Raw genomic sequence first — 44,067 nt, 5'->3', positions numbered from 1 at the left:
CGTCGCGTCACCATGTGCCTGCGAAGGTGCGGACATTTCTCGACTTCATTGCGTCGCTCGCGGCGTCGGACGGAAAACCGGCGGGCCGAAAGGCGCGTGAAGCAGCGCGCTAACGCCGTTGCCGTGCCGTCGCGGTACGCGACGGCACGGCGTGGACTTACGAGACCAGTTCCTTCAGCACCGCATCGAGCGACACCGTGCCGGTGCGATGCTCGATACCGGGGCCGCCTTCGAAGTCGATCCAGCCTTCGTTGAAACCGTCGACCATCCGGATGCGCGGCAGCGGATGGCGCATGCCCTGCGAACGGAACAACGCCTCCCACGTATCGCGCGGCACGGGCTCCATTTGAACCGGCTTGCCGAGCGCCGACGAGAAGCCCTTCGCGATATCGTTCGCCGAGTAGCGCCGCGGACCTTCGAGTTCGACGATGCGCTGACCGGTCCACGACTCGCGCAACAGGTCCGCCGCGGTGCGTCCGATGTCCGCGGTCGCAATCATCGGAATCCGATGATCGAGCGGCTGCAGGAAACTCGGGATCGTCCCTGCGCGCGCCGCATCGACGTCCCACGTCGCGTTCTCCATGAACCACGCCGCGCGCAGCATGCACACCGGTACCGCGAGCGTGCGCAGCATGGTTTCGGTCATCTGCGAGTTGTTCAGGAGATTCGGCTCCGTCACGTGTGCGCCAACGGTGGAAAGAAAGACGATCTTGCCGGGTTGCGCGGCTTCCACGGCACGCTTCACCGATATGCAATTGCGCTGGGTCTGCGGAAAGCCGGGTTCCGGATCGAAGTTCGACGGCGTCATCAGAAAGACGCCGTCCGCGCCGCGAAATGCGGCGGCCAGCGCATCGGTGTCACCGATCTCCGCGACCGCGATCTCGCAGCCGAGCTTCGCCCACTCATCGCCCTTCGCCGCGTCGCGCACGATGGCCCGAACCGGCAGACCCGCTGCAAGCAGCGAGCGTGCAACGACACCGCCGACCTTGCCGGTAATTCCTGTTATCGCGTACATCGACTTCTCCTTCAATATTGATGGGGCCATTTAACGATGGCCGCGCCAGAGAGATAAAGGGCCTGGCGGTCAGGAATCAAATGACGTCGCGTCATCAATGTCAGGCCGCGAGGCGGATCGCATCCCGTGTGTTATCGCGTGTGTTCGCTACGGTGAGATGGCCGATGCACGGGCAAGACTGTTCAATCTGGCAACCGCGGCGAATGCGCGTATCGACGGGAGAAGATCCACGGCCAGCACCGGTTAGATATCGGATGAGGCGTCTGTGCGTCGACAGGCGAGCAGCCGATGCTACGCAGCCGCGCGGCATCGGCGGTTGCACTCATCAGTGGTGGGCGAACAGCGCGCCGGCGTTCGCGGTCGTGGAGATGACCGCACGGCCGCCTGCGTCAGACATACCGGCGGTCACACCGCCAACCGCGGTTGCAGCTGCGGACTGCGCGGCAGCAACCTTCGCTTCGGCGGCCTGAATGTCGCTCGGGTAGTAGCGGTCGTTCGCGCCCGGCCGATAACCGGCCGCTTCCAGACGCGCGAGATCGGCACGCACTTCCGCACGCGTGAGGGTCGAGCCGGACGTTTGCGCATGGGCGGCAAATGGAGCGGCGAGAGAAAGCGCAAGAGCAGCGGTGACGAACCACGATGTTTGACGGGTTTTCATGATGAATCTCCTTCCGGTTAATGAACGGGCGAATGCTGCGTTCGGAATGGATTCTCGGTAAAAACCCGTCAAACTGAAATGATATGAGTGTCATCTCATTGATGCTATTGAAGCATCGTGGCTCTACTGGTTTGGCTTCTTCATTGTTGCTCTCGACGTCGACGTCGAGTGCTCGCTGTGGTCGGAATCCATCACGCAGCGACTGTCGTGTTCGACATTGCGGCAACGCAGCAAAATCGACACGCCCTGCCCGGACAATCTGAACCTCTACGACGCGCTCGCCGTGGTCGATCGGGATCCGCACCCTCGGTTCGACTTTGAGCCGATCGACAAAATGGTCCGACAACAGATCGGGCTCGAGACGACACGCCGATCGCTGGGCGCAAGCGCTTCAGCGAAATGGAAGAGCGAATCCGCCAGGAGATTGAGAAGACCGCGCGCTAACACTGATTCATATGACGGTAGTGTGGCATCGAGCTACGCGACGGCCTGATCGTCGACCCGCAGTTCAGCAACCGCGTGCGGTCAGCCACGCCGCGCGATACAGGCGGAGCAACTGGGCCGGGAAGCACGTACTGCGGGCCTGCAAATGAAATGGGGAGTGACGTGGAGTTCGATCGCGGATCGCCGGGTTTTACCGATGGCGACTGATGACGCACGAAAGCACGTCAACGCAGACAGGGAATCGTTCGTTAAGAAAGAGATCGGCGACTGAGATTTCGAGCATGCAGCCCGCGGCAGGATCTACGAATTTTATTTGAACGGCTTTGAATTAATGCAGCGCTGTGCCGTTAAAGCAACAGAGGACTGGTGAAAGCAACATGACGGCTTCGCAGCGCTGGTGCAAATCGGCGGTCGAGGCAGATAATCGGTTTGCACAGGAGAATTATCATGGATACCAAACCGCCGAGAGTCCCGAGCCCGGACAAGGTTTTCAGTCCGGACCCGGAACCCGCAGGCGTCGAATTCCTCGGGGCCGAATTGCCGGAACACGTTCGCGCGTTTCTCGACGAACAACGCAAGACGTGCGAGCAAAAGTAAGCACCAGTCGCGACGTCGTGACCGCCACAGCTTCGATGCTGCGTTGCGGTAATTCGCGTCTGCACGCGCCCCTGGAATTGCGCACGCGGGTTATCGCCTGCTGACCGCCAGAAGCTCATCGCTCTGGCGTACGGGCCTGGGCGCGCGTTGCCTCTGCGTCGTCTTCTCTCCCCTCGTTTTACCTGACCGGCGCACGCTCCTTAGGCGCTTCGTCTATCCTTCTGCTTTCCCGGTCGACCCAGCACCGACACCCATTTCGCTTCCGATGAAAACTTCGCATTGCTTCCGTGCGCTCGGCTGTACGCTCGCGCTCTTCCCCGCTCTTGCGTTTGTACCGGCGCCGGCTCGCGCGGCCGACGGCGACGTCGCGCTGACCAACCTCATCGCGCTCGCGTCGCAGCGGCTCGCGCTGGCCGAACCGGTCGCGCGCTGGAAGTGGGCGAATCATCAGCCAATTACCGACACGCCTCGCGAAACCGCACTGCTCAAAGTCGTGGAAAAACGCGCAGTGGCGGCGAACGTCGATCCGGCATTTGCGCATGCGTTTTTCCAGGACCAGATCGACGCGAGCAAGGATGTCCAGAACGATCTGTTCAAGACATGGCAGGCGACGCGGCCGCCCGAAGGCCCGGCACCCGATCTCGCAAGCACGACGCGGCCGCAGCTGGACGCGTTGACGGTGTCGCTTATCGCGGGGCTCGCGCGCGTGCAGCCATTGCGCACCGCGCCTGATTGTCCGACGCAGGTCGCGGATGGCATCTCGAACTGGAAATCGCTGACACGCTACGACGCCGCGTATTCGCGCGCACTCGTGCGAGCGCTCGGTCACGTGTGCGAATCGGGAGGGGTCGGCGCGACCGGCTAACGCACGATCGATGGAGGATGCGAGGAAGCGCCGGCGGTTACTTACGCCGCCGCCGAAGCTGCGCCTGTCATCGACGGCTCGGATGCAGCAAGCGGCATCACGCGCAGGCCGCGTGCGAGATGAGTCTGCAGGATCCGGTACGTCGACAGCTCGAACGTTCCTGCCGGGCTCGAAGACCACAGACCAGTGGCTTCTGTGAGCGAAGGCGCGCCGCCGACGTAGCGCCACCGATCGACGACATGAAAGGTGCGCTGCCGCTGCGCATCGTCCCGCTCTTCGAAGACGATCGCGCCGTCGTACGGCCATGGCGCGTCGACCGGATCACCCCTGGCGCTTCTCGGCCGCCGGTTATGCATGGGCTGGAGTGTCGCGATCCATTGTGCCTCGGCCAGCAGCGCGCCGACCTCTCCGCCCGTCGCCCGCCATTCGACTCGCCGGATCTGCTGCGCAATGCGCATCTCCCGCGACGATCGACGCTCGCCCGTCAAATGCGAGCGCAGCCGCTGACGCAAGCGCACGCTCCTGCCGACGTAAAGCGGCACGTCGTCGTCGCCATAAAACACATAGACGCCGCAGCCAGCCGGCGCGGCATCGAGATGATCCTCGGTGATGTCGCCGGCGAGACGATAGCGCTGCATCGTGCGATCGATCTGCGCGCGTAATGTTTCAACCGGGACCAGCGTATGAAGACGCTGCCAGAATTGCCACAACAGATCAGCATCGGCGAGCGCGCGGTGACGATCGGAGGCAACCAGTCCGTGCCGCGCGGTCAACGCATCGAGTCCGTGCCGCTTTTCGGCGGGGAACAGCGCCCGCGACAATCGCACAGTGCAAAGCACGTCCGGATTGAACGCGAAGCCCGCGCGCGCGAACTCGCTGCGCAGGAAGCCGCGGTCGAAGCCGGCGTTGTGCGCGACGAACAGCTTGCCGTTCAGGCGATCGAAAAGCGCGGGGGCGATGACGTCGAAAGCAGGGGCGCCACGCACCATGGCGTCGTTGATCCCGGTGAGTTGCTGGATGAACGGCGGAATGGACTGCCGTGGGTCGACCAGCGTGCTCCAGCGCGAAAGTCCATTCGGCCCGATTTCGACCACCCCGACTTCAGTAATACGGTCTGCGCCCGCGGAGCCGCCCGTCGTTTCGAGATCGACGAAGACGATCGGCGTATCGGTCGCAAGATTCGGCGGGACAGGCTCGGACATAAAGAATTCGAAAAGTGGTGTTCGCGCAGTATGCCATCAGTGGGCAGCGGGACGAGGTGGTGGCGGATTCGGCAGCAGGTGCGGACGTTGCCCGGAGCCGCAAGCGCGTTTTACCCCGCGTGCCGCCTCCAGAAACCGATATTCGATTACCGGTTTTCAAAATCGGTTAATCGCTGCACAAAATAAAAAAAGCCTCCAGAAAGGAGGCTTCCAATATGCCGCAGCTGACTCACGCGGCTAAAGGCATTTACAGCGGCTGAATGTTCGCAGCCTGCTTGCCCTTGGGGCCCGTCTTGACTTCGAACGAGACGCGCTGATTTTCCTTCAGCGATTTAAAGCCTTCCGAGCGAATTTCCGAGAAATGCGCAAACAGATCTTCGCCGCCTGCATCCGATGTAATGAAGCCAAAGCCCTTAGCATCGTTGAACCATTTGACGATACCGGTTTCCATGTTCCAGTTTCCTTCAAGATTTAATAAAAGCGGGCAATGCCCTCAAGCCGATCCACGATGCCCAACCTCTGTTGCCGGAGGCACGCATCGGCTTTGAATGCCGGTGCGTCTGTCAATCGAAAATTCAGCATTGCCGTTATACGGGCGGCGGCGAACCGTCGTCAAGCAAATTTTTGGAAGAAACAACGCATTGAATCAAACTGCCCATGCGCTTCGCATCGCGCTCATTTCCACCCGGGTTTTCGGGGGCCGCGACTACTATAAAAACGTCACTATTACTTATCGATCCCGGATATTCGAATAATCCAGGAAAATATTTCCGAGAAGTAACGAAGCGTGTTTTCGGTAAGTGTTTGTCCGGGTTGTTCACCCGGAGCATCCCCTTCAGGATGGATTTTACAAAGCGGTCAGGGAGATCAAAAATGCTCAACGGATTCCATCGCCTCGTCGCGTGGCTCACGCGACCCAAGGCCAAAGTCGCGCGCGCGACGCCTGCCTTCTCCGCCTTCGCATTCGATCCCGTATGGCACGGCGATCACTGGCAGAACCTGCTGTCTTCCCCTATGGACGCTCGCCACTATGTAATGGAAGATTGGACCCTGTCGTCGGCACCCGATCCCTTCGCAATAGCCAGTTCACAGAACGGCTGACGGGCCGAGGCTTCGACCAGGTAAAAAAAAGCGCGACTGGGAAGTCGCGCCGACAAAGGTTTGGAGATCTTTTTCGTCAACGAAAAAGTCTGCTTCGGAAAGCAGAGGTTTCAGTATAGCGGCAGCAAAGCTGACGATTACCCGCACGAATCACAATCATCTATTCCATATACAACAACAATCCATTTATATGTCTTTTTGCGTTGTTTTCGCGCATAGTTTGTTGTAGCAATTGCACAACGCCTGTTGGTTGACACACCCTCCTCGTAGCACCACCTCTCCCGCAAAGCCTTTACCAGCAAGGCTTACGCCCTGATCCGACATCATTTCCGATCACGTAATACTTTATTGCGCAAATCGGAACGCCCTCTCCAGCCCCTGCCTCTCTACACTTTGCCTGTCCGGAAACCGGCGCGCTCGCAGCACCGCGCGCTTCACGCGAATTTCGCCTCTCGCAGCGCTCGCGTGATGGTTCCCTTCAAGCCTGGGTTGCTAAAGCCCATCCTGTTCTCGGAGTTACAAAGATGAAAAAGACTCTCATGGTCGCTGCCCTGACGGGCGTTTTCGCTACCGCAGCGCACGCACAAAGCAGCGTCACGCTGTACGGCCTGATCGACGCGGGCATCACCTACACGAACAACCAGCACGGCCATTCCAACTGGCAAGAAACGAGCGGCTCGGTGAACGGTAGCCGTTGGGGCCTGCGCGGCGCTGAAGACCTCGGCGGTGGCCTGAAGGCAATCTTCACGTTGGAAAACGGCTTCAGCATCGCCAACGGCACGTTGGGCCAAGGCAGCCGCGAATTCGGTCGTCAGGCGTTCGTCGGTCTGTCGAGCGACCAGTTCGGCGCCGTGACCCTCGGCCGTCAATACGACAGCATGGTCGACTACGTCGGCCCGATGTCGCTGACCGGCACGCAATACGGCGGCACGCAGTTCGCGCACCCGTTCGACAACGACAACCTGAACAACTCGTTCCGTGTTAACAACTCGGTCAAGTACCAGAGCGTCAACTACGGCGGCTTCAAGTTCGGCGCGTTGTATGGCTTCTCGAATCAGGCTAACGGCTTCGCGAACAACCGTGCATACAGCGCGGGCGCGTCGTACAACTGGGGCGGCCTGAATCTCGCTGCGGCTTACCTGCAACTGAACAGCACCGGTGCCAACGCCGCTTCGGCAGCGTTTAACTCGGGTGGCGCAGTGTCGAGCGACAACACGTTCTTCGCTGGCCGCCAGCAAACGTGGGGCGCAGGTGCTAACTACGCGTTCGGCCCGGCAACCGTCGGCCTGGTGTACACGCAAACGAACCTGTCGCAACTGGTGGGCATCGGCGCCGGCGCTTCGGGTCAAACGGGCGGTATTGGTTTCGCCAGCAACAGCGCTCACTTCCAGAACATCGAAGCGAACGCCCGCTACGCTCTGACGCCGGCTCTGAGCATTGCCGGTTCGTACACGTACACCCGCGCAAGCCTGGACGGTGCGCGTCCGCACTGGAACCAGTTCAACCTGCAAACGGCGTATGCGCTGTCGAAGCGTACCGACGTCTACCTGCAAGGCGAGTACCAGCAAGTCAACGCAAGCGCTGGTGTCGATGCCGACATCAACGGTCTGGCTGCTTCGGGCAACAACAAGCAGATCGCTGTTACGGCTGGCCTGCGCCACCGCTTCTAAGCGACTGGCAGTATCCGCAGTATCGAAAGGCGCCGCTTGCGGCGCCTTTTTTTATTTCCTTAACGCAATGTGCGGCGGCGTTCACGCCACTACATCAGGCGGCGGATACCTGACGTCGAGCACGTCGATGGGTTCGGCTCCCACGGGCGTGTGAAGCGTCACCTGATCGCCGATCCGCGCCTTCAACAGCGCGCGTGCCACCGGCGAGATCCAGCTAACGTGCCCACGGTCCAGATCGACTTCGTCGACGCCGACAATCGTCACCGTGTGCTCGCTACCATCCCCGGTCGCATAATCGACGGTTGCACCGAAGAACACCTGATCGATGCTCTCCTGCCGGCTGCTGTCGACCACTTCGGCGAGATCGAGTCGCTTGGTCAGAAAGCGGATGCGCCGGTCGATCTCGCGCAATCGCCGCTTCCCGTAGATGTAATCGCCGTTCTCCGAACGATCTCCATTCGACGCGGCCCACGACACGAGTTTCACGACCTCTGGCCGCGCCTCGTCGATCAGATGAAGCAGTTCATCGCGCAATCGCCGATAACCGGCCGGCGTGATGTAGTTCTTTGCCCCAGCGGGCACCTCGGGTTGAGCGACATCGAGATCGTCGTCGTTCTCGTCGCTCGATTCTTTGACAAAAGCCTTGTTCATGGTAATCCGATGATTGCTGCACACGTCCTGCTTCAAGGTTACACGATCCCCTCAGGGGGACAAATCCGCGTTTGTCGCTTCCCTTTTTTTGAAGCTTTGCTATAATCTCGTTTCTGCGTGCGGCTGTAGCTCAGATGGATAGAGTACTTGGCTACGAACCAAGGGGTCGTGGGTTCGAATCCTGCCAGCCGCACCACTTTTTTGAGGGCCTTCCTCCACGGAAGGCCCTTTCATTTCAAGCCGTTGTAAGCGCGTTGTCCACGCTTTTGTCGGTATCGGTTATATGCGGCTGTAGCTCAGTTGGATAGAGTACTTGGCTACGAACCAAGGGGTCGTGGGTTCGAATCCTGCCAGCCGCACCACTCATGAAGGGTCTTCCATTGCGGAAGGCCCTTTGCTTTTGAGCGCGATAAAATCTCGCACATGAGGTCGGTTAGATTCATTGCGTCGCTCCATCGAGCATGGAGCGGGCTGCGAGGCCAGTTCCAGGAATAGCGGGATCAGTAGTCCGCGCGTTCCCGATCGATCCGCATCCCGCCGTCGTGGCGGTGGTGCTGCTCCTCCGGCCGCTCACGGGCGATACGCATCACGTCAGGATTGGTCCGCACGCGGCGCATCACATTGGCGAGATGGACACGGTCGCTCACCTGGATCACAAACCGCAGCACAGTGGATTCCTGCGACAGATCTTCGTCCATCGCGATGTGCACGATGTTCGCATCGGCCGACGTGATATCCGCGGCCACGCGCGCGAATACGCCCTTGGTGTTCTTCACGAGCACCTTGACCGCCACGTCGAAGAGACGGCCCGGCTGCGGCGCCCACGCGACGTCGATCCAGCGGCCCGGATCGCGCCGGTGGATGCGCTGGGCGACGCGGCAGTCGGTCGTATGGATCGCCATGCCGAGTCCGATGCCGATGTAACCCATGATGTCGTCGCCCGGAATCGGCCTGCAGCACGCCGACAGCTGCACCGACATGCCTTCGGTCCCGGTAATGACCACCGGCGGAGGAGTCGATGCCCCCGACGATTCACGCGGATTGTCCTCGTCCGTATCGAGGCCTCTCAACAGCACCTCGATGCGCTTCGCCATCACTGCGGCGACGCGCCGGCCGAGCCCGATATCCGCGAAGATTTCCTGGCCGTTCTTGTTGCCCGTCCATTGCACGAGCTTTTCCCAGACCTCCGGCGTCACGTCCGACAGCGCGAACCCGTAGCCCTTGAGTGCCTGGTCGACGAGCCGTTCGCCGAGCTGCACGGACTCGTTAAGCCGCATCGTCTTCAGATAGTGGCGGATCGCCGAGCGCGCCTTGCCGGTACGGACAAAGCCGAGCCACGCGGGATTCGGCTTCGAATACGGCGCGGTGATCACCTCGACGATATCGCCGCTCTTCAGTTCGGTACGTAGCGGCAGCAGTTCGTTGTTGATCTTCACCGCGACGCACTGGTTGCCCAGATCGCTGTGGATCGAATACGCGAAGTCGAGTGCGGTCGCGCCGCGCGGCAGCGCCATGATTTTCGACTTCGGCGTGAACACGTAGACCGCATCCGGGAACAGATCGATCTTCACGTGCTCGAGGAATTCGCTCGAATCCCCTGCTTCGCTCTGGATGTCGAGCAGCGACTTGAGCCACTGATGCGCGCGCTTCTGCACGTCGTTCAGATCCGCGCCGCCGTTCTTGTACAGCCAGTGCGCTGCGACGCCGGCCTCGGCGATCTCGTGCATCTTGCGCGTGCGCACCTGGAACTCGATCGGCGCGCCGAACGGCCCCACCAGCGTCGTATGCAGCGACTGGTAGCCATTCACCTTCGGGATCGCGATGTAGTCCTTGAACTTGCCGGGCACCGGCTTGTAGAGCGCATGCAGCGCACCGATGCACGTATAGCATTCGAGCGCGCTTTCGACGACCACGCGAAAACCGTAGACGTCCAGCACCTGCGAGAACGACAGCTGCTTGTCGCGCATCTTCTTGTAGATGCTGAAGATGGTCTTCTCGCGGCCGGTCACCTCGGCATCGAGCTGCGCGTCGGAGATCGCGCGCTGCACCGACTCGAGAATCTTGCCGACCACTTCACGGCGATTGCCGCGCGCGGCCTTCACCGCTTTTTCGAGCGTCGCGTAGCGATGCGGATTGAAGTTCGCGAAGCTCAGGTCCTGAAGCTCGCGATAGGTGTTATTCAGGCCAAGCCGATGCGCGATCGGCGCGTAGATGTCGAGCGTTTCGCGCGCGACGCGCCGGCGTTTTTCCGGCGGCACCGCGCCGAGCGTGCGCATGTTGTGCAGCCGGTCCGCGAGCTTGACGAGGATCACGCGCACGTCGCGCGCCATCGCGAGCAGCATCTTGCGGAAGTTTTCCGCCTGCGCTTCCTCGCGATTGCGAAACTCCATCTTGTCGAGTTTCGACAGCCCGTCGACCAGTTCCGCGACCTTCGCGCCGAAGCGCTCTGCAAGCTCGGCCTTGGTCACACCCTGGTCTTCCATCACGTCGTGAAGCAGCGCCGCCATGATCGACTGCGCGTCGAGCTTCCAGCTGGCGCAGATTTCGGCGACGGCGACAGGATGCGTGATGTAGGGTTCGCCGCTCTGGCGATACTGGCCCAGGTGGGCTTCGTCGCTGAAGTGGAACGCGGCTTTGACCTCCTTGATCTCGTCGGCGGACAGATAGCCGGCGAGGGCGGAGGTGAGCTTCGCGATCGAGACGACGTCGTGCCGGCGCGGCTGCTCCGGCGTGGCGGTCGGCCCGAACAGATGACGAAACGACTGTTCGAGAACCGCGTCGATGTACTTGCGTGCGGACGAGGGGGAGTCTGACTCCCGCTCGATTTCGGTGGCTTCGGTAGGAGGCGATGGATTGGTGCTCATGCTCGCCTCCTTGTCAACGGTTCGCGGTCTGCACGCGTGGGGTGAATTACACGGCGATCGAAACCGGACGAGGTGCCTTAGACCGGCACCTTCTTCAGCATTTCGACGCCGACCTGGCCGGCCGCGATTTCGCGAAGCGCGATGACGGTAGGCTTGTCGCGGCTTTCGATCTTCGGCGTGTGGCCTTGTGCGAGCTGACGCGCGCGATAGGTTGCGGCAAGCGCCAGTTCGAAACGATTCGGAATCTGTTTCAGGCAGTCTTCAACGGTGATGCGGGCCATGTCGTGGGTTCCTTCTCAGTATGTCGCTTATTCTACCTTATGTGCACGGCATCCCGCCGTCAGCCGCCGTGCGGCAGGTGGATGCCGAGCTGCATGAACAGCTCCGTGTGGCGCGCGTACTGCGACGCGAACCGCGAGCGCGTCGCGCCGACCAGACACTGCAACTCCGCAAGCGCGCGATCGAAGTTCTCGTTGATCACGACGTACTCCGCTTCCGCCGCGTGCGCCATCTCGCTGCCGGCCGCGAGCAGGCGCCGCGTAATCACGTTCGGTTCGTCCTGGCCGCGCTTTCTCAGCCGGTCTTCGAGCGCTTCGAGCGACGGCGGCAGAATGAAGATCTCGACCGCGTTGCGAAACTGCTTCTTCACCTGCTGCGCGCCCTGCCAGTCGATTTCGAGCAGCACGTCATGGCCGCTTTTCATCTGTCCTTCGATCCACACACGCGACGTCGCGTAGTAGTTGCCGTGCACCTCGGCGCTTTCGAGAAACTCGCCGGCCGCGTGACGCGCGAGAAAATCGTCGACGGTGGTGAAGTGATAGTGCTCGCCGTCCTGCTCTTTCGGGCGCGGCGGACGCGTCGTGTACGAGATCGACAGGCGGATCGCCGCATCGCGGTCGATCAGCGCGTTGACCAGCGTCGACTTGCCCGCTCCCGACGGCGCGACGACCATGAACAGGTTGCCCGGGTAGCCGCCTGCGTACGGGTTGCGCGGCGCGTGGCCGTCGCGTGTGTGGTCGGTCATGTTGACTCCGGATGTTCTGATTTATTCGAGATTCTGCACCTGCTCGCGCATCTGTTCGATCAGCAGCTTCAACGTCATCGACGAATCGGCAAGCTCCTTCGCCGCCGCTTTCGAACCGAGCGTGTTCGCCTCGCGATTCAGCTCCTGCATCATGAAGTCGAGACGCTTGCCGACCCGGCCGCCCTTCTCGATCACATGACGCGTTTCGTTCAGGTGCGCGGTGAGCCGCGACAATTCTTCGGCGATGTCGATGCGGATGCCGTACATCGTCACTTCCTGGCGAATGCGCTCGCTGATTTCCTCGCGCGACACGCTCGTTGCAGTTGTGTCGGGCGCCGCGACACCGAGCGCCTCCTGCAGACGCTCGACGATCTTCTGCTGATGCTTCGCGATCAATTCCGGCACGAGCGGCGTGATCTTCGTGACGATCGCTTCCATCTCGGTCACGTTGTTCAGCAGCATCGTCGCGAGTTGTGCGCCTTCGCGCCCGCGCACGTCGATCAGATCGACGATGGCCTGCTTGCCGCAGCCGAGCACCGCATCACGCAGCGTGTCCGCGGCGACACCGCTTTCGGCGAGTACGCCGGGCCAGCGCAGGATTTCGCCGGTGCGCAGATGGCCCGCATCGGGAAACGCCTGCAGCACTGCTTGTTCGAGCACCGCCAGTTGATCGAGCGCATCGCGATTCAGCGCGCCCGCGTTCGCGGCCTGCTCGCTGCGCTGCACGTTGATGCGGATGTCGACCTTGCCGCGCGACAGCTTCGTCATCAGCATCTCGCGCAGTGTCGGTTCGCAGACGCGCACGTCCTCCGGCATCCGGAAGTTCAGATCGAGAAAACGCGAGTTAACGGTGCGGAGTTCGACGGACACGCTTACGCCGCCGTTGCCCGAGGTCGCGGCGAGTTCGCGCGTGGCGCTCGCATAGCCGGTCATGCTGTAGATCATCGTTCGTCTCGCGAGGAAGGCCGGAGAACGACCGCGGGGGTCGTCCGGATGGCCTGTGGATCGAGTCGCCCGGCGTGTACGGGACGCGGGGCGTGGAACGCGCATTATCCCATCTTTCGCTGCGCGGCCCCGTCGACCGGGGCCCCGCGCAAACGCCGCCCGCTCCGCCGATCGGCGGTAAAATCCCGGTTTCCTCCGCCCCACCTCCCCTGTCACGGTCCCGACCATGAACGACACCACGAAACGCCCCAGCGGCCGCCCCGCCGACCAGTTGCGCGACGTGCGCATCACGCGCCACTACACGAAGCACGCAGAGGGCTCCGTGCTCGTCGAATTCGGCGACACGAAGGTCATCTGCACCGCGAGCATCGCCGAACAGGTGCCCGCTTTCCTGCGCGATCGCGGCCAGGGCTGGCTCACGGCCGAATACGGGATGCTGCCGCGCGCGACGCACACGCGCAGCGACCGTGAGGCCGCGCGCGGCAAGCAGACCGGACGCACGCAGGAAATCCAGCGCCTGATCGGCCGCGCGCTGCGTTCGGTATTCGATCTCGAACGGCTCGGCACGCGCACGCTGCACATCGACTGCGACGTGATCCAGGCGGACGGCGGCACGCGCACCGCGAGCATCACCGGCGCGTTCGTCGCCGCGCACGACGCGATCGCGAAGCTGCTTACCACCGGCCGTATCGAAACGTCGCCGATCACCGACTACGTCGCCGCGATCTCGGTCGGCGTCTACAACGGCGTGCCGGTGCTCGACCTCGACTACGATGAAGACTCGCAGTGCGACACCGACATGAACGTCGTGATGACCGGCGACGGCGGCTTCGTCGAGATCCAGGGCACCGCCGAAGGCGTGCCGTTCTCGCGCGACGAGATGAACGCGCTGCTTGATCTCGCACAGGCCGGCATCGAAACGCTGATCGCAAAGCAGAAAGAGGCACTGGGGTTGAAGGATGAGTGAGCGCGTTGCACCGGCGGGCACGTTTGCGAAGGTCGTGCTCGCGTCAAACAACCCCGGCAAGCTGCGCGAGTTCGCAGCGCTGCTGGAGAACGCCGGCATTACGCTCGTCCCGCAGGGCGAGCTCGATGTGCCCGAGGCGGAGGAGCCCTACCCGACCTTCGTCGAGAACGCGCTGACCAAGGCGCGTCACGCGGCGCGGCTCACCGGCCTGCCCGCGCTCGCCGACGATTCCGGTCTCTGCGTGCGCGCGCTGCGCGGCGCGCCCGGCGTCTATTCGGCGCGCTATGCCGAGCGCGCGGGCGGCGAGAAAAGCGACGCTTCGAACAACGCGCACCTGCTCGAACAACTACGACATAGCGATGATCGCCATGCGTACTACTACTGCGCGATCGCACTCGTGCGTCACGAAGAAGACCCCGAACCGCTGATCGCGGAAGGCCGCTGGCACGGTGAAATGCTCGACGCGCCGCGTGGCGCGAACGGCTTCGGCTACGACCCGCTGTTCTTCATCCCCGAACTGAACGCGACGGCTGCGCAACTCGACCCGGCCGTGAAGAACGCGAACAGCCATCGCGCGATCGCGTTGCGGCAACTGCTCGCGCGTCTGCGGGAGGACGCATGAGCACCGCATCGACGGGTGTCGGCGTGATCCGGGCGTTCACCGCACCGGGCAGCATCCGGCTGACATCGCTGCCGCCGCTCGCGCTGTACGTGCATTTCCCGTGGTGCGTGCGCAAGTGCCCGTACTGCGATTTCAATTCGCACGAATGGAAGGGCGACGCGTTCCCCGAAGACGACTACCTCGACGCGTTGCGCGCCGATCTCGAGCTCGCGCTGCCGCTGGTGTGGGGCCGTCAGGTGCATACGGTGTTTATCGGCGGCGGGACGCCGAGCCTGCTGTCGGCGGCCGGGCTCGACCGGCTGCTGTCCGACGTGCGGGCGCTGCTGCCACTCGACGCCGATGCCGAGATCACACTCGAAGCCAACCCTGGTACGTTCGAGGCCGCGAAGTTCGCGCAGTTCAGGGCGAGCGGAGTCAACCGGCTGTCGGTCGGAATCCAGAGCTTCAACGAGGCGCACCTGAAAGCGCTCGGCCGGATTCACGACGCGACGCAGGCGCGCCATGCGGTCGACGTCGCCGCGAAGACGTTCGACAATTTCAACCTCGACCTGATGTTCGCTCTGCCGCAGCAGACGCTCGCCGAATGCCAGGCCGACATTGAAGCGGCGCTCGCTTTCGCACCGCCGCACCTGTCGCTGTACCACCTGACGCTCGAGCCCAACACGCTGTTCGCGAAGTATCCGCCGGCCCTTCCCGACGACGATGCGTCCGCCGACATGCAGGAATGGATTCACGAGCGCACCACCGAGGCCGGCTATGCGCGCTACGAAGTGTCGGCGTATGCGCAGCCGCATCGGCAGAGCAAACACAACCTGAACTACTGGCGGTTCGGCGACTACCTCGGGATCGGCGCGGGCGCGCACACGAAGCTGTCGTTTCCGAATCGCGTGCTGCGGCAGGTGCGCTACAAACATCCGTCGACGTTCATCGAGCAGGCGCAGGCCGGTACACCGGTGCAGGAGGAGCATGAAGTCGGCACGCACGATCTACCGTTCGAGTTCATGCTGAACGCGTTGCGGCTGGTTGAAGGCTTCCCGGTGCATCGCTTCATCGAGCGGACGGGGTTGTCGATGACGTCGATCGAGCCGGCACTGCAGGAAGCGGAGCGCCGTGGGTTGATTGCGCGGGATCATCAGCACATCGCGCCGACGCCGCTCGGTCAGCGCTTTCTGAACGATCTGCAGGGGCTTTTCCTGCACGACTCACACTGAGCGGGGACGTGGAACGCCGTGCAGCTGCGGCGTTCCAGGGTACAATCCCGCCTCCCGGAGGTGTGGCAGAGTGGTTGAATGCACCGGTCTTGAAAACCGGCGAAGGGGCAACCCTTCCGTGAGTTCGAATCTCACCGCCTCCGCCAGAACATCGCTTATCTCATCGGTTTTTCAGGCGATCGAAGCCGGGCAACATCCAGAGGCTCCCCGACGTCTCGTTCGGAAACGCTATGGCGCGTCCATCCGCAGTCCGAACGTAGGCAGGCAGATACGGGCGTCCCTCACAAACCCACGACTTCCTCACCCAGTTTCGCAAACCAACCCGACACGCCGTCGAACTCCCCCACCAAAACTTCCCGAAATCCCCCGTAATTCGACGTAAGACACATTTGGGCACTCCGCTGGTCTCATAAGCTCCTGCAAAGAAATCGCGTACCACCCAGGAGTCCTGTTCCATGCGGCAACTCACTTCGACAACGCACTACCGTCCGACCGATATCCAGCAAACACACTCGATAGAGCTGCTGGCGAAGGTCGAACCCCTGCTCAAATATCTGATGGTCTGCGCCTATACCGAGCGCGTGCCCTTCGCCGATGCGCAGACTGCCGCATTGCTGGCAGAAATCACGAAGGCGATAAACACGCCATCCGGCGAATGAAACGCTGTCAGGTCAAACCGGCGGCGGATCCCCCTGCCACCGCCGCGCCCCCGGCCCCGCCTTCCCCGACCGGTCATCCGGGTTCGTGAGCTTGCAACGCTTCAGCGACAAACACCCGCACCCGATGCAGTGATCGAGGTCCATGTTCAGCCGCTGCAGCTCTTCGATCTTCTGCGTCACCCTCGCCTTCCATCCCCGCGACAGTCGTAGCCAGTCCTTGTTGGTCGGCAACGTGTCGGTCGGCAGGCTGGACAGTTGCCCGGCGATCTCGTCGAGCGAGTAGCCGATCCGCTGCGCGAACACGATGAACGCCAGCCGGCGCAGGCTAGAGCGCGGGTAGTACCGGCGGCTCGAACCGCTCCGATGCGCGACGATCAATCCCCGCGCCTCGTAGAAGCGCAACGCCGACGCCGTCACTCCGCTACGCGCGGAGATTTCGCTGATCGGGATCAGCGGGTCATTCCCTTCACTCGTGGGACGCATCGTTTCACCTTTATTCACTTTTAATAGCTTTACTTCAAGTTAACTTCAATTTGTAGACTTCGCCCAGTCTAATTCAGAGCGATGTCAAATGCACCCTTCTCCCCCTGTCAGCGCACTGCCTGGCACCCGGTCGTTACTGACGATCGGCACCCTCGTCGTGATCCTCGCCCTCACCGGCTGTCATCGCGGAGCAGACGACAACGCGGCCTCCGCACCGCCCGAGGTCGGCGTCGTCAAGGTGGTGGCACACGCGATCCGTCTATCGGACGAATTCAACGGGCGGATCAACGCGGTCGATGCAGTCGACCTGCGTCCGCGCGTCAGCGGTTATCTGCAACGCGTCTCGTATAAGGAGGGCGATCAGGTCGCGCAGGGCGCGGTGCTGTTCGTCATCGATCAGCGTCCGTACCGGATCGCACTGGAAAAGGCTGACGCCCAACTCGCACGCGCCCGTGCGGCGCAGTCGCTTGCGCAGACGCAGCTCGCGCGGACGCAATCGCTGGTCGGTGCGCATGCCGTGTCGCAGGAGGAACTGGACACGAACCGAGCAACCTACGCGCAAAGCACCGCCGATCTGCATGCGGCCGAAGCAGCCGTCGACGCCGCGAAGCTCGACGTGAGCTATACCGAGGTGCGCGCACCGATCACCGGACGCGCGGGCCGCGCACTCGCAACCGTCGGCAACCTTGCAAGTGCCGACCAGACGCTGCTCACAACGATCGTTTCGCAAGACCCCGTCTATGTCTATTTCGACTGCGACGAACAGAGCTACCTGCGCTACAACGCGCAGCGCGAGCACGACGAGCCACGCAAGCACGATGCAATCGCCGCGAACCAGGTGCGCATCGGCCTCGCGAACGAAAGCGGTTTCCCGCACACCGGTACGGTCGATTTCCTCGACAACCGGCTCGATTCAGCGACGGGCACGATCCGCGCGCGCGCCCGGCTGTCGAACGCCGACCGCTCGTTTATTCCCGGCCTCTACGCCCGCGTGCAGCTGTTCGGCGAGCGCAACGAGAACGTGCTGCTGGTCGACGACCGCGCCGTGCTGACCGATCAGGACAAGAAGTACGTGTACGTGGTCGGCCCCGGCGATCGGGCGCTGCGCCACGACGTCACGATCGGTCGCACGATCGACGGACAACGGATCGTCGAGTCGGGCCTGAAGCCCGGCGATGCGGTCGTCGTCGAAGGCGTGCAGCGCATCTTTTATCCGGGCGCGCCGGTCAAGCCGAGAACCATCGCCACCGAATCCAGCCATTCCGTCACGCCGAACCCGACCCCGCCGGCAACGGCGCAGTAACCCGCGAATCCCCATGAATTTTTCCAGGTTCTTCATCGACCGGCCGATCTTCGCGGTCGTGCTGTCGATCGTCATTTTCGCGGCCGGTCTGATCGCGATCCCGATGCTGTCCGCCGGCGAATATCCCGAGGTCGTCCCGCCGAGCGTCGTCGTACGCGCAACCTATCCGGGCGCAAATCCGAAGGAAATCGCGGAGTCGGTCGCGGAGCCACTCGAAGAAGCGATCAACGGCGTCGAAGGGATCATGTATATGAAATCGGTGGCCGGCTCCGACGGCAGCCTGCAGGTGGTGGTCACCTTCCTGCCGGGCGTCGATCCCGATACCGCCGCGGTGCGCGTGCAGAACCGCGTGGCCCAGGCGCAGTCGCGCCTGCCCGACGAAGTGCGTCAGTACGGCGTGACCACGCAGAAGCAGTCGCCGACGCCGTTGATGTACGTGAGCCTGTATTCGCCGGACAACAGCCGCGATGCGCTGTACCTGCGCAATTACCTGACGCTGCACGTGAAGGACGAGCTGTCGCGCATCCCCGGTATCGGCAACGTGGGGTTGTATGGGTCCGGCGACTACGCGATGCGCATCTGGCTCGATCCGAACCGGCTCGCGTCGCGCGGGCTCACAGCCAGCGACGTGATCAACGCGGTGCGCGAACAGAACGTGCAGGTGTCGGCGGGACAACTCGGCGCCGAACCGTCGCCGAACACAACCAGCTTCCTGACTTCGATCAGTGTGCGCGGACGGCTGCGCACCGCGCAGGAATTCGGCGACATCGTGATCAAGAGCGGCGCGGACGGCCAGGTGGTCCGTCTGTCCGACGTCGCGCGGGTCGAACTCGGTTCCGGCGACTACACGCTGCGCGCGCTCTACGACACGCAGATTCAGGCAGCCGTCGGCATCTTCCTGTCGCCGGGCGCCAATTCGCTTGCTGTCGCGAACGCGGTTTACGCCAAGCTGCACGAGCTGTCCACGCGCTTTCCGCCCGGCCTCGCGTATCGCCCCGTCTGGGACCCGACCGTGTTCGTGCGCGAGTCGATCCGCGCGGTCCAGCACACGCTGATCGAAGCGGTCGTGCTGGTCGTGATCGTCGTGATCCTGTTCCTGCAGACCTGGCGCGCGTCGATCATTCCGCTTGTCGCCGTGCCGGTGTCGGTCGTCGGTACGTTTGCGTGGCTGTACGTGCTCGGCTACTCGATCAACACGCTGACGCTGTTCGGTCTCGTGCTCGCGATCGGCATCGTGGTGGACGACGCGATCGTCGTCGTCGAGAACGTCGAGCGCAACATCAGCCAGGGCTTGAGCCCACGCGACGCCGCGCATCAGGCGATGCGCGAAGTGTCCGGCCCGATCATGGCGATCGCGCTCGTCCTGTGCGCGGTCTTCGTGCCGATGGCGTTCCTCAGCGGCGTGACCGGGCAGTTCTACAAGCAGTTCGCGGTGACGATCGCGATCTCGACGGTGATCTCCGCGATCAATTCGTTGACGCTGTCGCCCGCGCTCGCCGCAAAACTGCTGAAGCCGCACGACGCGCCGAAAGATATACCCACACGGATCATCGATCGTTTGTTCGGCTGGCTGTTCGGTCCGTTCAACCGCTTCTTCCAGCGCAGTTCGAACGGCTATCACGGCGCGGTGTCGCGTTCGCTCAGCCGCCGCGGCGTGATCTTCGGTGTGTACGCGGTGTTGCTCGGCGCGACCGCGCTGCTCTTCCACACGGTGCCGGGCGGCTTCATCCCGACTCAGGACAAGCTCTATCTGTTCGCCGGCGCGAAGCTGCCGGAAGGCGCATCGCTGTCGCGCACCGACGCCGTGACGCGGCAGATGGCGCAGATCGCCCACAGCGTCGACGGCGTATCGATCGTCCCCGCGTACGCCGGTCTGAACGCGCTGCAAGTGGTGAACACGCCGAACATCACGAACTCGTACATCGGCCTCAAGCCATTCGACGAACGTCATCGCAGCGCCGCGCAGATCAATGCCGAACTCAACGCGCGCTTTGCGCAGATCACCGACGGCTTCGCGTTCGCGCTGATGCCGCCGCCGATCCAGGGGCTCGGCAACGGCTCGGGCTATTCGCTATATCTGGAAGACCGCGCGGGTCTCGGCTACGGCGCGCTGCAGAATGCGCTGGGTGCGTTCCAGGCCGCCGTCGCGAAGACGCCGGGCATGCGCTATCCGGTCAGTTCGTATCAGGCCAACATTCCGCAGCTCGAGGTGAAGGTCGATCGCGTGAAGGCAAAGGCACAAGGCGTCACGCTGACCGATCTGTTCGGCACGCTGCAGGTTTATCTCGGCTCGGTCTACGTGAACGACTTCAACCTGTTCGGTCGCGTGTACCGCGTGATGGCGCAGGCCGATGCCGCGCATCGGCAGACAGCCGCGGACATCGGCAACCTGCGCACGCGCAACGCCAACGGCGAGATGGTGCCGATCGGCTCGATGGTCTCCGTCGTGCCGAGCTACGGTCCCGATCCGGTGGTGCGCTACAACGGCTACCCGGCCGCCGACCTGATCGGCGAGTCCGATCCGAAGATGCTGTCGTCCGGCCAGGTGATCGCGAAGCTCACACAGATCGCGAAGGACGTGCTGCCTCCCGGCATCACACTCGAATGGACCGACCTGAGCTACCAGCAGGTCACGCAGAGCAATGCGGCGCTGCTGGTGTTTCCGCTCGCGGTGATGCTCGCTTTCCTCGTGCTCGCGGCGCTCTACGAAAGCTGGACGCTGCCGCTCGCGGTGATCCTGATCGTGCCGGTATGCATGTGCGCGGCGCTGTTCGGTGTGTGGCTCACGGGCGGCGACAACAACGTGTTCGTGCAGATCGGGCTCGTCGTGTTGATGGGGCTCGCGTGCAAGAACGCGATCCTGATCGTCGAATTCGCTCGCGAACTGGAAATCCAGGGGATAGGCACTGTCGACGCCGCGCTCGAAGCATGCCGACTGCGGCTGCGTCCGATCGTGATGACGTCGGTGGCGTTTATCGCCGGGTCGGTGCCGCTGCTGACCGGCAGTGGCGCCGGCAGCGAAGTACGTGCGGCGACGGGGATCACGGTGTTTTCGGGAATGCTCGGCGTCACGCTGTTCGGCCTGTTCCTCACACCGGTGTTCTACGTGACGATCCGCAAACTCACTCGCGAGAATCCAGCCGTGTGGAAGGAACAGCACAGCACGTTGCAGGGGGATCGTTCATGAACGCACCCGCACGCCTGTCCGCGCTGATGCTGGCGCTCACGCTGACCGCATGCGCGGTCGGCCCCGACTACAAACGACCGACGTCGGCTGCACCTGATCGCTTTGCGCGCGCGTCGACCTCTTCGCAAGCGACTCATGACAACGGTCCCGCAAGCGCAACATCGGACGACATCTTCTGGCACAGCTTCGGCGATCCGCGGCTCAGCACGCTGATCGACCGCGCGCTCGATGCGAACAACGACCTGAAGCTCGCAGTCGCGCGCTACGACTCGTCGAACGCGATGCTGCGCAACGCCCGCTTCGATCTCTACCCGACCGACACGGCTAGCGCGCAGATCGGCCATCAGTTGATGAGCAAGGACCAGGCGTTCGGCGCGCCGCGCGATCAACGCGACACGCCGTTGTCGGGAACCAGCATCAATGCCAGCTGGGAGCTGGATCTGTTTGGCCGTGTGCGCCGACGCGTCGAGGCGCAGCGCTCCGAAACCGCGGCCAGCGCCGCCGATATCCGCGCGGTACGCGTCGCGATTGCCGGCGACGTTGCCGCTGCATACATCGACCTGCGCGGTCAGCAGGCGCGTCTGCGGATTGCACGCGACAACGCCGTCAACCAGCGCAAAACACTCGATCTGATCGAGGCACGTCTGAGCGCCGGACGCGGCACCGATCTCGATGCGGCCCGCGCACGCGCGCAATTCGAATCGACGTCGTCGCGCGTCGCAGTCTACGAGGCCGGCATCGCCGTCGACGAGCATCGGCTTGCGGTGCTCACCGGACAGCCGCCCGAGGCGCTGATCGCCGAACTCAACACGCCTGGGCTCGTGCCGCAAACACCTGAAGGTATCGACCCGGGCACGCCTGGCGAGGTACTGCGCCGCCGTCCCGACGTCGCGGCTGCCGAAGAGCGGCTGCACGCGGCCACTGCACGCGTCGGCGTCGCGACCGCCGATCTGTTTCCACGCCTGAGCCTGTCCGGCATGCTCGGCAGCGTCGCGCCAGTACGGCCCCTTCGCGAGCGGCAGCGCGACGAACCAGGTCCTGCTTGGCGTCGACTGGTCGTTTCTCGACATAGGCCGCGTGCGCTCGCGCCTCGCCGCGAGCGAGGCCGATGCCGCTGGCCTCCTCGCGCAGTATCAGCAGACCGTGCTGCTCGCGCTCGAAGACACCGAGAACGCATTGATCCGCTACAGCCGCACGCGCGATGAAGCGGGCCATCTCGATCGCGCGTCGGAAGACAGCACGCAGGCCGCGCAACTCGCGTTCGTGCGTTTTCAGGCCGGCGCAATCGACTACTACGAGGTGCTCGATGCAGAACGAAACGCACTGCAGGCGCAGGATGCCGCCGCCGACAGCCGCGCGCGCAGCGCCGGCACCGCCGTCGCGCTGTACAAGGCGCTCGCGGGCGGCTGGCTCTCCCCGGCACCCGCGACGCCAGGCACGGCACCAGGCGTACCGCTGGCACTACGCGACAGATGACGACTTCGAACTCATCGAATCCATGCCTTCCCTGCCACACGACGAAACGCCACCGCCCAAGGAACCCATGAACCGCAATACGCTTACGACGTTGCTCTGCGCGCCCTTCACCGCACTACTCGCGCGCATCCTGCTGACCGCGCCGTTCTGGATCAACGGCCTCACGAAGGCGTTCGATTTTTCTGGCGGCGTCGCGGAGATGGAGCACCTCGGGTTTGCGCCCGGCGCCGTCTACAGCCTGCTGACCATCGTGCTGCATCTCGGGGCCTCCGCGCTCATCGTCGTGCAACGCTGGACCTGGGCCGCCGCGGGCGCGCTCGGCGTATTCACGTTGCTCACCATCGGGCTCGTCCATCGATTTTGGGTGTTCGACGGCTTGCGGCACACGATCGCGCTCTACACCGCCGAAGAACACATCGGGATGATCGGCGGATTGATCGTGGTGTCGATCCTCGCCGCGCGCGATCGCTGGAGCACATGACGAACGCGCCCGATACCCGTCTCGCTGGCACCGTGAGCATGCCGCAGCAAACGCCATGGTGGGCGATCTCGAACGTGCTGTTTGCGGGGATCGCTGCGGCGCTTCATGTCGGCAAGGCCTCGATTGCAATGCCGCAGTTGCAGCACGAGTTCGGCCGTTCGCTCGCATCGTTGAGCTGGGTGATGTCCGCGTTTCCGCTCATCGGCGTGTTCGGCGGCATCGCGGCGGGCGCACTGGTGCAGCGCTGGGGCGACCGGCGGCTACTCGGTGTCGGGCTCGTCATCATCGCGGCGGCAAGCGCGGCTGGCTCGCTGATGCACGACTTCGCGTGGCTGATCGGCAGCCGGTTCGTTGAAGGGCTCGGCTTCCTGATTGTCGTCGTCGCGGCGCCTGCGGTACTCAATCGTGTGGCTCGACCCGGCACGCACCACGTCGTGTTCGGTGTCTGGAGCACCTTCATGGCGATCGGCATGTCGCTGTCGCTGCTGTTCGGTCCGTTGCTCGGGGGCTGGCGATCCAGCTGGCTCGTCAGTGCCGCGCTGGCGTTGCTCGCTGCAGCGCTGCTGCCGCTGACCGTTCCGCGAGCACAGTTGCCGCGCCATGCCCGGCCGTCGCGGAGCAGCATGTTGCACGCGCTTCGCGATCTGCTGCGTCGTGCGCCACCCGTGCTGCTCGCGCTCGCGTTCGCCACCTACACGCTGCAGTTCTCCGCGCTGACGACCTTCCTGCCGATCTTCCTGATCCAGCGGATGGGGATGCCGGTCGGCACCGCGGGTGTCCTCAGCGCGGCGATCGTTGCGGTGAATATCGTCGGGAATGTTTCGGCCGGGCCGCTGCTGTCGCGCGGAGTACGGCCCGCGATGCTGCTGGCCTGCGCCAGTCTCGCGATGGGTATCGCCGGCGCGGGCGTGTTCCAGTCCGCGATCCCGGACGACGTTGCGGTACTGCTGTGCTTCGCGTTCTCCGCGATCGGCGGGATGCTGCCGGCCGCGATCCTCACCTGCACGCCGCTCGCATCGCGTGAGCCCGCGCTCGCACCGTTGGGCCTCGGGCTGGTGATGCAGGGCAACTATCTGGGCCAGGTGCTGGGGCCGGTCGTCGTGAGCATGGTCGTGGCGTCAATGGGCTGGTCTGCTGCCGCGCTGCCTGTGCTGGTTGCAGCCGTGCTCGGCGCGGTGCTGGGGGGATTCGTCAAGCTGGAGCGAAGCGTCGCTCGTTAGTGAATTTCGACGCGTGTCGGTGTGTTCACCGTGATGCAGTGCGGCGCGGGAAATGTCTTCGCGACAGCGAGCCTGGCGGTGCATCGACTGGCACTCATCGCTCGAGAAACGCCTCGAGTGCGCGAAAGCTCACTTCGCGCGCGGCAGTGGCGACCCGCGCGGTCGGATGATAGTCGAACCCGTGAACGGCCCCAGGATAGACATGACACTCGACCGGTATCCCTGCGAGAGCGAGACGTCGCGCATAGTCGAGATCTTCGTCGACGAACAGATCCAGCGTCCCGACGCACATGAAGGCCGGAGGCAGTCCGCCGGGATCGGACGCGCGTGCGGCAGCGGCATAGGGCGACACGTCGTGCGTACCGACCGTCTCGCCAAGCAGAGACGACCACCCGAAGACATTGCTCTGCCTCGTCCACACGAACTCCCCCGCAAAGGGATGGGGCGCCGGGTCCATGCAGGTACGGTCATCGAGCATGGGATACATCAGATGCTGGAACGCCAGCGAGAATTCCCGCCGATCGCGCGCAAGGAGGCACAGGCATGCGGCCAGTCCCCCTCCCGCACTCTCGCCCATGACGCCCACTTTTCGCGTATCGATCGAGAGTTCGTCCGCATGGCGGAATATCCATGACAGCACCGCGTAGCAGTCTTCGAGATTGCCGGGAAAGCGGGTCTCGGGTGCAAGGCGATAGTCGACTGACACCAGCACGCAGCCCAGGGCCGCAACGGTGCTGCGATGGCGGGCGTCGCCTGTTATCGCAGCGCCTCTGACAAACCCGCCGCCATGGATATGGAGAACGCATCCAGCCAGCGTGTCGATCCCCGAAGGCCGATAGAGTCGAAACTCGACGTCCGGCGAACCGGCCATGCCTTTCGCGTATTGCACGGACACTTCCACGTCGGCCGCGCCAGCGATCTCGCGGCATGGATACGCGACCGCCCGCGATGCCCGGAATGCGGTCAGGGTCTCCGCCGTCACCGACACGGTCGGCGACGCATCGAGAAGATCCAGCAGTTCTTTATCGACGAGGTGGCGGGTTCGGCTGGTCATGTATTGGCTCCGGTTGTCTGGACAGGCTTGCGCAGCCTGGTCGATCTCACGCGACGAATAGTCTGTACCGTCGAATCGAAATACGGTCGTCGATCAGAATTTATGCCTGACTCCGATCGACGCCGCCGTGGTCGACACACCCGGCTCGACGGGCTGTCCATACGCGATCGGCTGGTTCATCGCCCCTTTGTTGTTGACGTGGCCAACCTGCACATAAAGCTCCGTTCGTCTGGAAAGAAAATATTCGCCGCCAACTGAAATCGCGGTCGAACTGCCGGCATACGGCGTCGCATCGTTCCGGCTCCGGAGGTAGTAGAGGCCGCTGGTCAGTCTGAATGCGGACGAGAACGCGTAGCCGAGTCCCGCGGAATAGAGGTCGTAGTTCGCCCGTGTCGCGTTGGCCGGGTTCTTGCCGTTGGCGTAAGACGCCGACACCGACACGCCCCGAAGCGTGTAGCGGGCACCGACATAGACAAGCCTGTTGTTTGCAACACCGGTAGCCGGCGCGGGATTCACACCCGGCACGACGCCATAGGTGGCCGGATAGGGGTTGGTGTCGTGTCCGTTGTAGTAGACGGCCGCGGCAGTCAGACCGTAGCCCTCATACTTCAGCACTGCCGATTCACGCGTACCGCCCTGAAAGTGACCGTCGACGCCACCGGGCGCGTACTCGGCCGTGAACGACAGGCCCCGATAAGACACCGACTGATACACAAGCGCATTGTCATCGTAGACCGCCCCGATCGCAGCATTCGTATTGGTACCGGGCCAGCCCGCGGCCTGGTTCATGCCGATCAGCGCGGTAAAAATGCTGCCAAAATAGTCCGCACCGCGCACGTCGGTGACTTCCATCGCGCGGATCAGCGGAACGATCTGGCGGCCCGCGGTCAGCGTGCCGAATGGACCCGACACACCAACGGCCGCGATCTGGTTGAAGATCGCTGTTTGCCCGGGTGTCGAACTCAGGCCGAACTTGCCCGAACTGCTGAGAAATACGCCCTGCAACTGGAAGAGCGCGCGATAGCCGCCACCCAGATCCTCCACGCCCTTGAGCCCCCAGTTGCTCGAATAGAGACCCGCATCCTGGAAGCGAAAAATCTTTCCGGTGCCGTGCGCGTTCGTCGCGAGTGTCGCGGCCGACGTGTTCTGATAAAGCAGACCGGCATCGAAAGCGCCATACAGCGTCACCGACGATTGCGCACAGGCCGTGCCGGCGAACAGCGTCAGCGATAGCGCTGCGATCGCATTGATCTTCATGTTGTCCCCTCGTTTTTTTGTTGTATGCGTGGTCGGCGCGCAAGCGCGCCTCGTCAGTTGCCGGACGCGGAACTGCGGTGCGTCAGGTACACCGCGACGCTGCCCAGAGCGAGCAGCCATGCATTGGCGTGCAGACCTGCCTGCATCGATCCGGTGACGGTGTTCAGCAAGCCGATCAGATAAGGACTGGCAAAGCCCCCCAGTGCGCCGACCGTGGTGATCGTGGCCACGGTCACCGCCATTGCGCGCCGCGGCAGCAGCAAACCGGGCAACGCCCAGAACGTCGGCAGCGCGGCGGCCAATGCCGCCAGCGCCACGCAGATCGCCGATACCGACGTGACGGTGCTGGTGCTCGACGCCAGCGCGAACATCGCAACGGCACCGACGACCATCGACGCGACGCAATACGTCCGCCATGCACCCTTGCGGTCCGCGCGGCGCCCAGCCCACAGCATCGCAACGATCCCGCACAGGAACGGGAATGCCGAGAGCCCGCCGATCTGCACAGCGTCGTGCGATCCGACGCGACGCAGCAGCGAGGGCAGCCAGAACACGAGCGCGTAGCCCGCCGATGCAATCGCGAAGTTGCCCGCACACAGCAACCACAACGCCGGGTGCGACAGCAATCCCTTCTCGCCATGTCCGTCGGCATGGGCCGGTGCGGCAACGGCCTGGTCCGCGCGAATCCGCGCCTTCTCCGCATCCGACAGCCAGCGCGCATCGGCTGGCGCATCGTCCAGGTAGAAATACGCGACGACACCCATCGCGCAACTCGGCAGACCTTCGGCGAGAAACAGCCACTGCCAGCCGCTCAACCTCCAGACGCCGTCGAGATGCGCGAGAATCGCGCCCGACACCGGTGCAGCGATCAAACCGGCGGCGTACATCGCGGTCATGAACACGGCGAATGCCTTTGCGCGCCGCGCGGGCGGATACCACGTGCCGAGATAGAACATCACGCCCGGAAAGAAGCCGGCCTCGAACACACCAAGCAGGAAGCGGCAGACATAGAATTCGACTGGACTGCGCACGAACAGCATCGCAGCCGAACCCAGCCCCCACAGCACCATGATTCGCGACAGCGTCAACCGCGCGCCGATCCGTGCGAGCAGCAGGTTGCCCGGAATCTCGAACACCATGTAGCCGATGAAGAAAATGCCGGCGCCAAATCCGTACACCGCGTCCGAAAAACGCAGTTCCCCCGCCATCTGCAGATGCGCGAAACCCACGTTGATACGATCGATAAACGACAACGTGTAGCAGATCATCAGAAACGGCAGCAGGCGCCTCGAGATCTTTCGATACATCTGGTCTTGCAGGTCCGCATCGAAATCCGCGGCGTGCTCTGGAGCGATTGAATTCATGTCGCGCTCCAGTGAGAATCGCGCGTCTTATCGCACGTGTGTGCGACGCCGGAGGCATGCGTGATACAGACCGCTCGCGGCGGCGGGTTCGTTTCCATCGTGCTGTCTCCTGTGGGTCCAGGTCTTTGCCCTGCTCCACTTCTTCGAGCGATGCGGGCGATGCGGTCGAGCCGCGGGACTATCTGCCGCGAAACACCGGCTTGCGCTTCTCCAGAAACGCGCGTGCGCCTTCGATGCGATCTTCGCTGGCGTACACGTCTGGCACGACGTCCAGCCGCAGTGCGGCCGAAACGGGCAACCCCCAGCTGCGCATCGCGGTTTCCTTGATGCGGCGGATCGACAGCGGTGCGTTGTCGGCGATCGTTCTGCACAGCATGCGAACGGCGTCGTCGAGTTCGGCCAGCGGCACGACGCGATTCAACAGTCCGAGACGCTGCGCTTCCGACGCATCGAAGCGGCGGCCCGTAAACAGCAGCTCCATCGCAACCGCGCGCGGTAACAGGCGCGGAAGCAGCACGCTCGCGAAATTCGCGCCCATCCCGACACGCGCCTCGCTCTGGCTGAACCACGCGGTTTCGGCGGCGATCCTCAAGTCGCATGCCAGTGCGATCTCGCAACCGCCCCCGGCCGCCGGGCCGTTGATCGCCGCGACCGTGGGTTTGCGCAGCTCGAAGATCAACTCGTGCAGGTTGCGCGACACGCTGCGCATCGGCTGTATGCCGCGCAACGCCGGATCGCTCAGGTCGATGCCGCCGCAGAAGATCCGGTCGCCCGCACCGCGAATCACGATGACCCGCACGTCGGGATCGTCGTCGGCTACGGTGAGCGCTTCGGCGAGGCACCGCATCGTGTCGAGAGACAGCGTGTTCGCCGCGTGCGGACGGTTGATCGTCAGCCAGACGACACCGTCGTCGTCGTGTCGAAGTACCGGTGGTCCCGGCGGTGAGGATGGCTCGCGCGAATCGCTCATGACGTTGCCCCTTTCATCCGCGCACGCTCGTCGCACACGACGCCGGCACGCCGCAAGCGGTCGAGTTGCCCGTCATTGAAGCCGAGTTCCGTCAGCACCTCGCGGGTATCGGCGGAAAACGCTTTGGGCGCGCTGCGCAGCGCGCCAGGGGTGCGGGATAGTCGTACCGGGATGCCCGTTCCCGTGTAGGCGTCTGTGTTGACGTACATCGCGTTCTGCGCGGCCTGCGGGTGGGCGAATGCGTCGGCGATCGAATTGACCGGACCCGTAGCCACTCCCACGTGCAGCAGACGCTCGACCACGTCGTCTGCGTACATATCAGCGGTCAGGCTGCCGATCAATCCATCGAGCGCCTCGCGATTGGCAACGCGCAACTGGTTGGTCAGGAAGCGATCGTCGCGCGCGAGCTCGGGAACGCCCAACGCCTCGACCATGCGGGCAAACGAACCGTTGTTGCCCGCGCCGCTCATGATCGCCTTGTCCTTGCACTGGTAGAGCCCGTACGGCGCAATCGCGGCATAGACATTGCCGGTCGCCTCGGGCACGACGCCGGTCGCCATCCAGGTGGTGCTGATCGGATGCAGCATCGACAGCGCTGTGCTGAACAGATTGACATCGACATGCTGTCCGAGGCCCGAACGCGATCGTTCGAAGAGCGCGAACATGATGCTCGCAACTGCATACTGTGCAGCCGCGAAGTCGACCACGGGAAACGGCACTTTCAACGGTTCGCTGCCGGGTTCGCCGTTCACCGACATGAATCCCGCCAGCGCCTGCGCGACAGCGTCGTACCCGGGAAACCGTGCGAGCGACCCGCTCGTGCCGTAGCCCGAGATCGAGCAATGAACGAGCTGCGGAAACCGCTCGCGCAGACTCGCTTCATAGCCGATGCCCCAGCGTTCGAGCGTGCCGACCTTGAAGTTGTCGACCATGACGTCGGCCGTTTCGAGCAGACGAAACAGGATGTCGCGACCGGCGTCACACGACAGATCGAGCGAGATGTTGCGCTTGTTCCGATTAAGGCCCCAGTAATAGCTGGCGATGCCTTCGCGCATAAGTGGCCCCCAGTCGCGGGTCTCGTCGCCTTGCGGCGGTTCGATCTTGATGACGTCGGCGCCGTGATCGGCGAGCGTCTGCGCGCAGAATGGGCCCGCGTAGACGCGGCTTAGATCCACCACGCGCAAACCGGCGAGCGCGCCCTCGTGACTGATGGTCATGATCGTGTAGTCTCCATGCGAAAATTCAAAGTGATCGACATGCGCTCTTCGTACGGGCAACGCGATATCGGTACGGCCTTTCAGCGATGCGATGCGAGCAACACGGCCATTGCGTCGCGATGCTCGGTCGTGTGATGAGCGAGCGCCTGAAGCGCAGCGGACATCTCGAGCGCGGACTCCAGGCGCATGTGCTGCGCTTCGCGCATCAGCTTCTTGGTCAAACGCAGCGCGGTACCTGGGTTGTTTGCAATGCGTCCGGCCAGTTCGTTCGCGTGAGCAAGCAGATCGGCGGCGGGTACGACGCGCGACACGAGTCCATGCTGCAAGGCTGTTTGTGCATCGATGGAGGAACCGGTAAACAACATCTCCGATGCAACCGAGATCCCGACGATCCTCGGCAACAGCCATGCGCCGCCATCCCCAGGCACGATGCCGAGCCGGACAAAACTCTCTGCGAACGTCGCGGACTCGGCTGCGATGCGTAGATCGCACATGCAGGCGAGATCCATTCCCGCGCCGATGGCCGCGCCGTTGACCGCCGCGATCACGGGCACTTCGAGGTGATAGAGCGCGAGGGGAATGCGCTGGATGCCGGTGCGATAGCGGTCGCGAATCTCTAACGGCGAACATGCTTCCGTATCGGCCAGCGCGCGCATCGCCTTGATGTTGCCGCCCGACGAAAAGGTGTTGCCCTCTCCGGTGAGGATCACTGCCCGCACCGATATATCGCCGGCGATGCGTGCACAGTTTTCGGTGAAATCCTCGATCGCATCGTGGTCGGAAATCGCATTGCGCGTTTCCGGCCGGCTCATTTTCAACGTGACGACAGCCCCCTGTCGCTCCCAGGTCAGAAACGCTCCCATCCTGTCTCCCTTGCCGTTCTTTGTGCAGTGATGCGGTGTCGAACCAGTATCGCTACCGCTGCTGCAAGCGGTAAAATTCCGTTCCACATATGTGGAAACCGCGAAGGAAGATAAAGCGACCGGGCCTCGCGCGATGAACACAGGAGAAGCCGATGAGCGGGGCAATCGTCAAAAGTGCGGCGCGGGTGTTCGAGGTACTGGAACTCTTCGGCGAGCTGCAGCGTCCGCTCAGCGTGCGGGAAATAGCGGCACGCCATCGCTATCCCGGTTCGAGTGCAGCGGCGCTGCTCACCAGCATGAGAGCGCTCGGCTACCTCGCATACGATCAGCCCACGCGCACTTACGCGCCGACGGCAAAACTGGTCAATCTGGGCGACGCGATCGTCGATTCGGCGGTCAGCGGACAACGCGATCTGCGCGAACTCGCGAGCCGCCTCGCGGCAAAGACTCATGAAGGTGTCGTCGTCGCGGTACAGAGCGATCTCTATGTCCAGTACATCGACGCCACGTCCGGCTCTCAAGTGAACCAGTTCTACGTACCGATCGGCACGCGACGGGAAATCTGCATGTCCGGTCTCGGCTGGGCGTTGCTCAGCATCCAGCCGGACAACACGATCCGCAGGCTGGTCTCGCGCAGCATCAAGAGATTCGGAATCAGCGGGCGGACGGTCGACGTGGACGTCGTGCTCGAGCAGGTCGAATGGACCCGCGAAAACGGCTACTCCTGGTCCGCCCACACCGTCCAGAGGGGCGCTGCGATGATTTCGATGGTGATCCCCGACGGGTGGAGAGGAGCGCCGGCTGCAATAGGCGTGGGGGGCCCGGTCGACAGGATCAGCGCGCATCGCGATTCCATCGTCACCGCGATGCGCAGGCAGTTACGCGAACTGCGCATGCCGGACGTTCGCTGACCCGGCTCACTACCTAGGTATAAACCCTGATATCGAGGTATCATGTCGACCCTCAAGGGAAGATATGCCAATGCCTCATCGTTATCAGCTACTCGAAAAGATCGCGTTTTCGCTGGTCGTCCTCTCCGCCCTGGTCTGCTCCACCTTTATCGCCTACGAAAGCTCGCCCGGATTCCGGGACGGCCTCGAAGAAGGAAAGCAGTTGATCGCCAGGAGCGGCCAGTATTCGTACGCGTGCACGACGGTGCCGAGCGACCCCTGCACGCAGTTGTCTCTCCAGTAAGTCCTCACTCGCGTCGCCGGCATTGCGCCCGGGGGGCACAACGCCGACGCGCATGCGGTAGTCCGGATTTCAACGCAGTGCCAAAGCGGCGTGTTTCGACTAGCATTCGAAACACCCCTGCCCGCATGCGCCGCTGCGATGTCCACGCGTTCCCTCTTCTGCCTCTTACGCATCCGCACTTCGATCGGCTCGCGCCATCGGAGCCGTAAGCCAATCGCAGCGCTGACCGCCGCGCTTGTCGCGGCAACGCTAGCGGCCTGCACGTTCACACCGCCGCAACGCCCACTGATCATTCCCCCCGCGGCAATCAATAGCGCGGCACTCGACCAGTACCGCAGCGCGGTCGCGCGCCGCATCCTCGATCGCAACCCATCCTATGTGCTGGTCGGCACTCCGCAGGCGATGCTGCGCTCGCTCGTCGTCGTCGCGTTCACCGTGGACCGGAGCGGTCGCGTGGTCGCCTCTTCGGTCTACCGGACCAACGGCGACGACGAAGCCGAAAGCACCGCGCTCGCGTCGCTGCGTCGCGCGGCACCGCTGCCGCAACCGCCCGCGCGACTGCTGAACGGCCGCGGCCAGATCGAGCTGATGGACGACTGGCTCTTCAACGACAACGGCAAGTTCCAGCTGCGCGAGTTCGCCTCGCCGCAGGCCGACACGATCGACTGACCCGCCGCGCTTGCTGCACCGCATCGACGCTCGCTATAATTTTTCGATCCTTCGCCGGCCCGCCGGCATCGTTCGCGGCGCGCGTCATCCATGCGCGCCGCGCACGCGACAACGGCATCGCCGCGCCATCCGCTCGCTCGCCGCTCTCTTCCCGAAATGCCCTTGGGCCAGGACAAAACCCGACGACCCGCAGGTCGCGCGCCGCACCCCGACGGATGTAAGCTGTCGGGCCAACGCGGCAACACGACTCACGAAACGCGTGCCGGCGCCCTCCGCCACACGCAGAACATAAGACGCCACCCATCGCGAGGCGGCGTCACGACAACTGGAGACTTTGCATGTCCACTTCGCCGATTTCCACCGCGCAGCCAGGCCAGCCCGAAACGGCCGGGCAGAACAGCACAGCGCGGGTCATCTTCGCGAGCTTCATCGGCACCGCGATCGAGTTCTACGACTTCTATGTGTACGCGACCGCGGCCGCGCTCGTCATCGGGCCGGTGTTCTTCCCGCATGGATCGGCCACCGCGCAGGCGCTGTCGGCGTTCGTCACGTTCGGTATCGCGTTCGTCGCGCGGCCGATCGGTTCGTTCCTGTTCGGCCATTTCGGCGACCGTATCGGCCGCAAGTCGACGCTCGTCGCATCGCTGCTGGTGATGGGTGTGTCGACCACGCTGATCGGCTTCGTGCCCGGCTACGACGCGATCGGCAGCCTCGCGCCGATCCTGCTGTGCGTGCTGCGTTTCGGCCAGGGCATCGGCCTCGGCGGCGAATGGGGCGGCGCCGCGCTGCTCGCCACCGAGAACGCGCCGGCCGGCAAACGCGGCTGGTTCGGGATGTTCCCGCAACTGGGTCCGTCGGTCGGTTTTCTCGCGGCGAACGGGCTGTTCTTCGGGCTCGCGCTGTCGCTGTCGGACGAGCAGTTCCGCAGCTGGGGATGGCGCGTGCCGTTCCTCGTCAGCGCAGTGCTGGTCGCGCTCGGCCTCTACGTGCGATTGAAGATCGCGGAAACGCCGGCGTTTCGCGCGGCGATCGAGCGCAAGGAACGCGTGCGCGTGCCGGTCGCAACGCTGCTGTCGCAGCATGGCCGCGCGACGCTGCTCGGCGCGCTCGCGATGGTCGTCTGCTACACGCTGTTCTATATCTCGACGGTGTTCTCGCTGTCGTACGGTGTGTCGGCGCTGCATATCACGCGGCAGAGCTTCCTCGGGCTGCTGTGCATCGCGGTGCTGTTCATGGCAATCGCGACGCCGATTTCTGCGTGGGCCAGTGACCGCTTCGGCCGCAAGCCGGTGCTGATCGTCGGTATCGTCGCGGCGATCCTGTCGGGCTTCGCGATGGAGCCGCTGCTCGGCAGCGGGTCGATGCCGCTCGTGCTGCTGTTCCTCGTGATCGAACTGTTCCTGATGGGCGTCACGTTCGCGCCGATGGGCGCGCTGTTGCCCGAACTGTTCCCGACCAACGTGCGCTACACGGGTGCGGGCGTCGCGTACAACCTGGGCGGGATTCTCGGGGCTTCCGTGGCACCGTACATCGCGCAGGTGCTGGCCGCGCACGGCGGACTGACGTGGGTGGGCGGCTACGTGTCGGTAGCGGCACTCGTCAGCCTGATCGGCGTGCTGTGCATGCGCGAAACGCGCGACGCCAATCTGATGTGACACAACGACTCCGCAGCGCGGCCTGCGGATAAACGGCCGCGCTGCGGATAGCCGTGGACAGAAAGCTTAACGAAGGAATCCGAACGACGCGACCCTGCGGATTTTCCCCGCCTTGCGCGGCTTTTTGGCGTGTCTATACTTGAGTAAAGCGCTCGAAGAAAAACCCGACACCCGAAGCCGGAGGCCGTCATGAGCATCTATCTCCACAATGCAGACATCGTCATGATCATCGCGCTCGCGTTGATCGGTTCGCTGCTTCTGGCCGTGCGCTTCAAGCCGGCCACATGGAAAGGCATCGTCGTCGAGGCGCTTGCGGCAAACATGGCCGCAATCGTCGCCGTCATCGCGTTCGAAATGATGCTCGCGTAATCGCGAACCACAAACCGCGATGCGCGGCGTCACGTGCAGGCGCACGCGACGCCCCGTCGGTCATCGGTAGTACCCGCCGTGGCGGTAGTAACCACCCCCGCCGTAGTAGCCGCCCCCACCGTAGTAGTAGCCCGGCGCCGGTACGACCACGCACCCTCCCAGCGCTGCAGCCAGCAGTGCGCCCGCAATCAAGGTCAGCGTCAAGCGTTTCACATCGTTCTCCCAATCGTGTCTGTGTTATTCGATCGATCTCGCGATCTCGAACACTTCCGATTGAACACGACGTGATGCCGCGCGAACGTTGCAATTTGTAAGCGAACTCGCGGCCCGCGTTACACGAAACGCATCGCACGGGCCTCCCGGCACACTTGCGCTGATGATCAGCGACAGTTTTAACAACCGTGTAATGGTTGGTGAGGGTTCGCGGGGGTCGCCGCGAGGAGAAAAGCGCGGAGAAAAATCAGGCCGCGGCGGCCGATGTGGACATGGACGATGCCGGCGCGGCAACCGGCAACGTGTGAACGTGATCGATGGCCTGCAGCGTTTCTTCGATACCCGGCACCCGCTGACCGTCGCCGACGGACACCGAACGGAACGGCACGTGATTGCCGAAGTGATCCGCCGACGTCGCGATGAAGATCATCACCGTGCGCTTCTGCAACGCATGCGCGAGATGCACGAAGCCGGTATCGACGCCGACCACCAGCGTGCTGTCCTGAATCAGGCGCGCGATGCCGGTCAGCGTCATCTTCGGCAGCAAGGTGGCGGACGGCACCTGCGCGACGATCGCCGACGCTTCGCTGTGCTCGGCAGACGAACCCCACGGCAACGCGACGCGATAGCCACGGCGGAGCAGATCCTGCGCGACCGCGACCCAGTGCAACGTGGGCCACTTCTTGTCGTCTTTCGACGCGCCGTGGAACAGGATCGCGAGCGGCGCACCGTCGGCCGGAGCACTCGCGTTCGCATCCGGCAGACAAGGGATCTCAAGGTTGTAGACCGCGGGCTCTTCGAGCGGATAGCCGAGCGCGAGACTCACGGTCTCGCGCATGCCATACCACGCATTGACTTCGCGACGCGGCTTGAAGCGGCCGGTGTATGCGAAGGCCGCGCCGCGCTCGCCGAGGTCTTTCGACTGGTAGCCGAGCCGCCGCGAGGAACGGGTGAGAAAGGAGATGATCGCGCTCTTGTAGACGCCGTGAATGTCGAGCACGACGTCGTAGCGTTCCGCGCGCAGTTCGGCGACCGATGCCCAGATCGCCTTGAAGGCTGCCCAGCTGCGTGCTTTCTTGAAGCCACGCAGCGGCGCGCACAGCACCCGATCGATGCCGGGGTTCCAGCGGGCGATTTCCGCAAACGCTTCGTCAGCCGCCCAGTCGACCTGCACGCCGGGGAACGCGCGCTTCAGGTCGGCCACGACCGGTTGGGCCTGGATAACGTCGCCCATCGAGGTGACCTTGACGATAAGAATTCGCTTCATGGTGTCCGTTACCGTAATCGGTCGCAGCCGCAATTTTAGCCGACGATGCGCCTGATTCGCAGGATAAGCGACAAACGACGGCTCGCGAAGCCTGCAATCAGGTTACTGGAGGTTACGCCGGACGCCTAGGGTCTTCGGTTTCAACTCGCTTTCAAAGGCTTTTACGCACATCGCGCCGTTATACTTGCGGCTTTTACGTCCGCAGATCTTTCATGTTTCGGGCCCTGCCTGTCCTGTCTTCCAGCGTTGCAAGACGTGCACGGCGCCTGTGGCGCCAATACGGCGTCTTCTGGCTCGGCGCGATCGCCGTCGGCCTCGTTGCGGTGCTGTACGCCAACCTGATCGACTGGGGTTACCGCACGTTCCTGTCGCTCCAGCATCGCCACGCATGGCTCCCGCTGCTGCTAACGCCAGCGATGGCCGCGGCCGCGGCCTGGCTCACGCGGCGCTTCTTTCGCGGCTCCGAGGGCAGCGGCATCCCGCAGGTCATCGCGACGCTGCACGCGGCGAAACCCGGCGAATCGGGGGCGCGTCTGCTGTCCTTCAAGATTCTCGTGGGCAAGATCGCCGTGTCGTTCCTCGGCATTCTCGGCGGCTTCACGATCGGCCGCGAAGGACCGACCGTGCAGGTCGGCGCCGCGCTGATGTTCAACCTGCGCCGCCTGTATCCGCGCTCGAATGCGCTGATCGAACGCCAGCTCGTGCTCGCGGGTGCGGCAGCCGGTCTGTCGGCCGCGTTCAACACACCGCTGGCCGGTATCGTGTTCGCGATCGAAGAGCTCACGCGCAGCTTCGAAGCGCGCGCGAGCGGCGTGCTGATCACCGCGATCATCATCGCCGGCGTGATCGCGCTCGGGCTCAACGGCAACTACACGTACTTCGGCACGATCGAGATCGGCGCGCATTTTCCGGATCTGCTGGCGCTCGCCGTCGTGCTGACCGCGGTCGTGACCGGCATCGCGGGCGGCGTCTTCTGCTGGCTGCTGCTCAACACCGCGCGCTGGATTCCCGCACCGCTTCGACAACTGCATAGCGAGCGCCCGGTCGCATTCGCGGCGCTGTGCGGCTTCATCATCGCGGTGGTCGGGCTCGTGTCGGGCGGCACGACCTTCGGCAGCGGCTACGCGGAAGCACGCGGGCTGCTCGACGGAAAGGAGCAGTTGTCCTTCGCCTATCCGTTCCTGAAGATGATCTCGATGGTGGGATCGTATTTGCCCGGCATTCCAGGCGGCATCTTCGCGCCGTCGCTATCGATCGGCGCGGGCTTCGGCAATCTGCTGCATACGGTTTTCAGCGGCATGCAGTTGCAGATGCTGATCGCACTCGCGATGGTCGGCTATCTCGCGGCCGTCACGCAATCGCCGATCACGTCGTTCGTGATCGTGATGGAAATGATCAACGGGCACGCGCTGGTGATTTCGCTGATGGCGACCGCGCTGGTGTCGAGCCGCGTGTCGCGTCTGTTCGCTCCGCCGCTGTACGAATCGCTTGCGGAACGCTACCGGGCGCCGTTGCCGCAGCCGGCGCCCGTGCCCGTCCCCGAAGTGCCCGAGGCATTGATCGACGACGAGCCCGAAGCGACGTCGCAGGACACGCCGCGTCAATAGATGACGACAGGCGCCGGACGGTAGTACCCCGGCCGCGCGGGCACCACGATGCAACCGGCGAGCGTCAGCGCCAGCAGCGCGGCTGCGAGCAGTCTTGTTTTCATTGCATGCTCCTTGAAGGCGGCGCGCCGGATGGCCGCCGCCAGGTCGTTGCAGTCAAGCTACGGCAAGCCGTGCGGTCAGACCCAATGGCCGCCTACCCAACGCCAGCCGCCCGGGCGCGCTGCCCAGTGCCCCGGCATCCAGTGATAGCCAACCCGCTCGGCCTGCCAGTGACCCGCGTCCCACACGTAATGGCCACGATCCCAGCGCCAGTGGCCGCGATCCCACACGTAGCCGACCCGCGCTGCGGGCACCACTTCGTAGCGCACCGGCGGCGGCGCGGACGGCGCGACGACGATCACTTCAGCCGATGCCGACGACACGACCGCACTCACACCCGCGACGATAAAAGCCGCATTCACCAGCACCGTACGCAAAGACCTGTTCATGAGATTCCCCTCTGGAAAAGACACCGTTGACGGCGTTATCCGATCAATGCGCGAGGGGGTGCGAACGCTGACATCCGCGGTGTAACGGCGCGGGCTGAAGTGCAACGGCGTATTTCACGCGTAACGGAACGGAGCGTGGGAAGGGAGAAAGCGAAGAAAGCGGAGGGAGGAAAGGAGGGGTCGCTGCCGTTCGCCGCACAACACGTCGCTCGCGAAAGCGACACACCATACAGCGAACCAGCAGACGACAAACAACAAAACCACGACAGACAGCGATCAGGCCTGCGGAATCTCGATCTTGACTTCGAGCACTTCGAGGTCGTCCTGACGCTCGAGGCTCACACGGATATCGTCGTCGGAGATCTTCACGTACTTCGAAATCACCGCGACGAGTTCGCGTTGCAACGCCGGCAGATAATCGGCGGGCGCCTTGCCGCCGCCGCGCTCGTGCGCGATGATCAACTGCAGGCGTTCCTTCGCTACCGACGCGGATTTTTTCTTCTCGCCCAGCAAAAACGAAAGAATCGACATAAGGTGCGCCCCCTTACTTGGTGCCGAAGAGGCGCTGCAACAGGCCCGGCTTCTGGTAATCGGTGAAACGAAGCGTCTTCTCTTCGCCGAGGAAACGCGACACGATGTCCTTGTAGGCTTCGGCGACGTCGGTGCCTTCGAGATGCACCGCGGGCAGGCCCTGGTTCGACGCGTGCAGCACTGCTTCCGATTCCGGCACCACGCCGATCAGTTCGATGCGCAGGATTTCCTGGATGTCGGTCAGCGACAGCATCTCGCCTTCGCTGACGCGCTTCGGGTTGTAGCGCGTGATCAGCAGGTGTTCCTTGATCGGCTCCTTGCCTTCGATCGCGCGCTTCGTCTTCGACGACAGAATGCCGAGAATGCGGTCGGAGTCGCGCACCGACGACACTTCCGGGTTCGTCACGACCAGCGCCTCGTCCGCATAGTGCATCGCGAGCAGCGCACCCGACTCGATACCGGCCGGCGAATCGCAGACGATGTATTCGAAGTCCATCGCGAGCAGATCGTTGATGACCTTCTCGACGCCTTCCTGCGTCAGTGCATCCTTATCGCGCGTTTGCGACGCGGGCAGGACGAACAGGTTCTCGCACTTCTTGTCCTTGATCAGCGCCTGGTTCAGGTTCGCTTCGCCATGGATCACGTTGATCAGGTCGTACACGACGCGGCGCTCGCAGCCCATGATGAGGTCGAGATTGCGCAGGCCCACGTCGAAATCGATCACGGCCGTCTTGTGGCCGCGCAACGCGAGGCCCGATGCGAAACTCGCGCTCGTGGTCGTCTTGCCCACGCCACCCTTGCCCGAAGTCACCACAATGATTTTTGCCATTTAGCCTTACCTTGTGTTCGTCAATTTCTTCAAATAAGCGCTGCGGCAGCCGGTTTTCGCGGCATGTCCATCAGGTGAGCCGTAACGGCTCGATCAGCAGTTTTTCTTCGTCGAGCCAGATCTGTACCGCCTTGCCGTGCACGTCCGGAGGCAACGGGGTTTCAGTCGTACGGTAGATGCCCGCGATCGAAATGAGTTCCGCCTCGAGACACGTGCAGAAGATCCGCGCGTCGTGATTGCCGTGCACGCCGGCCAGCGCGCGACCGCGCAACGGCGCGTAGATGTGGATGTTGCCTTCCGCGATCACTTCGGCACCGTAGCTCACGATGCCGAGCACGACGAGATCGCCTTTCGCGTAGATCCGCTGACCGGAGCGCAACGGCTTGTCGACGACCAGCGTCTGCGACGACGGGCCGAGCGGGACGGGTTCGGCGGGCACGGTGTCGGGGACGCTGGCTGCGGCTACGGCCGGCAGTTCCGCGAGTGCTGGAGAGGCTTCCGGGGCTTCATCCGCACCTTGCTTGCCTGTACCGCGCCGGTCGCGTGCTTCGAGCAGCGGCAGGCCGGCTTCCGTCACCCATCGATGCTGCTCGGGAAGCGCGACGACGCCCACCGGACGCATCCGCACGCTGTCGAGCAATTGCGCGACCTCCGCGAGCGGCAGACGCTCGTCGGCGGCGAGGCGCCGTACGTCGATGGCCACGACGTCGTTGGCGAAAAACTCCGGTGTTGCCTCGAAGCGCCGGTTCAGCTCGGTGCGCATCGCGTCGAGGTCGGTTGTCTTCACGACGAACAGAAGCGTGTCGACAGCGCCGCTGCGTAGTTCGAAAAAGGGCGATTTCTTGGGCGACATAGCGTTCGACGAAAAATTTTGCGTATTTTACAGGCGTCCACGCATGCGGCCAGTTTTTTCGAAACCGCGTGGCGACACCGCAAATACGGACGGCGAACGACCGGGGCCGCGCTTATACACTCTTCAAGCGCCCGACTGCGCGGATGCGGCCGCGGGCCTGACGTGGTGCACGAGCAGCGTCTCGCCCTGTTCCGGCGCGCGTTCGATGCGCCGATGCTCGCCGGTCGGCCCGAAGCCGAGTGCTTCGTAAAAGCGCATCGCGTTACGGTTCGCGTCCGCGATCCACGCATAGATTTCGTGCGCGCCGCCGCTTGCGAGCCACGCGCTCGCGGTATCGACGAGCAGCACGCCGCCGCGCAGATGACGCACCGCAGGCGCGACCCATAATTCGCAGACGAATGCGCGACGCGCGGCGGAGCCATCGCAATACGCGCCGATCAATCCGGCCGGATGACCTTCGGTGTAGAGAATGAACGAGGCTTCGGTGGGGGCTACCGCATGGCGGGTGGCGGTTTCGTCGAATGTGGAGGCATCGACGGAAAGAGCGTCTTCTAGCGTATCGCCGAACGCATAGGGAGCCTCGCGCAACGATGCGGTACGGAGTTCTCGCAGGACTGCGCCTTGATCGGCAGCGATACGGCGAACGGTCAGAGACGGACTCATGCAGACGAAAACCTCTTTTGAAAACCTCTTTTGAAAACCTCTTTTGATGCATCGGCATAGCTTTAACCGAACCGCTTCGCGAGTCAAATCCTTATTTTCACGATAAGCGGCCAGTCAGGGAGCCGCACAGCACGGCTTCTGCCTGTGCTGCGCGCTGTCTGTCCGTCTGTCAGGGTGCTTCGTACGAACCGGTGCCGTCCGGCCAGGGCGTCAACAACTCGTAGCCGTCGTCGGTTACCGCGACCATGTGCTCCCATTGCGCGGACAGGGAGCGGTCTTTCGTGACGACGGTCCAGCCGTCGCGCAGCACCATCGTGCCCGCGCGCCCCGCGTTGACCATCGGCTCGATCGTGAAGACCATGCCCGGCCGCAGCTTCACGCCCTGCCCCGGCTGGCCGTAGTGCAGCACCTGCGGCTCTTCGTGATAGACCTTGCCGATACCGTGCCCGCAGTAGTCGCGGACGATCGAAAAGCCCGCCCGTTGCGCGACCTGCTGGATCGCGTGGCCAACGTCGCCGAGCGTCGCATCGGGCTTCACCTGGCGAATCCCCGCGAGCATCGCCTCATACGTCGTGTCGATCAGTTCGCGTCCCACGGTGCTCGGCTTGCCGACGCAGTACATGCGGCTCGTGTCGCCAAAGTAGCCGTCGCGGATCACCGCGACGTCGATATTGACGATGTCGCCGTCCTTCAGGACCTCGTTGCGGCTCGGAATGCCGTGACACACCACCTGGTTCACCGAAATACAGACCGTCTTCGGGAAGCCCAGGTAGCCCACGTTCGCGGGAATCGCCTTCTGCGTATTGACGATGTAGTCGTTGCAGATCGCATCCAGTTCGCCGGTGGACACGCCGTCCTTGACGTGCTCGCCGATCATCGCGAGCACGTCGGCGGCAAGACGGCCCGCGATGCGCAGGCCCGCGATATCGGCGGGAGTTTTGTAGGTGATGGCCATGATGAAACTGAAACGGAATCGGTGAATGCGCAGCGAAATCCCGCGACGGTCCGCGCGCCTGTTGCGCGCGTATGCCGAACGGTCTCGGGACGCCGCCCTAGGTTGTCGATGGAACTATTGTACAGAGGATGGCCGGAAAGCCGCCCGGAGGCGGGCCGCACGGGATTCGGCGAGTGCGGCGGCGTCAGCGGCGCGTGGATGTGCGCTTCGCTGTGTTGCCGGTCGCTGCGCACTGCGACAGCGCCCAGCCGAACTGGCGTGTCGATCTGACACGCCTGCATTTTCCTTATGCATCGCATAAACGGACAAAGATTAATTCGCGAAAGATTCCGGCGCAAAATGACGGTTTGTTCGTTCGACTCTCCGACCTGCGCAGCACAAACTACATGTCTTCTGCCCCGCTCACGAAACCCGTCGTCGCGATCCGCGACGCACTCGATACCGACGTCGACGCGATCCGCGCGATCTACGCACACCACGTGCTGCACAACCTCGCGACGTTCGAAGAAGTCCCGCCTTCCATCGACGAGATGCGTCGCCGCATGCACGCGATCGTCGAACAGGGTCTGCCGTATCTGGTCGCGTCGATCGACGGACAGGTGGCCGGATACTGCTATGCGAGCCCGTATCGACCGCGCAGCGCGTACCGCTATTCGATCGAGGATTCGGTGTATCTCGATCCGCAATGGCACGGGCAAGGGGTCGGCCGGGCGCTGCTCGTCGCGTTGATCGAGCGCTGCGAGCGCGGGCCGTGGCGGCAGATGATCGCCGTGGTCGCCGACAGCGGCAGTGCCGCTTCGATCACGCTGCACGAGCGGCTTGGCTTTCGTCGCGTGGGAACGCTGACGGCAGCGGGACTGAAATTCGGCCGCTGGGTCGACACCGAGCTGATGCAGCGTCCGCTCGGCGCGGGCGCCGGTGCGCTGCCGGAAGATGCTTCCTGACGAAGTGCGGGGGAATCGTTATTGCGCTGTACGTGCCGCGCCGGCGTCCTGACATGCGTCGGCCGGCTGACCATGCGTGAGACAAAACCGTGCGAAATCCTCGGCACGATGCGCGCGCTCGACACGTGCCTGTTCCAGTGTCACGTCGGCGATCGGACCGCCTTCGCCCTGGACTTTCGCGAACGAGGTAAGCGGCGCGAGCAGCATCGCGCCTAACAGCAAAGAACCGATTGCGTGATTCATCGTCGTCTCCTTATATCTTGCTTTTGATTCAGAATTCAGTGGGTAGCAAGCCATTAATGGTTTGCCACCAAGCCGGTTGGCAGCCGTGGCGCAGCTTGTGTCTCCTTATATCTTGCTTTTGATTCAGAATTCAGTGGGTAGCAAGCCATTAATGGTTTGCCACCAAGCCGGTTGGCAGCCGTGGCGCAGCTTGTGTCTCCTGCGAGTTTCAAGC

At 63.5% G+C, this 44,067-nt stretch carries 43 protein-coding genes, 3 tRNA genes and 1 pseudogene; 23 read left to right on the top strand and 24 right to left on the bottom strand.

Annotation, left to right across the window (positions count from 1 at the left end; genetic code table 11):
- Positions 1-157: 157 nt before the first annotated feature.
- Positions 158-1,015, bottom strand: coding sequence for an NmrA family NAD(P)-binding protein (locus tag ACREXZ_RS28850; RefSeq protein ID WP_431767546.1), 858 nt, complete (start codon positions 1,013-1,015; stop codon positions 158-160).
- Positions 1,016-1,340: 325 nt separating this feature from the next.
- A complete protein-coding gene (locus tag ACREXZ_RS28845; protein WP_431767545.1) occupies positions 1,341-1,673 on the bottom strand; it encodes a DUF4148 domain-containing protein in 333 nt (110 codons plus the stop codon).
- Positions 1,674-2,564: 891 nt separating this feature from the next.
- Between ACREXZ_RS28845 and ACREXZ_RS28840 the strand changes: the two genes are divergently transcribed.
- Both ACREXZ_RS28840 and ACREXZ_RS28835 read left to right on the top strand, forming a co-directional pair.
- Complete coding sequence (locus ACREXZ_RS28840) at positions 2,565-2,714, top strand: hypothetical protein (RefSeq protein ID WP_431767544.1); 150 nt, start codon at positions 2,565-2,567, stop codon at positions 2,712-2,714.
- Between the two features lie 265 nt (positions 2,715-2,979).
- A complete protein-coding gene (locus tag ACREXZ_RS28835) occupies positions 2,980-3,579 on the top strand; it encodes a chorismate mutase (RefSeq protein WP_431767543.1) in 600 nt (199 codons plus the stop codon).
- 41 nt (positions 3,580-3,620) lie between these two features.
- Here the strand turns inward: ACREXZ_RS28835 and ACREXZ_RS28830 are convergent, their stop codons facing one another.
- Complete coding sequence (locus ACREXZ_RS28830; RefSeq protein ID WP_431767542.1) at positions 3,621-4,781, bottom strand: exonuclease domain-containing protein; 1,161 nt, start codon at positions 4,779-4,781, stop codon at positions 3,621-3,623.
- 247 nt (positions 4,782-5,028) lie between these two features.
- Complete coding sequence (locus ACREXZ_RS28825) at positions 5,029-5,232, bottom strand: cold-shock protein (protein WP_091011435.1); 204 nt, start codon at positions 5,230-5,232, stop codon at positions 5,029-5,031.
- Between the two features lie 422 nt (positions 5,233-5,654).
- On the opposite strand from ACREXZ_RS28825, the gene ACREXZ_RS28820 reads away from it, so the two are divergent.
- Together ACREXZ_RS28820 and ACREXZ_RS28815 are read left to right on the top strand one after the other, a co-directional pair.
- Positions 5,655-5,882 carry a hypothetical protein gene (locus ACREXZ_RS28820; protein WP_431767541.1) on the top strand — a complete coding sequence of 76 codons (228 nt, stop codon included), beginning with the start codon at positions 5,655-5,657 and terminating at the stop codon, positions 5,880-5,882.
- 524 nt (positions 5,883-6,406) lie between these two features.
- A complete protein-coding gene (locus tag ACREXZ_RS28815) occupies positions 6,407-7,552 on the top strand; it encodes a porin (RefSeq protein ID WP_431767540.1) in 1,146 nt (381 codons plus the stop codon).
- Positions 7,553-7,633: 81 nt separating this feature from the next.
- Here the strand turns inward: ACREXZ_RS28815 and greB are convergent, their stop codons facing one another.
- The gene (gene greB, locus ACREXZ_RS28810) at positions 7,634-8,203 is read right to left on the bottom strand and encodes a transcription elongation factor GreB (RefSeq protein WP_431767539.1); all 570 of its coding nucleotides are present in this window, start codon (positions 8,201-8,203) and stop codon (positions 7,634-7,636) included.
- A gap of 119 nt (positions 8,204-8,322) precedes the next feature.
- Between greB and ACREXZ_RS28805 the strand changes: the two genes are divergently transcribed.
- Both ACREXZ_RS28805 and ACREXZ_RS28800 read left to right on the top strand, forming a co-directional pair.
- Positions 8,323-8,399: transfer RNA gene (locus tag ACREXZ_RS28805), tRNA-Arg, on the top strand.
- Between the two features lie 89 nt (positions 8,400-8,488).
- Positions 8,489-8,565: transfer RNA gene (locus tag ACREXZ_RS28800), tRNA-Arg, on the top strand.
- Between the two features lie 138 nt (positions 8,566-8,703).
- Here ACREXZ_RS28800 and ACREXZ_RS28795 read toward each other — a convergent pair.
- The 4 genes from ACREXZ_RS28795 to ACREXZ_RS28780 all read right to left on the bottom strand — a co-directional run bounded on the left by ACREXZ_RS28795 (position 8,704) and on the right by ACREXZ_RS28780 (position 13,036).
- Positions 8,704-11,067: a RelA/SpoT family protein gene (locus ACREXZ_RS28795; protein ID WP_431767538.1), complete on the bottom strand. Its 2,364-nt coding sequence runs from the start codon at positions 11,065-11,067 to the stop codon at positions 8,704-8,706.
- 77 nt (positions 11,068-11,144) lie between these two features.
- A complete protein-coding gene (rpoZ, locus tag ACREXZ_RS28790; RefSeq protein ID WP_114176401.1) occupies positions 11,145-11,348 on the bottom strand; it encodes a DNA-directed RNA polymerase subunit omega in 204 nt (67 codons plus the stop codon).
- 59 nt (positions 11,349-11,407) lie between these two features.
- A complete protein-coding gene (gene gmk, locus ACREXZ_RS28785; RefSeq protein WP_431767537.1) occupies positions 11,408-12,091 on the bottom strand; it encodes a guanylate kinase in 684 nt (227 codons plus the stop codon).
- Between the two features lie 21 nt (positions 12,092-12,112).
- A complete protein-coding gene (locus tag ACREXZ_RS28780) occupies positions 12,113-13,036 on the bottom strand; it encodes a YicC/YloC family endoribonuclease (protein ID WP_431767536.1) in 924 nt (307 codons plus the stop codon).
- 226 nt (positions 13,037-13,262) lie between these two features.
- Here ACREXZ_RS28780 and rph point away from each other — a divergent pair, with 226 nt between their 5' ends.
- The 5 genes from rph (at position 13,263) to ACREXZ_RS28755 (ending at position 16,495) form a co-directional block, all read left to right on the top strand.
- Entirely contained in the window at positions 13,263-14,003 is a 741-nt protein-coding gene (rph, locus tag ACREXZ_RS28775; RefSeq protein WP_431767535.1) for a ribonuclease PH, read from the top strand.
- Positions 13,996-14,625: an RdgB/HAM1 family non-canonical purine NTP pyrophosphatase gene (gene rdgB / locus ACREXZ_RS28770; protein WP_431767534.1), complete on the top strand. Its 630-nt coding sequence runs from the start codon at positions 13,996-13,998 to the stop codon at positions 14,623-14,625. Before rph ends, rdgB begins: the two co-directional genes overlap by 8 nt.
- Positions 14,622-15,836 (top strand): radical SAM family heme chaperone HemW, encoded by a 1,215-nt coding sequence (gene hemW / locus ACREXZ_RS28765; RefSeq protein ID WP_431767533.1) that lies wholly within the window; start codon positions 14,622-14,624, stop codon positions 15,834-15,836. Before rdgB ends, hemW begins: the two co-directional genes overlap by 4 nt.
- Positions 15,837-15,892: 56 nt before the next feature.
- Positions 15,893-15,982 (top strand) — tRNA-Ser (locus ACREXZ_RS28760).
- 309 nt (positions 15,983-16,291) lie between these two features.
- Positions 16,292-16,495, top strand: a complete 204-nt coding sequence (locus ACREXZ_RS28755) for a hypothetical protein (protein WP_431767532.1) — start codon at positions 16,292-16,294, stop codon at positions 16,493-16,495.
- A 12-nt stretch (positions 16,496-16,507) separates the two neighbouring features.
- On the opposite strand, the gene soxR is transcribed toward ACREXZ_RS28755, so the two are convergent.
- Positions 16,508-16,978, bottom strand: a complete 471-nt coding sequence (gene soxR, locus ACREXZ_RS28750) for a redox-sensitive transcriptional activator SoxR (protein ID WP_431767531.1) — start codon at positions 16,976-16,978, stop codon at positions 16,508-16,510.
- An 88-nt stretch (positions 16,979-17,066) separates the two neighbouring features.
- Here soxR and ACREXZ_RS28745 point away from each other — a divergent pair, with 88 nt between their 5' ends.
- The 5 genes and pseudogenes from ACREXZ_RS28745 to ACREXZ_RS28725 all read left to right on the top strand — a co-directional run bounded on the left by ACREXZ_RS28745 (position 17,067) and on the right by ACREXZ_RS28725 (position 24,645).
- Positions 17,067-18,281 (top strand): efflux RND transporter periplasmic adaptor subunit, encoded by a 1,215-nt coding sequence (locus ACREXZ_RS28745; RefSeq protein WP_431767530.1) that lies wholly within the window; start codon positions 17,067-17,069, stop codon positions 18,279-18,281.
- A gap of 13 nt (positions 18,282-18,294) precedes the next feature.
- Positions 18,295-21,468, top strand: coding sequence for an efflux RND transporter permease subunit (locus tag ACREXZ_RS28740; protein WP_431767529.1), 3,174 nt, complete (start codon positions 18,295-18,297; stop codon positions 21,466-21,468).
- Positions 21,465-22,944 (top strand): annotated as a pseudogene (locus ACREXZ_RS28735) (efflux transporter outer membrane subunit). The gene ACREXZ_RS28740 and the pseudogene ACREXZ_RS28735 overlap by 4 nt, the downstream one beginning before the upstream one ends.
- A gap of 67 nt (positions 22,945-23,011) precedes the next feature.
- Positions 23,012-23,425: a DoxX family protein gene (locus ACREXZ_RS28730; RefSeq protein ID WP_431767528.1), complete on the top strand. Its 414-nt coding sequence runs from the start codon at positions 23,012-23,014 to the stop codon at positions 23,423-23,425.
- The gene (locus tag ACREXZ_RS28725) at positions 23,422-24,645 is read left to right on the top strand and encodes a CynX/NimT family MFS transporter (protein ID WP_431767527.1); all 1,224 of its coding nucleotides are present in this window, start codon (positions 23,422-23,424) and stop codon (positions 24,643-24,645) included. Before ACREXZ_RS28730 ends, ACREXZ_RS28725 begins: the two co-directional genes overlap by 4 nt.
- Positions 24,646-24,739: 94 nt before the next feature.
- Here ACREXZ_RS28725 and ACREXZ_RS28720 read toward each other — a convergent pair whose 3' ends face one another.
- The 6 genes from ACREXZ_RS28720 to ACREXZ_RS28695 all read right to left on the bottom strand — a co-directional run bounded on the left by ACREXZ_RS28720 (position 24,740) and on the right by ACREXZ_RS28695 (position 31,370).
- Positions 24,740-25,699 carry an alpha/beta hydrolase gene (locus tag ACREXZ_RS28720; protein WP_431767526.1) on the bottom strand — a complete coding sequence of 320 codons (960 nt, stop codon included), beginning with the start codon at positions 25,697-25,699 and terminating at the stop codon, positions 24,740-24,742.
- A gap of 93 nt (positions 25,700-25,792) precedes the next feature.
- A complete protein-coding gene (locus tag ACREXZ_RS28715; protein ID WP_431767525.1) occupies positions 25,793-26,956 on the bottom strand; it encodes a porin in 1,164 nt (387 codons plus the stop codon).
- A 53-nt stretch (positions 26,957-27,009) separates the two neighbouring features.
- Positions 27,010-28,320 (bottom strand): MFS transporter, encoded by a 1,311-nt coding sequence (locus ACREXZ_RS28710; RefSeq protein ID WP_431767524.1) that lies wholly within the window; start codon positions 28,318-28,320, stop codon positions 27,010-27,012.
- A gap of 178 nt (positions 28,321-28,498) precedes the next feature.
- Positions 28,499-29,290, bottom strand: a complete 792-nt coding sequence (locus ACREXZ_RS28705) for an enoyl-CoA hydratase/isomerase family protein (RefSeq protein WP_431767523.1) — start codon at positions 29,288-29,290, stop codon at positions 28,499-28,501.
- The gene (locus ACREXZ_RS28700; RefSeq protein ID WP_431767522.1) at positions 29,287-30,507 is read right to left on the bottom strand and encodes a CaiB/BaiF CoA transferase family protein; all 1,221 of its coding nucleotides are present in this window, start codon (positions 30,505-30,507) and stop codon (positions 29,287-29,289) included. Before ACREXZ_RS28700 ends, ACREXZ_RS28705 begins: the two co-directional genes overlap by 4 nt.
- 80 nt (positions 30,508-30,587) lie before the next feature.
- Positions 30,588-31,370: a crotonase/enoyl-CoA hydratase family protein gene (locus ACREXZ_RS28695; protein ID WP_431767521.1), complete on the bottom strand. Its 783-nt coding sequence runs from the start codon at positions 31,368-31,370 to the stop codon at positions 30,588-30,590.
- A gap of 152 nt (positions 31,371-31,522) precedes the next feature.
- On the opposite strand from ACREXZ_RS28695, the gene ACREXZ_RS28690 reads away from it, so the two are divergent.
- The 5 genes from ACREXZ_RS28690 (at position 31,523) to ACREXZ_RS28670 (ending at position 35,257) form a co-directional block, all read left to right on the top strand.
- Positions 31,523-32,281: an IclR family transcriptional regulator gene (locus ACREXZ_RS28690; RefSeq protein WP_431767520.1), complete on the top strand. Its 759-nt coding sequence runs from the start codon at positions 31,523-31,525 to the stop codon at positions 32,279-32,281.
- A 70-nt stretch (positions 32,282-32,351) separates the two neighbouring features.
- On the top strand, positions 32,352-32,564 hold the full coding sequence (locus tag ACREXZ_RS28685; RefSeq protein ID WP_431767519.1) for a hypothetical protein: 213 nt from the start codon (positions 32,352-32,354) through the stop codon (positions 32,562-32,564).
- 138 nt (positions 32,565-32,702) lie between these two features.
- Complete coding sequence (locus ACREXZ_RS28680) at positions 32,703-33,233, top strand: energy transducer TonB family protein (RefSeq protein WP_431767518.1); 531 nt, start codon at positions 32,703-32,705, stop codon at positions 33,231-33,233.
- A gap of 338 nt (positions 33,234-33,571) precedes the next feature.
- On the top strand, positions 33,572-34,888 hold the full coding sequence (locus ACREXZ_RS28675; protein ID WP_431767517.1) for an MFS transporter: 1,317 nt from the start codon (positions 33,572-33,574) through the stop codon (positions 34,886-34,888).
- 189 nt (positions 34,889-35,077) lie between these two features.
- Positions 35,078-35,257 carry a hypothetical protein gene (locus ACREXZ_RS28670; protein WP_431767516.1) on the top strand — a complete coding sequence of 60 codons (180 nt, stop codon included), beginning with the start codon at positions 35,078-35,080 and terminating at the stop codon, positions 35,255-35,257.
- Between the two features lie 460 nt (positions 35,258-35,717).
- Here ACREXZ_RS28670 and waaC read toward each other — a convergent pair whose 3' ends face one another.
- Entirely contained in the window at positions 35,718-36,737 is a 1,020-nt protein-coding gene (waaC, locus tag ACREXZ_RS28665; RefSeq protein WP_431767515.1) for a lipopolysaccharide heptosyltransferase I, read from the bottom strand.
- Between the two features lie 212 nt (positions 36,738-36,949).
- On the opposite strand from waaC, the gene ACREXZ_RS28660 reads away from it, so the two are divergent.
- Entirely contained in the window at positions 36,950-38,344 is a 1,395-nt protein-coding gene (locus ACREXZ_RS28660) for a chloride channel protein (RefSeq protein ID WP_431767514.1), read from the top strand.
- A 179-nt stretch (positions 38,345-38,523) separates the two neighbouring features.
- Here the strand turns inward: ACREXZ_RS28660 and ACREXZ_RS28655 are convergent, their stop codons facing one another.
- From ACREXZ_RS28655 to map, 6 genes are all read right to left on the bottom strand, one after another.
- Positions 38,524-38,835, bottom strand: coding sequence for a YXWGXW repeat-containing protein (locus ACREXZ_RS28655; RefSeq protein WP_431767513.1), 312 nt, complete (start codon positions 38,833-38,835; stop codon positions 38,524-38,526).
- 276 nt (positions 38,836-39,111) lie between these two features.
- Positions 39,112-39,366 (bottom strand): cell division topological specificity factor MinE, encoded by a 255-nt coding sequence (minE, locus tag ACREXZ_RS28650; RefSeq protein ID WP_431767512.1) that lies wholly within the window; start codon positions 39,364-39,366, stop codon positions 39,112-39,114.
- A gap of 13 nt (positions 39,367-39,379) precedes the next feature.
- Complete coding sequence (minD, locus tag ACREXZ_RS28645) at positions 39,380-40,195, bottom strand: septum site-determining protein MinD (protein ID WP_431767511.1); 816 nt, start codon at positions 40,193-40,195, stop codon at positions 39,380-39,382.
- A 70-nt stretch (positions 40,196-40,265) separates the two neighbouring features.
- On the bottom strand, positions 40,266-41,048 hold the full coding sequence (minC, locus tag ACREXZ_RS28640) for a septum site-determining protein MinC (RefSeq protein ID WP_431767510.1): 783 nt from the start codon (positions 41,046-41,048) through the stop codon (positions 40,266-40,268).
- A gap of 123 nt (positions 41,049-41,171) precedes the next feature.
- Complete coding sequence (locus ACREXZ_RS28635) at positions 41,172-41,711, bottom strand: GNAT family N-acetyltransferase (protein ID WP_431767509.1); 540 nt, start codon at positions 41,709-41,711, stop codon at positions 41,172-41,174.
- A 169-nt stretch (positions 41,712-41,880) separates the two neighbouring features.
- Entirely contained in the window at positions 41,881-42,666 is a 786-nt protein-coding gene (gene map / locus ACREXZ_RS28630; RefSeq protein ID WP_431767508.1) for a type I methionyl aminopeptidase, read from the bottom strand.
- A gap of 386 nt (positions 42,667-43,052) precedes the next feature.
- Between map and ACREXZ_RS28625 the strand changes: the two genes are divergently transcribed.
- Positions 43,053-43,610: an N-acetyltransferase family protein gene (locus tag ACREXZ_RS28625; RefSeq protein ID WP_431767507.1), complete on the top strand. Its 558-nt coding sequence runs from the start codon at positions 43,053-43,055 to the stop codon at positions 43,608-43,610.
- Positions 43,611-43,628: 18 nt separating this feature from the next.
- On the opposite strand, the gene ACREXZ_RS28620 is transcribed toward ACREXZ_RS28625, so the two are convergent.
- On the bottom strand, positions 43,629-43,853 hold the full coding sequence (locus ACREXZ_RS28620) for a hypothetical protein (protein ID WP_431767506.1): 225 nt from the start codon (positions 43,851-43,853) through the stop codon (positions 43,629-43,631).
- Positions 43,854-44,067: the final 214 nt, after the last annotated feature.

It is taken from the genome of Paraburkholderia sp., assembly GCF_050742655.1.
GTDB lineage: Bacteria > Pseudomonadota > Gammaproteobacteria > Burkholderiales > Burkholderiaceae > Paraburkholderia.
Note: the sequence above shows the minus strand (reverse complement) of the source record. Positions and strands in the feature narration are given on the sequence as shown.

What these genes read in the sequence shown, in the direction of transcription:
- minC (WP_431767510.1), bottom strand. Translation starts at nt 41,048, where the DNA reads ATGTCGCCCAAGAAATCGCCCTTTTTCGAACTACGCAGCGGCGCTGTC.
- ACREXZ_RS28705 (WP_431767523.1), bottom strand. Translation starts at nt 29,290, where the DNA reads ATGAGCGATTCGCGCGAGCCATCCTCACCGCCGGGACCACCGGTACTT.
- ACREXZ_RS28840 (WP_431767544.1), top strand. Translation starts at nt 2,565, where the DNA reads ATGGATACCAAACCGCCGAGAGTCCCGAGCCCGGACAAGGTTTTCAGT.
- ACREXZ_RS28825 (WP_091011435.1), bottom strand. Translation starts at nt 5,232, where the DNA reads ATGGAAACCGGTATCGTCAAATGGTTCAACGATGCTAAGGGCTTTGGC.
- ACREXZ_RS28835 (WP_431767543.1), top strand. Translation starts at nt 2,980, where the DNA reads ATGAAAACTTCGCATTGCTTCCGTGCGCTCGGCTGTACGCTCGCGCTC.
- ACREXZ_RS28740 (WP_431767529.1), top strand. Translation starts at nt 18,295, where the DNA reads ATGAATTTTTCCAGGTTCTTCATCGACCGGCCGATCTTCGCGGTCGTG.
- rdgB (WP_431767534.1), top strand. Translation starts at nt 13,996, where the DNA reads ATGAGTGAGCGCGTTGCACCGGCGGGCACGTTTGCGAAGGTCGTGCTC.
- ACREXZ_RS28850 (WP_431767546.1), bottom strand. Translation starts at nt 1,015, where the DNA reads ATGTACGCGATAACAGGAATTACCGGCAAGGTCGGCGGTGTCGTTGCA.
- gmk (WP_431767537.1), bottom strand. Translation starts at nt 12,091, where the DNA reads ATGACCGACCACACACGCGACGGCCACGCGCCGCGCAACCCGTACGCA.
- ACREXZ_RS28625 (WP_431767507.1), top strand. Translation starts at nt 43,053, where the DNA reads ATGTCTTCTGCCCCGCTCACGAAACCCGTCGTCGCGATCCGCGACGCA.
- ACREXZ_RS28730 (WP_431767528.1), top strand. Translation starts at nt 23,012, where the DNA reads ATGAACCGCAATACGCTTACGACGTTGCTCTGCGCGCCCTTCACCGCA.
- map (WP_431767508.1), bottom strand. Translation starts at nt 42,666, where the DNA reads ATGGCCATCACCTACAAAACTCCCGCCGATATCGCGGGCCTGCGCATC.
- ACREXZ_RS28745 (WP_431767530.1), top strand. Translation starts at nt 17,067, where the DNA reads ATGCACCCTTCTCCCCCTGTCAGCGCACTGCCTGGCACCCGGTCGTTA.
- waaC (WP_431767515.1), bottom strand. Translation starts at nt 36,737, where the DNA reads ATGAAGCGAATTCTTATCGTCAAGGTCACCTCGATGGGCGACGTTATC.
- ACREXZ_RS28635 (WP_431767509.1), bottom strand. Translation starts at nt 41,711, where the DNA reads ATGAGTCCGTCTCTGACCGTTCGCCGTATCGCTGCCGATCAAGGCGCA.
- ACREXZ_RS28795 (WP_431767538.1), bottom strand. Translation starts at nt 11,067, where the DNA reads ATGAGCACCAATCCATCGCCTCCTACCGAAGCCACCGAAATCGAGCGG.
- ACREXZ_RS28815 (WP_431767540.1), top strand. Translation starts at nt 6,407, where the DNA reads ATGAAAAAGACTCTCATGGTCGCTGCCCTGACGGGCGTTTTCGCTACC.
- ACREXZ_RS28715 (WP_431767525.1), bottom strand. Translation starts at nt 26,956, where the DNA reads ATGAAGATCAATGCGATCGCAGCGCTATCGCTGACGCTGTTCGCCGGC.
- ACREXZ_RS28675 (WP_431767517.1), top strand. Translation starts at nt 33,572, where the DNA reads ATGTCCACTTCGCCGATTTCCACCGCGCAGCCAGGCCAGCCCGAAACG.
- ACREXZ_RS28655 (WP_431767513.1), bottom strand. Translation starts at nt 38,835, where the DNA reads ATGAACAGGTCTTTGCGTACGGTGCTGGTGAATGCGGCTTTTATCGTC.
- soxR (WP_431767531.1), bottom strand. Translation starts at nt 16,978, where the DNA reads ATGCGTCCCACGAGTGAAGGGAATGACCCGCTGATCCCGATCAGCGAA.
- ACREXZ_RS28755 (WP_431767532.1), top strand. Translation starts at nt 16,292, where the DNA reads ATGCGGCAACTCACTTCGACAACGCACTACCGTCCGACCGATATCCAG.
- ACREXZ_RS28780 (WP_431767536.1), bottom strand. Translation starts at nt 13,036, where the DNA reads ATGATCTACAGCATGACCGGCTATGCGAGCGCCACGCGCGAACTCGCC.
- ACREXZ_RS28685 (WP_431767519.1), top strand. Translation starts at nt 32,352, where the DNA reads ATGCCTCATCGTTATCAGCTACTCGAAAAGATCGCGTTTTCGCTGGTC.
- ACREXZ_RS28680 (WP_431767518.1), top strand. Translation starts at nt 32,703, where the DNA reads ATGTCCACGCGTTCCCTCTTCTGCCTCTTACGCATCCGCACTTCGATC.
- ACREXZ_RS28620 (WP_431767506.1), bottom strand. Translation starts at nt 43,853, where the DNA reads ATGAATCACGCAATCGGTTCTTTGCTGTTAGGCGCGATGCTGCTCGCG.
- ACREXZ_RS28725 (WP_431767527.1), top strand. Translation starts at nt 23,422, where the DNA reads ATGACGAACGCGCCCGATACCCGTCTCGCTGGCACCGTGAGCATGCCG.
- greB (WP_431767539.1), bottom strand. Translation starts at nt 8,203, where the DNA reads ATGAACAAGGCTTTTGTCAAAGAATCGAGCGACGAGAACGACGACGAT.
- ACREXZ_RS28670 (WP_431767516.1), top strand. Translation starts at nt 35,078, where the DNA reads ATGAGCATCTATCTCCACAATGCAGACATCGTCATGATCATCGCGCTC.
- rph (WP_431767535.1), top strand. Translation starts at nt 13,263, where the DNA reads ATGAACGACACCACGAAACGCCCCAGCGGCCGCCCCGCCGACCAGTTG.
- ACREXZ_RS28690 (WP_431767520.1), top strand. Translation starts at nt 31,523, where the DNA reads ATGAGCGGGGCAATCGTCAAAAGTGCGGCGCGGGTGTTCGAGGTACTG.
- rpoZ (WP_114176401.1), bottom strand. Translation starts at nt 11,348, where the DNA reads ATGGCCCGCATCACCGTTGAAGACTGCCTGAAACAGATTCCGAATCGT.
- ACREXZ_RS28845 (WP_431767545.1), bottom strand. Translation starts at nt 1,673, where the DNA reads ATGAAAACCCGTCAAACATCGTGGTTCGTCACCGCTGCTCTTGCGCTT.
- ACREXZ_RS28700 (WP_431767522.1), bottom strand. Translation starts at nt 30,507, where the DNA reads ATGACCATCAGTCACGAGGGCGCGCTCGCCGGTTTGCGCGTGGTGGAT.
- minE (WP_431767512.1), bottom strand. Translation starts at nt 39,366, where the DNA reads ATGTCGATTCTTTCGTTTTTGCTGGGCGAGAAGAAAAAATCCGCGTCG.
- minD (WP_431767511.1), bottom strand. Translation starts at nt 40,195, where the DNA reads ATGGCAAAAATCATTGTGGTGACTTCGGGCAAGGGTGGCGTGGGCAAG.
- ACREXZ_RS28830 (WP_431767542.1), bottom strand. Translation starts at nt 4,781, where the DNA reads ATGTCCGAGCCTGTCCCGCCGAATCTTGCGACCGATACGCCGATCGTC.
- ACREXZ_RS28695 (WP_431767521.1), bottom strand. Translation starts at nt 31,370, where the DNA reads ATGGGAGCGTTTCTGACCTGGGAGCGACAGGGGGCTGTCGTCACGTTG.
- ACREXZ_RS28660 (WP_431767514.1), top strand. Translation starts at nt 36,950, where the DNA reads ATGTTTCGGGCCCTGCCTGTCCTGTCTTCCAGCGTTGCAAGACGTGCA.
- hemW (WP_431767533.1), top strand. Translation starts at nt 14,622, where the DNA reads ATGAGCACCGCATCGACGGGTGTCGGCGTGATCCGGGCGTTCACCGCA.
- ACREXZ_RS28820 (WP_431767541.1), top strand. Translation starts at nt 5,655, where the DNA reads ATGCTCAACGGATTCCATCGCCTCGTCGCGTGGCTCACGCGACCCAAG.
- ACREXZ_RS28710 (WP_431767524.1), bottom strand. Translation starts at nt 28,320, where the DNA reads ATGAATTCAATCGCTCCAGAGCACGCCGCGGATTTCGATGCGGACCTG.
- ACREXZ_RS28720 (WP_431767526.1), bottom strand. Translation starts at nt 25,699, where the DNA reads ATGACCAGCCGAACCCGCCACCTCGTCGATAAAGAACTGCTGGATCTT.